51 protein-coding genes and 1 pseudogene (1 of these 52 running past the window's edge) are annotated in these 57671 nt (G+C 61.5%); 22 read left to right on the plus strand and 30 right to left on the minus strand.

All coding sequences use genetic code 11. From position 1 onward, the window contains the following. Positions 1-53: 53 nt before the first annotated feature. The 7 genes from KNN17_RS15540 to KNN17_RS15570 form a co-directional block, all read right to left on the minus strand. On the minus strand, positions 54-1649 hold the full coding sequence (locus KNN17_RS15540; protein ID WP_241709888.1) for an ABC transporter substrate-binding protein: 1596 nt from the start codon (positions 1647-1649) through the stop codon (positions 54-56). Positions 1650-1745: 96 nt separating this feature from the next. Beyond that, a complete protein-coding gene (locus KNN17_RS15545; protein ID WP_241709889.1) occupies positions 1746-2342 on the minus strand; it encodes a methyltransferase in 597 nt (198 codons plus the stop codon). Further along, positions 2339-3403, minus strand: coding sequence for an ABC transporter ATP-binding protein (locus tag KNN17_RS15550; protein ID WP_241709890.1), 1065 nt, complete (start codon positions 3401-3403; stop codon positions 2339-2341). Before KNN17_RS15550 ends, KNN17_RS15545 begins: the two co-directional genes overlap by 4 nt. Continuing rightward, positions 3400-5400 carry a dipeptide/oligopeptide/nickel ABC transporter permease/ATP-binding protein gene (locus KNN17_RS15555; RefSeq protein ID WP_241709891.1) on the minus strand — a complete coding sequence of 667 codons (2001 nt, stop codon included), beginning with the start codon at positions 5398-5400 and terminating at the stop codon, positions 3400-3402. Before KNN17_RS15555 ends, KNN17_RS15550 begins: the two co-directional genes overlap by 4 nt. Before the next feature lie 5 nt (positions 5401-5405). Next, a complete protein-coding gene (locus KNN17_RS15560; protein WP_241709892.1) occupies positions 5406-6323 on the minus strand; it encodes an ABC transporter permease in 918 nt (305 codons plus the stop codon). Positions 6324-6390: 67 nt separating this feature from the next. Then, entirely contained in the window at positions 6391-7995 is a 1605-nt protein-coding gene (locus KNN17_RS15565; protein WP_241709893.1) for an ABC transporter substrate-binding protein, read from the minus strand. Next, a complete protein-coding gene (locus KNN17_RS15570; RefSeq protein ID WP_241709894.1) occupies positions 7992-8906 on the minus strand; it encodes a MurR/RpiR family transcriptional regulator in 915 nt (304 codons plus the stop codon). Before KNN17_RS15570 ends, KNN17_RS15565 begins: the two co-directional genes overlap by 4 nt. 329 nt (positions 8907-9235) lie before the next feature. On the opposite strand from KNN17_RS15570, the gene KNN17_RS15575 reads away from it, so the two are divergent. The 5 genes from KNN17_RS15575 to KNN17_RS15595 are packed head-to-tail and all read left to right on the plus strand — an operon-like array spanning position 9236 to position 13980. Further along, the gene (locus KNN17_RS15575) at positions 9236-9586 is read left to right on the plus strand and encodes a VOC family protein (protein WP_241709895.1); all 351 of its coding nucleotides are present in this window, start codon (positions 9236-9238) and stop codon (positions 9584-9586) included. 34 nt (positions 9587-9620) lie between these two features. Continuing rightward, a complete protein-coding gene (locus KNN17_RS15580) occupies positions 9621-10616 on the plus strand; it encodes an amidohydrolase family protein (RefSeq protein ID WP_241709896.1) in 996 nt (331 codons plus the stop codon). Further along, complete coding sequence (gene rraA / locus KNN17_RS15585; protein ID WP_241709897.1) at positions 10613-11131, plus strand: ribonuclease E activity regulator RraA; 519 nt, start codon at positions 10613-10615, stop codon at positions 11129-11131. Before KNN17_RS15580 ends, rraA begins: the two co-directional genes overlap by 4 nt. A gap of 29 nt (positions 11132-11160) precedes the next feature. Further along, entirely contained in the window at positions 11161-12756 is a 1596-nt protein-coding gene (locus KNN17_RS15590; RefSeq protein ID WP_241709898.1) for a hypothetical protein, read from the plus strand. 18 nt (positions 12757-12774) lie between these two features. After that, a complete protein-coding gene (locus KNN17_RS15595; protein WP_241709899.1) occupies positions 12775-13980 on the plus strand; it encodes an MFS transporter in 1206 nt (401 codons plus the stop codon). Between the two features lie 21 nt (positions 13981-14001). Here the strand turns inward: KNN17_RS15595 and KNN17_RS15600 are convergent, their stop codons facing one another. The 3 genes from KNN17_RS15600 to KNN17_RS15610 are packed head-to-tail and all read right to left on the minus strand — an operon-like array spanning position 14002 to position 16414. After that, on the minus strand, positions 14002-15219 hold the full coding sequence (locus tag KNN17_RS15600) for an MFS transporter (protein WP_241709900.1): 1218 nt from the start codon (positions 15217-15219) through the stop codon (positions 14002-14004). After that, positions 15216-15800, minus strand: coding sequence for a Chromate resistance protein ChrB (locus KNN17_RS15605; RefSeq protein ID WP_241709901.1), 585 nt, complete (start codon positions 15798-15800; stop codon positions 15216-15218). Before KNN17_RS15605 ends, KNN17_RS15600 begins: the two co-directional genes overlap by 4 nt. Beyond that, the gene (locus KNN17_RS15610) at positions 15797-16414 is read right to left on the minus strand and encodes a polysaccharide deacetylase family protein (RefSeq protein ID WP_241709902.1); all 618 of its coding nucleotides are present in this window, start codon (positions 16412-16414) and stop codon (positions 15797-15799) included. Before KNN17_RS15610 ends, KNN17_RS15605 begins: the two co-directional genes overlap by 4 nt. Before the next feature lie 619 nt (positions 16415-17033). Here KNN17_RS15610 and KNN17_RS15615 point away from each other — a divergent pair. Next, positions 17034-17408 carry a MarR family winged helix-turn-helix transcriptional regulator gene (locus tag KNN17_RS15615; protein WP_308196824.1) on the plus strand — a complete coding sequence of 125 codons (375 nt, stop codon included), beginning with the start codon at positions 17034-17036 and terminating at the stop codon, positions 17406-17408. Between the two features lie 47 nt (positions 17409-17455). Then, complete coding sequence (locus tag KNN17_RS15620) at positions 17456-18190, plus strand: 2,3-bisphosphoglycerate-dependent phosphoglycerate mutase (RefSeq protein ID WP_241709904.1); 735 nt, start codon at positions 17456-17458, stop codon at positions 18188-18190. Positions 18191-18219: 29 nt separating this feature from the next. Here the strand turns inward: KNN17_RS15620 and KNN17_RS15625 are convergent, their stop codons facing one another. From KNN17_RS15625 to KNN17_RS15645, 5 genes are all read right to left on the minus strand, one after another. Continuing rightward, the gene (locus KNN17_RS15625; RefSeq protein ID WP_241709905.1) at positions 18220-19254 is read right to left on the minus strand and encodes a DUF4192 domain-containing protein; all 1035 of its coding nucleotides are present in this window, start codon (positions 19252-19254) and stop codon (positions 18220-18222) included. A gap of 319 nt (positions 19255-19573) precedes the next feature. Next, positions 19574-20578, minus strand: a complete 1005-nt coding sequence (locus KNN17_RS15630) for a hypothetical protein (protein ID WP_241709906.1) — start codon at positions 20576-20578, stop codon at positions 19574-19576. After that, positions 20578-21063 (minus strand): hypothetical protein, encoded by a 486-nt coding sequence (locus tag KNN17_RS15635; RefSeq protein ID WP_241709907.1) that lies wholly within the window; start codon positions 21061-21063, stop codon positions 20578-20580. The genes KNN17_RS15630 and KNN17_RS15635 overlap by 1 nt, the downstream gene beginning before the upstream one ends. Beyond that, positions 21050-21943 (minus strand): oxygenase MpaB family protein, encoded by an 894-nt coding sequence (locus tag KNN17_RS15640; protein WP_241709908.1) that lies wholly within the window; start codon positions 21941-21943, stop codon positions 21050-21052. The genes KNN17_RS15635 and KNN17_RS15640 overlap by 14 nt, the downstream gene beginning before the upstream one ends. 122 nt (positions 21944-22065) lie before the next feature. Beyond that, positions 22066-22578 carry an SRPBCC family protein gene (locus KNN17_RS15645; RefSeq protein WP_241709909.1) on the minus strand — a complete coding sequence of 171 codons (513 nt, stop codon included), beginning with the start codon at positions 22576-22578 and terminating at the stop codon, positions 22066-22068. A 658-nt stretch (positions 22579-23236) separates the two neighbouring features. Here KNN17_RS15645 and KNN17_RS15650 point away from each other — a divergent pair. After that, positions 23237-24480 (plus strand): annotated as a pseudogene (locus tag KNN17_RS15650) (IS110 family transposase). A gap of 186 nt (positions 24481-24666) precedes the next feature. Here KNN17_RS15650 and KNN17_RS15655 read toward each other — a convergent pair. Then, on the minus strand, positions 24667-26019 hold the full coding sequence (locus tag KNN17_RS15655; RefSeq protein WP_241709910.1) for an MmgE/PrpD family protein: 1353 nt from the start codon (positions 26017-26019) through the stop codon (positions 24667-24669). A gap of 212 nt (positions 26020-26231) precedes the next feature. On the opposite strand from KNN17_RS15655, the gene KNN17_RS15660 reads away from it, so the two are divergent. Next, positions 26232-26969, plus strand: a complete 738-nt coding sequence (locus tag KNN17_RS15660; RefSeq protein ID WP_241709911.1) for an alpha/beta fold hydrolase — start codon at positions 26232-26234, stop codon at positions 26967-26969. A 164-nt stretch (positions 26970-27133) separates the two neighbouring features. Here the strand turns inward: KNN17_RS15660 and KNN17_RS15665 are convergent, their stop codons facing one another. From KNN17_RS15665 to KNN17_RS15680, 4 genes are all read right to left on the minus strand, one after another. Continuing rightward, positions 27134-29290: an amylo-alpha-1,6-glucosidase gene (locus KNN17_RS15665; protein WP_241709912.1), complete on the minus strand. Its 2157-nt coding sequence runs from the start codon at positions 29288-29290 to the stop codon at positions 27134-27136. Positions 29291-29484: 194 nt separating this feature from the next. After that, the gene (locus KNN17_RS15670; RefSeq protein ID WP_242598885.1) at positions 29485-31161 is read right to left on the minus strand and encodes an MFS transporter; all 1677 of its coding nucleotides are present in this window, start codon (positions 31159-31161) and stop codon (positions 29485-29487) included. A 68-nt stretch (positions 31162-31229) separates the two neighbouring features. Then, entirely contained in the window at positions 31230-32222 is a 993-nt protein-coding gene (locus KNN17_RS15675) for a Gfo/Idh/MocA family protein (protein ID WP_241709914.1), read from the minus strand. After that, a complete protein-coding gene (locus KNN17_RS15680; protein WP_241709915.1) occupies positions 32215-32703 on the minus strand; it encodes a heme-degrading domain-containing protein in 489 nt (162 codons plus the stop codon). The genes KNN17_RS15675 and KNN17_RS15680 overlap by 8 nt, the downstream gene beginning before the upstream one ends. 100 nt (positions 32704-32803) lie before the next feature. On the opposite strand from KNN17_RS15680, the gene KNN17_RS15685 reads away from it, so the two are divergent. From KNN17_RS15685 to KNN17_RS15695, 3 genes are all read left to right on the plus strand, one after another. Continuing rightward, positions 32804-32995 (plus strand): hypothetical protein, encoded by a 192-nt coding sequence (locus KNN17_RS15685; protein ID WP_241709916.1) that lies wholly within the window; start codon positions 32804-32806, stop codon positions 32993-32995. Between the two features lie 334 nt (positions 32996-33329). Continuing rightward, positions 33330-33647 (plus strand): carboxymuconolactone decarboxylase family protein, encoded by a 318-nt coding sequence (locus KNN17_RS15690; RefSeq protein ID WP_241709917.1) that lies wholly within the window; start codon positions 33330-33332, stop codon positions 33645-33647. A gap of 28 nt (positions 33648-33675) precedes the next feature. Continuing rightward, positions 33676-34440 (plus strand): SDR family oxidoreductase, encoded by a 765-nt coding sequence (locus KNN17_RS15695; RefSeq protein WP_241709918.1) that lies wholly within the window; start codon positions 33676-33678, stop codon positions 34438-34440. 74 nt (positions 34441-34514) lie between these two features. On the opposite strand, the gene KNN17_RS15700 is transcribed toward KNN17_RS15695, so the two are convergent. The 5 genes from KNN17_RS15700 to KNN17_RS15720 are packed head-to-tail and all read right to left on the minus strand — an operon-like array spanning position 34515 to position 41595. Further along, a complete protein-coding gene (locus KNN17_RS15700) occupies positions 34515-35702 on the minus strand; it encodes a CaiB/BaiF CoA transferase family protein (RefSeq protein ID WP_241709919.1) in 1188 nt (395 codons plus the stop codon). 48 nt (positions 35703-35750) lie between these two features. Continuing rightward, positions 35751-37895 (minus strand): 3-hydroxyacyl-CoA dehydrogenase NAD-binding domain-containing protein, encoded by a 2145-nt coding sequence (locus KNN17_RS15705; RefSeq protein WP_241709920.1) that lies wholly within the window; start codon positions 37893-37895, stop codon positions 35751-35753. Between the two features lie 3 nt (positions 37896-37898). Further along, positions 37899-39101 (minus strand): thiolase family protein, encoded by a 1203-nt coding sequence (locus KNN17_RS15710; protein WP_241709921.1) that lies wholly within the window; start codon positions 39099-39101, stop codon positions 37899-37901. 32 nt (positions 39102-39133) lie between these two features. Beyond that, complete coding sequence (locus KNN17_RS15715; RefSeq protein WP_241709922.1) at positions 39134-40183, minus strand: NAD(P)-dependent alcohol dehydrogenase; 1050 nt, start codon at positions 40181-40183, stop codon at positions 39134-39136. Next, the gene (locus tag KNN17_RS15720) at positions 40183-41595 is read right to left on the minus strand and encodes an aldehyde dehydrogenase family protein (RefSeq protein WP_241709923.1); all 1413 of its coding nucleotides are present in this window, start codon (positions 41593-41595) and stop codon (positions 40183-40185) included. The genes KNN17_RS15715 and KNN17_RS15720 overlap by 1 nt, the downstream gene beginning before the upstream one ends. Positions 41596-41779: 184 nt before the next feature. Between KNN17_RS15720 and KNN17_RS15725 the strand changes: the two genes are divergently transcribed. From KNN17_RS15725 to KNN17_RS15760, 8 genes are all read left to right on the plus strand, one after another. Beyond that, entirely contained in the window at positions 41780-42949 is a 1170-nt protein-coding gene (locus KNN17_RS15725) for an iron-containing alcohol dehydrogenase family protein (RefSeq protein WP_241709924.1), read from the plus strand. 234 nt (positions 42950-43183) lie between these two features. Then, positions 43184-44671, plus strand: coding sequence for an aldehyde dehydrogenase family protein (locus KNN17_RS15730; RefSeq protein WP_241709925.1), 1488 nt, complete (start codon positions 43184-43186; stop codon positions 44669-44671). Positions 44672-44751: 80 nt separating this feature from the next. After that, entirely contained in the window at positions 44752-45948 is a 1197-nt protein-coding gene (locus KNN17_RS15735) for an FAS1-like dehydratase domain-containing protein (RefSeq protein ID WP_241709926.1), read from the plus strand. Beyond that, complete coding sequence (locus tag KNN17_RS15740; protein WP_241709927.1) at positions 45948-47531, plus strand: class I adenylate-forming enzyme family protein; 1584 nt, start codon at positions 45948-45950, stop codon at positions 47529-47531. Before KNN17_RS15735 ends, KNN17_RS15740 begins: the two co-directional genes overlap by 1 nt. Continuing rightward, the gene (locus tag KNN17_RS15745; RefSeq protein WP_241709928.1) at positions 47528-48277 is read left to right on the plus strand and encodes an enoyl-CoA hydratase/isomerase family protein; all 750 of its coding nucleotides are present in this window, start codon (positions 47528-47530) and stop codon (positions 48275-48277) included. The genes KNN17_RS15740 and KNN17_RS15745 overlap by 4 nt, the downstream gene beginning before the upstream one ends. A 28-nt stretch (positions 48278-48305) precedes the next feature. Next, positions 48306-49085, plus strand: coding sequence for an IclR family transcriptional regulator (locus KNN17_RS15750; protein WP_241709929.1), 780 nt, complete (start codon positions 48306-48308; stop codon positions 49083-49085). Between the two features lie 109 nt (positions 49086-49194). Further along, the gene (locus KNN17_RS15755; protein WP_372489690.1) at positions 49195-50280 is read left to right on the plus strand and encodes an NAD(P)-dependent alcohol dehydrogenase; all 1086 of its coding nucleotides are present in this window, start codon (positions 49195-49197) and stop codon (positions 50278-50280) included. Positions 50281-50314: 34 nt separating this feature from the next. Next, positions 50315-51319, plus strand: a complete 1005-nt coding sequence (locus KNN17_RS15760) for an MBL fold metallo-hydrolase (protein WP_241709930.1) — start codon at positions 50315-50317, stop codon at positions 51317-51319. 22 nt (positions 51320-51341) lie between these two features. Here KNN17_RS15760 and KNN17_RS15765 read toward each other — a convergent pair whose 3' ends face one another. Continuing rightward, on the minus strand, positions 51342-52049 hold the full coding sequence (locus KNN17_RS15765; RefSeq protein ID WP_241709931.1) for a flavodoxin: 708 nt from the start codon (positions 52047-52049) through the stop codon (positions 51342-51344). Positions 52050-52119: 70 nt separating this feature from the next. After that, positions 52120-52977 (minus strand): aldo/keto reductase, encoded by an 858-nt coding sequence (locus KNN17_RS15770; RefSeq protein WP_241709950.1) that lies wholly within the window; start codon positions 52975-52977, stop codon positions 52120-52122. A gap of 203 nt (positions 52978-53180) precedes the next feature. Between KNN17_RS15770 and KNN17_RS15775 the strand changes: the two genes are divergently transcribed. Together KNN17_RS15775 and KNN17_RS15780 are read left to right on the plus strand one after the other, a co-directional pair. Continuing rightward, positions 53181-54098: a helix-turn-helix transcriptional regulator gene (locus KNN17_RS15775; RefSeq protein WP_241709932.1), complete on the plus strand. Its 918-nt coding sequence runs from the start codon at positions 53181-53183 to the stop codon at positions 54096-54098. Between the two features lie 134 nt (positions 54099-54232). After that, entirely contained in the window at positions 54233-54928 is a 696-nt protein-coding gene (locus tag KNN17_RS15780; protein WP_241709933.1) for a GntR family transcriptional regulator, read from the plus strand. Positions 54929-55032: 104 nt separating this feature from the next. Here the strand turns inward: KNN17_RS15780 and KNN17_RS15785 are convergent, their stop codons facing one another. The 3 genes from KNN17_RS15785 to KNN17_RS15795 form a co-directional block, all read right to left on the minus strand. Then, on the minus strand, positions 55033-55458 hold the full coding sequence (locus KNN17_RS15785) for a carboxymuconolactone decarboxylase family protein (protein WP_241709934.1): 426 nt from the start codon (positions 55456-55458) through the stop codon (positions 55033-55035). A 72-nt stretch (positions 55459-55530) separates the two neighbouring features. Then, a complete protein-coding gene (locus KNN17_RS15790; RefSeq protein WP_241709935.1) occupies positions 55531-56469 on the minus strand; it encodes an NAD(P)-dependent oxidoreductase in 939 nt (312 codons plus the stop codon). Between the two features lie 100 nt (positions 56470-56569). After that, positions 56570-57671 carry the 3' portion of an aldehyde dehydrogenase family protein gene (locus KNN17_RS15795; RefSeq protein ID WP_241709936.1) on the minus strand. The gene runs 320 nt beyond the window's last position, so 1102 of the gene's 1422 nt are visible here — the last part of the coding sequence; its start codon lies beyond the right edge, outside the window — the gene reads right to left on this strand; its stop codon occupies positions 56570-56572.

Here is a 57671-nt window from a genome sequence, read left to right on the forward strand (position 1 = left end):
GTTTGGTTCATGGAAACTCTTTCTGAACGGACTTGATCCAGAGACGGACGAGCTTACTTCTGTCGCAAGGAGCGTGCTTCGGCAAGGGGGAGGAACATGTCGGCCCTCGGCGTGATTTGCATGCGACCGGAAATGACGTATTCATCGGTCTGCTGCGTGAGCGGGAGTATTGGAACCTGTTCGGCGTAGTACTTCTTCCACAGGTTTTCCATCGCGGCCTTGCGCTCGTCGCCTATCAGTTTCTTGGCTGCTTCGAGGCTGGCCGTAAACCCCGGTTCGCAGTAGACCGAGAATTTTCCGTCGCACTCGAGGATGGAGCTTGCGGGCTGCGAGAAGTCGAAGAGTTCGCTTGATGTTCGGGCAAGGAACAGCCAACCGCGGTCTTCGGGGATGTCTTCGATCGTCTTGCCCTGGTTTGTTTGCCGGTATTGATCCAGGCCGACTGCTTCCGTCTCAGCGGCCACTTTTGCATTCAGACCGGCGGCTTTGAGGTTGGTGACGATGGTTTGGGCGATGTCGGCCACGTTCGGGAACATGTCGACCCGGTACTTCACTGAGAGAGGGACCTTGATGTCCGCACCGTCTGCCGCGGCTTCCCTTACCAATTCAGCGGCCTTCTGCGGATCGTAGGGGAAATCCACATCGCTCGTGAACCCAACCATGCCTTGGGATCCCGGGTTGTTGGCAACGCCGGTTTCCGGTGTGATGAAGGCCGCCGCGATGGCTTTTCGGTCGATCGCATAGGCTATCGCCTGACGTATGCGAAGGTCGGCGAGAGTTGTCTGATGGTATTCGTCGATACGAAGGTAGCGGATGCCGTTCGAGATGACGCCGACACAGCGGGCACCATTCTGAGCGCTGGCTTTGCACTGCTCGTTAGTGGTGCCCAGCGCGATGTCCGCTTCACCTGTTTGAACTTTTTGCGCGCGGACCTGGCTTTCTTGCAGGAAGGTCCACTCGACGGTATCGAACATGCCGGGCGCGGCCTGCCATGACTTTTCGTAGAGTTTCAACTTGACGTTTTGACCCGGAGCCCAAGAGACGAATTCGTACGGGCCCGTGCCGATCGGATGGCTTGGAAGGGTGCCGGGGGATTGTGCAATCTGTGTCGGTGAAGCAAGAGGCAACATCGTCATCCGCGCCGCGAAGAGAGGGTCAGCCTGCCCAAGCTCGACTCCCAGCGTGTAATCGTCGATGGCGTAGAACCGCGCTTTGCCGCTGACGTAGTTGCTGGAGTACGTCAGCTTCGGGTTCCAGATGTAAGTAAGCGAAGCTGCGGCAGTCTTGGCGTTGAGTGGAGTACCGTCGTGCCAGGTAACGCCTTGGCGGAGCGTGAACTGCCAATGCGAGTTATCGATGGGGGTCCACTTGGTGGCGAGGAGCGGTTCAATCGCGCTCGTTTTGGTGTTGCGGTTCAAGAGTGGTTGAAACACATTTCGCATCACGGGGATCGCATGGGCTGCAGAGCCTGCTTCGCCGGGCTCAAGACTTGCTAGCTCAGTGGTACCCGCGACGACGAGTTTCCCCCCGCCACCGGGTGGTCCATCAGAGGGCCAGTCAAAACTGCTCGAAGTGGACGTACCCGGGTTGCATCCGGTGATGGTCCCGCCGGCGAGTACGACGATCATTGCCAGGGCAATGGAAGTCATGCGCATCTTCATTGATGTCGTCCATTCGTTTCCGGCGTTTTTACGCCGGTTGCTGATTTGATCTGGGTTCTGGTGGGGGTTGTCGTGTGGTGCCGCCTAGAAGGCTTCGCGCTTGAGTTCCTCCTTCTTGAATACGGCCTCGGCGCGCTCGAGGATTTCTTGGGCCCGGGCGCGCGGGACGACGACGACGCCGTCGTCGTCGCCGATGATGATGTCTCCGGGGGAGACGGCGACGTTTCCGCAGGCAATGGTTTCGTTCAGGCGGCCGGGGCCGCTCTTGTAGGGGCCGGCCGGGGTAACGCCGCGGGCGAAGACGGGGAGGCCGATTTCCCTGAGGCCATCTGCGTCGCGCACCATACCGTCGACGACGAACCCTCGGATGCCGCGCTTCTGCGCCTTGTTGCCCATCATTTCTCCGAGGAGCGCGCGGGTGGTGTCACCTTCACCGTTGATTACGATGACGTCGCCTTCGCTGGCGGCCGCGATTGCTTCGTGGATGGTGATGTTGTCACCGGCTCGGGTCCAAACGGTGTAGGCGGTTCCGATCATGCGCGCGCCGGGCCAGACAGTTCCGATGTGGGCCAAGGCGCCCAGCCGGTCCATGGAGTCACCGACGTTCGCGGCGGGTATGTTGCGGAATCGTTCGATCAGTTCGGCGGAGCCGGTGCGGGTGGTTTCGATGGTGTCTGTCATGGGTTTTCCTTTTCTGGGGCGGAGCCGATGTCGGTTCTGGCATCGGCGGGCTTGGGGAAGTCGTTGCCGGGGAAATGGCAGGCGGCCGGGTGCCGGCTGTGACTTTCGAGCGTTGGGCGATCCGTGCTGCACACGTCCTGGGCCTTCCAGCAACGGGTCCTGAACGGACAACCGCTCGGGATGTTTCGTGGGCTGGGAACCTCTCCTTGGAGCACGAGCTGTCGTTCGGTGCTCGGTTGGTGGAAGCTTGGCGCAGCTGATAGCAGAGCTTGTGTGTAGGGATGCTGTGGGTTGTTGTAGACAGGTTCGGTCGGACCTGTCTCGACTACGCGGCCCAGGTACATCACGGCGACGTCGGTTGCGAGGCTGCGCACTACTGCCAGGTCGTGGGCAATGAAGATCATGGCCATGCCGGTCTGGGTCTGCAGATCGCGAAGGAGTTCAACGATCTGTGCCTGTACCGATACGTCCAGGGCCGATACCGGTTCGTCAAGGACCAGAACTTTCGGCCGCAATGCCAGCGCACGGGCCAAGCCGATTCTCTGTCGCTGCCCCCCTGAAAGGGACCGCACCGTGGACGTCAGCAGCGACGGGTCGAGTCCGACGATTTCGAGGGTCTTCTCAGCGGTGGCCTGCCATTGGTCTTTAGGCAGGAAGCCTCGATGAACCGACCACGGCTCGCTGAGCAGTTGGAAGATGGTCATCCGAGGGTCCAGTGAGGTGTAGGGATCCTGGAAGACCATTTGAAGCTTCCGGGCCCGCTCCAGCCGCTGCGCGCGCTTGGTGGAAAACGCGTCGAGTCCGGCGATCTGGCCTTCACCGCTTGTTGGGTGCTCGAGGCCAGCCAGCAGCCGGGCCAGTGTGCTCTTCCCGCACCCTGACTCGCCGACGATGCCAAGGGTTGTGCCCGGCCTAACCGTCAGGTCGACGCCTGTTACGGCCTGGACGATGCCCTTCTTGGAGGAGCGGGATCGTTTGACGTTGAATTTCTTGGTGACACCATGAATTTCCAGCGCAGGTTGCAGAGTGTCCTGCACGGCCGGGATCGATGTTGTGGTCACTGGGAAACCACCTCCTCGGCAAAATGGCATGCACTGGATCTCGTCGGAGTGAGATGGAGTTCGTTCGGCCGGACCTCCCGGCAGATGTCCTGAGCCTTTTCGCACCTCGGGTTGAAGGGGCATCCTGAAGGAATGCGCATCGGGCTCGGCGGGGAACCAGGAATTGGCTTGAGACGCTCGCTCGTCACCATGACATCAGGAGTCGCTGCCAGCAGTTGCTTGGTGTAAGGGTGTGCCGGATGGGAAATGATCTCGTGGACCGGGCCCGATTCCATGACGCGGCCCGCGTACATGACCACCACTCGGTCGGCGCTTTCGGCGACGAGGGAAAGATCGTGCGTGATGAGGACGATGCTCATCGCAGTCGACTTTCGGAGGTCGAGAAGGAGTTTGACGATCTGCGCCTGAATGGTCACGTCAAGGGCGGTAGTCGGTTCGTCGGCAATGAGTACCGCGGGCGAATTCGCAATGGCCATTGCAATGAGTACGCGCTGACGCATTCCCCCGGAGAACTGGTGGGGGTAGTCATCGAGCCGAACAATCGGGTCTGGGATTCCCACCTTGCGCAGCAAATCACCGGCCTGATCGCGCGCCTCTTTGCGTGACACTCCTTCTTGATGTGCTTGTATGACTTCGATAAGGTGCGTGGCGATCGTTGCCGAGGGGTTCAGTGCTGCCAGTGCGTCCTGTTGCACCATCGAGATGCCGGCGCCGTAGATCTCCCGTCGTTTGCTGTCGGGGATTGTGAGAAGGTCTACCCCGCCATAGTCGATGGCCCCGCGGCGAATGCGGGCCTGGGGGCGCTCAAGGATTCCCATGATTGCCCGGGCGGTGACGCTCTTCCCCGAACCGGACTCACCGACAATGGCGAGAACCTCGGCTCGTCCGATCCCCCATGAGACTCCTCGAATAGCTTTGGCCACGCCGCGTTCTGTTGAGAAGTCCACGAAAAGGTCGCGCACTTCGAGAATGGCGTTGGACGTGCTGTGAGCTCCTTGTTCGCCCTGCGCCCTGGGAGGTTCCGGTGTTTCATCGGGGTCGAACTTGATTTCAGTCTTGCGGGCGACCTTCGCGAGGTTTCTGGATCGTTGGTCGACGTCGAGGTTGTTCCGGAGCCAAACAGCGATGAGGTTCACCGCCAAAGTTGTGAGGAAGATCGCCAAACCGGGGATGACAACCAGCCACCAGGCCGACGCGAGGGTCTCGCGGCCCTTCGACACCAATTGCCCCCAGGAGGTTTCGGGTGGCTGGACGCCGAGTCCAAGGAAGTCAAGGCCTGCGGCACTGAGCATGAGGGCAGCGACTTCGAGTGTGCCCAGCACGAGCACTGAGGTGAACAGGTTAGGGGCGATGTGGCGGATGATGATTCTCGGGTTGGAGCCGCCGATGACGCGGGCGGAGTCGACAAAGGCGAGTTCCCGGAGTTCCAAGGCGAGCCCGCGGCTCACCCTGGCAATACCGGTCCACGCACCGAGAGCGAGGACGATGATCAGTACGCCGATGCTGGATCCGAGGCTGGCAAGAATGAGGATCGCGAGGAGCAGGGACGGGAACGCCATCTGGAATTCCGTGATGCGCAAAACGACTGCGTCGACTCTTCCCCCCATGTAACCGGCGACTGCGCCGACGCTGAGACCGAAGACGAGGCCGATGGCGGCGGCTGTCAGCGCGGGAAATACGGTCGCTCCTGTGCCGGCGACCATCTGCATGAGGTAGTCACGCCCGAGTGCGTCGGTGCCAAGGAGGTGAAGGACGCCTGCTGAGTCAGTGGTGAAAGGGGGCTTAAGCCGGTTCACCAGCACGGAGTCTTGCCAGCCTGCGGGAAGGATGGCGCCGCGGAAGGTAATCGCGACAATGACAAGCACGATCCAGATGACACTGGCGATGACAAGCGGATCGGCCAGCCCCGATTTGATGAGAAGCCGAAGCGGGCTTCTCGAACTTTGAATAGTCGGTGTGATTGTCACTACGGCGGGAGTTTCGGGTGCCGTCTTCATCGACGTCATTGGAGCCTCACTCGGGGGTTGATGCGAAGGTAGGCGAGATCGACCAGTAGCGTCAGGATGACGATGAGGCTGGCAGTCACGAATATCGCGGCTTGGATAAGAGGCAGGTCTCCCTGCTGGATTGCTTGAAGAATGAGGAGTCCGACTCCTGGCCACCCGAAAACAACTTCTGCGATCACCGCGCCGTTGACCAAAGTGATGAGCATGCCGGATGCAACCGTGAAGATGGGGATGAGCGCATTTCGGAGGGCATAGCGGATCATGACCCGGGCGGGGGACAGCCCACGGGCGCGGGCCGCGGAAACGAAGCTTGATGAGAGTTGTTCAGACACGCTGGTCCGGGTGACCTGGGCGAGCGTACCGACCTGCAGGGTGGCCAATGTCACTGCGGGCAGGATGATGTTGGCGGGAGAGCCGTACCCGGAGGTCGGCAAGAGGCGCAAGGTCACAGCGAACAACAGGATGAGCATCAGGGCAAGCCAGAACGACACGAGAGAACTTCCGACGATGGAGAAGAAGTTGATGATCCTCTCAAGCACGCTCCCTTGGTGGTAGGCGGCCAAAGTACCCAAGGTGACTCCGATCGGAACGATGATTGCGATCGTTGCGAGTGAGAGCAGCAGCGTGGCCGGAAGCCTGGAGAAAACAAGTCCAAGGGCCGGCAACTGCTGCCAGAATGAGTCTCCGAAGGAACCCTGGGCGGCCCGCGTCACGAAGTGCCAGTACTGCACCCAGATGGGGTCGTTCAGCCCGAGACGGTCGCGCACCGCAAGGATTTGTTCGGGGTTGGCAGTGTCGCCCAACACCAGCTGGACGGGGTCGCCCAGGAGTTGGGTGACGAAGAATATGGCGGTGAGTACCAGGAAGATCACGGCAAAAGCCGAGACCAGCCGTTTGATCACGTATACAGTCATGATGCGCCTTCTGGGGGTGATCCGGCGCCCCCTCCGATCTAGGGTTCAGGAGGGGGCGCCGGGGCTTTCATTTGCCGGCAGAGATCGGACCGCGGGCCTCGGTGAGGGGTAGGAACATGTCCGAGCGGGGCTGAATCTGGGTACGCCCCGAGATGACGAAATCGTTCACGGGCTGGGCGATCGGAAGGAACGGGAGGTCTTTCCCGTAGAACTTCGCCCACAGGTCCGCGAAGGCTTTCTGGCGCGCATCCCCGACCATCAGGTTGGCCTTCTTGTACTCGGTTTCGAACGCCGCGTTGCAGTAGACGGAGAACTTGCCGTGGCATGTGAGAAGCGTGTCCGCGGGCTGGGAGAAGTCATAGAGGTCATTCGACGTTGTGGCCAGGTAGATCCAGCCGCGATCAGCCGGGATCTTCTCGATGGTGTTGCCATCGAAGTTTTGGCGGTACTCCGCGAGGCCCTCGGCGTCGGTCATCGCCTGGACCTTGGCGTTGAGTCCGATTGCGTTGAGGTTGGTCGCGACGGTTTGGGCCATGTTGTCGATGTTCGGGAAGAATCCGACACGGTACTTGATCGTGAGCGGCAGTGCGGTGTTTACTCCCGCAGCCTTTGCTTCTGCTACGAGCTTCTTGGCGGCGTCCGGGTCGTATTTTTCTGTTTGCACGTCCTGGTTGAAGCCCACCATGCCGACCGGACCCGCATTGTCGAGCGCCTTGCCGTCTTTGGAGATGAAGGCGGAGATAATTCCGCTGCGGTCAACACCTTGAGCTATTGCCTGCCGGATACGGGGATCGGAAAGCACGGTCTGGTTGTATTGGTCGGGCCGGAGGAAGCGGAAACCGTTGGTCTGGACTTCGGTGCAGCGTGCCCCGTTTGTTGTGGCTCCTTGGCATTGATCAGGCGTTACACCCATGGCTATGTCGGCTTCGCCGGTCTGGACGAGCTGGGCCCGCACCTGGCTTTCGGATCGGAAGACCCAGTCCACGGTGTCGAACATGCCGGGGTGAAGATCGAAGTAGTTCTTGTTGAGTTCGAGCTTCACATCGGTGCCCGGCGTCCACGAAACAAACTTGTAAGGACCGGTGCCGATGGGGTGTTTGGGAAGTGTCTCGGGTGCGTTTGCGATCTGGGTCGGTGAAGCGAGCGGCATGACGGTCATCTTTGCGGGTACCAAGGTGTCCGGTTTTGTCAGCGTCATGGTGAGCGTGTACTTGTCGGTTGCCGAGAAGGTGACCGGGTCGCTGACGAAGTTGCCTGCGTAGGGGATCTTCTTGTTCCAGATGTACGTCAGTGACTTGGCGGCGCTCTCGGCGGTGAGAGGGGTGCCGTCGTGCCAGGTCACGTCCTGCCGAAGATCGAATACCCAATGGAGCGCGTCGGGTGCGGACCATTTGGTCGCCAGCAGTTGCTTGATCTCGTTGGTTTTCGTGTCGCGAGTCAACAGGCCCTGCAACACATTCCGCAGGACGGGGAAGGCTTGGCCGGAGGTCCCCGCTTCGCCGGGCTCGAGACTCGACAGCTCCGAGTTGCTGACTACTGTGAGGTTGCCGCCTCCGCCCGGGGTGCCTGTCTGGGGCCAGTCGAACTGACCGATGGTGGTGCCGCTGGAGCACCCGGCCAAGGCCATGGCACCAATGACCAGTGCCGCGGATAACTTCAAGACTCTCATCATCGAGACGCTCCATTCTGTTGGGGTTCGGCCGGGTATTCCTGACCGAAGTTCGGTATGTGGTCGTAATCGCGGGTGGCGTGGCTGAAACGGCTCGAAGCTGCGAGCTTGACGATCTCACTGGACACTTTTCGTGCTTGCTCAGGCCTTTGGTCGGCCATGGCAAATTGAATGGCATATCCAACAATGCTGATCGCAGCCATGACACCGTGATCGTTGTGGCGGCGGGGCACCGGCAGAACCACCTCAGGCAAGGAATCTTCGAAAAGCGATGCCTGGTCGGTGACCAGGATGCCCCGCACCCCCCGGGCCTTGAGCGCCACAATGAGGGGAGCAAGGAAGGCATACTCTTCGTTGAATGCGAAGATGAGCACGGCGTCGCCCTCGCGAAGGAGAGCCGCCCGTTCGACGGCCTCGCCGCCGCCCTGGTCGGAGTGGATGGCAGGAACGCCCAGCAGGCCAAGTTTCCTGGTCATGAACACGGCCGGTGCGCTCATCAGGCCGCGGCCGAGTACAAGGACTTGACGGGCCGCCCAAAGGATCTCGGCGGCTGACTCGATGGAGGATTGCTCGATGATGCGTGGAAGGTCTGAGAGCAGTTCAATCTGGGCCGCCACGATGGCCGCGAGTGAAGGGTCGCGGTTGGCCTTCGTTCTGGCCGAGCGTATACCCGCCCTGTCGACCTGTCGTTCGAAATCGGCGATGAGCTCGGCGCGGAGGCTGGGAAAGCCGTCGTAACCAAGTTTCTGGGCAAAACGTACCACCGATGATTCGTGAACCTTCGCTTCGACCGCGATTTGCGCCGCCGTCAGGCCGGCGACACCGAAGGAGGACGTCAGAAGCGTGTTGCCAATCCGGCGGTCTGCTTCGGTAAGACTTCCTGCCTTGCTTTGCAAAGCGTCACTGAGTCGCATTTCTAGCTCCATTTTTCGAGATGTTCTGTACCTGCAAAACATACCCTGCCTGCAATACAACTTGCATTGCTGAAGTCACTCTGCAGGATTGCTCCGGGGCGTGTCAATAGGTTTTTGGATCTAAGGGGCCAATATTCCTTATAAATACGTCGATTACTCAAGTTGCAAGCCCAGTGCTGAAATCTAACGCTTCTTGCAAGTAAGTTGACATCTTGCAAGATTGACTGCAAGATTCAGAGTGGAACGCAAGGCGGCGATCCCGTACTAGAGCCGCCCCAAGCTCCCCGTGTCTCGACTTGAGGCATTACCGAATCGTCAAAGGAGATCCCATGCTCACACGCGTCGATCACATCGACATCAAAGTCCCCAACCTCGAAGAAACCGTCGGCTTCTTCACGTCGATCGGGTTTGGGGTTCTGCGCCGTATGGAAGATCGTGGCTCCGTCGAAGTGGCGCTCCCGGGTGAGAACCAGGTGATGTTTGAGATCCGCCAGGACGACAAGCTCGACGCAAGCAAGATCGATCACATTGCCTTCGCTGTCGATGACGCAGACGCGACCATCGAACTCATCAAGGGCGCGGGCGTGAGCTTCACCCGCGAGCACCACCCCACCCCGACCGGTCGCACGGTGAGCAACTTCGTCGACATCGCCGGCGGCAAGTGGCAGCTCGCTGAGTGAACGCGTCCGACAACCTGACAGAGAGGATCCAATTGTGATTATCGAATCCCACGCCCATTTCACGACGGCGCCGCAGGCGCTCGATGCCTACCGTGGCCGGCAGCTCTCCCAGCGCAACAGGCCGACCAAGGGCCGGCCGTTGAAGATCTCCGACCAGCAACTGGCTGACTCAGTACGAGGCCATCTTGAGCGCATGGAAAAGCACAAGATCGACCGCATGATCTTCTCCCCCCGCGCCTCAGGGATGGGCCACGAAGTCGGCGACTTCAAGATGAGCCTCTATTGGGCACAGACGAACAACGACCTCATCGCCCGGGTCTGCGAAATGTTCCCCGACAAGTTCCTTGGCGCAGCCCAGCTGCCGCAGTCCCCGGGCGTCAAGCCCAAGCAGTGGATTGATGAGCTCGAGCGGGTGGTTCTTCAGCTCGGATTCGTTGGCTGCAATATCAATGCCGACATCTCCGGCGGTGGTCAGCCGTTCACGCCCAAACTCAGCGACGCATGGTGGAACCCGTTGTGGGAGGCCATGATCGAGCTCCAGGTACCAGGCTTGATGCATGCCACTTCCTGTGTCAATCCGGCACTGCACCTCAATGGCTCCCACTACACGAACCACGACGCCATGGCCTTCTTCGAGCTTGCCTGGTCCGACCTCTTCGACCGTTACCCGGACCTGAAGCTGATAGTCCCCCACGGCGGCGGTTCGTGGCCTTTCCACTACAACCGGCACCGCTCGCTCCACTTGGGAACGAACCGGATGCCGTTCGAAGAAGCGATCAAGCGCATTTACGTCGATACCGCGATTTACGACCGCGATTCCATGGACATGCTCATCCGCAAGGCGCCGATCGACAACATCCTTTTCGCCACGGAGCCCTTTGGCACCTCGAAGCACATCGACCCCGAAACCGGGACCACGTTCGACGACACCGCGCACTTCATCACCGAGAACCCCAACCTCAGCGATGCTGACAAGGAGAAAATCCTCTCCGGAAACGCGCTCAAGGTATACCCGAGGATCAAGCTGTGACCACTACGACCGCACCCACCAACACCATCGAATTCGCGACCTCCGATCTCTGCGACCAGAACGATAGCGTCGGTGTACTCCTCCCGAACCTGCTGCAGGACTTTGGCGGAACCACAAAATTCGCCGGTCCGGCACTGACCGTGAAGGTCTTTGAAGACAATGCGCCAATCCGCGACCTCGTTGTAACCCCCGGCGAGGGACGAGTCCTCGTCGTAGATGGAGCCGGATCGACCCGGGCCTCCCTTCTGGGAGGCAACCTCGCCAAGCGCGCAGCGGACAACGGCTGGGCAGGCCTGGTCATCCACGGATGCGTCCGCGACATCGCCGAACTCTCGGCAACCCCGATCGGAATCCGAGCAGTGGGACTGTTCCCCCGTAAGACCGAACGCAATCTGCACAGCGGCCGCATCGGCGGAACCATCAAAATCGGCGGAATAACCATCAATGAAGGTGACTGGGTCTACGCCGACGCCGACGGAATCGTCATTTCCGCCACCCCGGTGCACGCCAGCTAGCACGAGACCACTCCCAGGAGGAGAAACGCATGCTCTTGATCACGCCCGAACAGAAACTTCCGCTCAAACCCCACGGCCCCCAGCTCTTCGTCGACTGGCGCCTTATCAGTGTCGGCGATATCAACTGGGTGAACCCCGCCACTGTCGGGACCGGAGAGACCCCCAAGAAGATGTCCCAGTGGGGGGCAGCCAGCCCGGAACCGGTAGCCCTTGCGGACACGCCGTTCGGCATTCGAATCGAAGCCGAGAAAGCACACCTGATCGGTCCGATCTTCCCAACGGACAAGCCCTGGGAACAGGCCTACCTGATGTACGTCAATAACGTCATTGTCCACGAGGGCAAGTACAAGATGTGGTACACGGTCGTGCCGCCGGACCACCACGACACTCCGGACCTCAAATGGCACTGGGACGTCGGCTGGGTGCTCTGCTATGCCGAGTCCGAAGATGGCCTCAGCTGGCACAAGCCCGAGCTTGGGCTGCAGGACTACAAAGGCCAGCCGACCAACTGGGTGTACGGCCGCGAACTCAGCCCCAATCACTTCGCCAGCGGCGCGGTGTTCCTGGACGAAACCGCGCCTCCCGAGGAGCGGTTCAAGCTGATCTACCGGGCCGAAGAAAAATATGACGATCCCGCAGGATTCCTCGCACGCCAGAAGGAGCGCTTCGGCGAGGACATGGACCCCAAGTCCACGAAGGGGAAGCCCGGAAAGGATGGCACGTTCGCCACGACCGCCGGTGCCGTTTCACCTGACGGCATCCACTGGACCGCTCTGCCCGAGCCCCTGGTAATGTACTGCTCCGACCAGATGAACACCGCATTCTGGGACGAGAAGGTCCAGAAATATGTCAGCTACTTCCGCATGCAGCGGGCCGGCCGCCGCTCAGCGGGGCGCACCGAGACCTCAGACTTCAAGACCTGGTCGACCCCTTACCCGGTCCTGGAGGTTCCACTGACAGCCCACGCGGCATCGGACATCATGCACTGTCCGGTCCAGAAGTATCCGGGCACCGAGGATGTGTACCTTATGTACGCGACGATGTTCAACATCAACACAAACAACCGGGACATCGCTCTGGCCGTGAGCTCCGACGGGTTGTACTGGAATTGGTCACCCGGGAACCGCATCGCCTCACCCGAAGATGGAACCAGCGAATTCGAGTATGACGACCTTGAGGCCGGATACGGCATCGTCGACCTTCCCGGTGACCGCATCGGCATCCCTGTTGTGGGTTACGAGAAGCCGTACAAGTACCCCAGATTCGGCCGCCCCCCGCTCGGGATCCCCGGATATGCAACTTGGAAAAAGGACCGGGTATCGGCAGTCATCGCTGATGACCGGGGCCAATTTACGACCCATCAGCTGGTCGTTACCGGCAACCAGTTGAAGCTTAACTTCAAGACGCGCGGCTCCGCCGGATCTGTCCGTGTTGAAGTCCTCGACGCGAAAGGAAAGCCGCTCCCCGGGTTTAAGCTCGACGATGCCCCTTTGCTCTCGGGAAACGAACTGGCTCAGGACGTCACTTGGCGTGGTGGAAAACTCAGCGACCTCGCAGGCCAAGCAGTTCAACTGCGGTTCAACCTCCACCTTGCGAAGGTTTTTGCTTTCGAGTTCGTGTCCTAGGTGAATCGCATCGGTGAGGTGAAGAACGGCGAAAAACCGCTTGCACTGTGGGTGCAGACGGCGGTCGGCCAATCGGCGTGGCTGGGAGTCCGGCTCATCATGAGCTACCAGACGCTCGCCATCACGGGCGATCCGTTCTTCTTGGGAGTGCAGTCTTCTGCGTTCGCACTCGCCGGTCTCCTCATCGCGCTCCCGACCGGTCGGATCGCCGACCGGTTCGGGAGCGCGGTGGTGTGCGCGGCCGGCCTGTCACTAGCAGTTATCGGAACCCTGGTCGCACTCCTGTTCCCCATGCATGCGGGGCTCCTTATTGCCGCGGTTCTCCTCGGGGCGGGGCATATTGGACTTCTAGTCGGACAGCAAAGCTTTACCGCGCGACTGGCAGCCCCAGGAAAATCGGAAACAGCATTCGGTGGGCTAACCGCCGCCGCCTCCATCGGCCAGCTCATCGGACCTCCGGCCGTCGCTACGATCGCCGCAGCGACCGCTGCAGACAGTACGCATCCGAACACCACTTTCGGGTTGCTCGTATGCCTTGGACTTCTCCTCGTCGCGGTGCCACCGGTAATCTCGCTGTTCAGCCACGAGCGGCGCCTCCGGTCCAGTCGCATGCAGCCCCTGCCCGTGGACCGTTCCGTCCCTCTCCGCTCCGTCCTTGGGGTGCCCGGGATGTGGCAGTCTCTGGTCGTGAGCGGCGCGGTCCTTGTCACCGTCGACCTGCTCACATCCTTTCTTCCACTCTGGGCAGTTGAGCGCCGGATTCCGGTGACGGCGGTCGGGCTCCTGTTGGCTTCGCGCGCTGTCTTCACAATTTGTAGCCGTTTTGGTATGACAAGGCTGCTCGACAACCTGGGCCGAAGGAAGCTCCTCATTAGCGCAATCGCTCTGGCGGTAGTGGGCCTCAGCGCCCTTCCATTAGCCGATCAATGGTGGGCTCTCCCGCTCATGTGCCTGATTGGAATCGGGCTGGGCCTGCCGCAACCGTTAACGATGGCGTGGGTAGTCTCGCTCGCCCCCCGTCAGGCCCGCGGAGCTGCCCTCGGCCTGCGCATGACTTCCAATAGGTTGGCCCAGTTCTCGATACCTCTCACGGTGGCCGCCGTCGCGGGTCCTGTGGGAGTTGGCGCTGTGTTTTGGTGCACGGCGGCCCTGTTGGCCAGCGCAGCGGTGCTCGCCATGACAGCCCAGGTCGGATCCGCGACTGAAAAGCCGGACCATTCTTGAAATTGGCTGCTGGCGAAGATCTCAGTCACCTGCCCCGCGCTCAAGCACCTGTTCTTGAATCTGTAGCCTGCCGTTTCGGTCAAGCCGGGGGAGGCTGGCTGCTGCTATCAGGATTGCGAGTGCTCCCAGCCCGAGTGGTAGGCCGGCAAGGGCGCCGATTCCTCCGACCAGCAGGGGACCCCCGGCGTCGCCGAGTTCGCGCCCCAGCTCGGCGGATCCCATGGTCCTGCCAATCCGTTCGGGCGGTGTGTTGTCGGCCAGGTGTGCGAAGCCAAGCGGGGTGGCAGCGCCGACCCCCGCTCCGATCGCGGCTGCGGCGATGAACAGAGTAATCGGTGTGGGTATCAGTGCCAGATCGGCGATGCCGCTGGCCGTGAGCAGGAGGCCCGCTGTGATTCCCTGGGCATCGGTGATGCGACGGAGATCGCGCAGTTTCCCAATCCGTGGTTGGGTGAGCGTCGAGGTAATGGCCAGGACACTCACCGCCACGGTTCCCCCGACGGGATCCAAGCCATGCTTGATCGCCAGAGCGGGCAGGAATCCGATTGCTGCGCCAAGCGCGCCGGTGGAGGCCGCCAGTGTCAGCGTTGGGATGAGGAAGCGCCGCTCGGTAACCTGCCGTGCGAGATCCACGATGGTGTAGCGCGGGCGGGGCAGCGGCTCCAAATGGGGGACGGCGACCATGACCCATACTGCTGTGGCGGTCGCCAGGCCTGAGAGTGCTCCGAAAAGCGGGGCGAACCCACCCACGAGAATCAGGCCGGCGCCGAGAAGCGGCCCGACGACGTAACCAAGGCTTTTCCAGGACCCGTACCGACCAAAGTAGGTGCCGGTGTTCCTGCCCGAGGCCAGGCGGGCGACCATCGCGGAGGATGCGGGTGAGAAAGCCGAGGCCGCGGCGCCCTGGCCGACCCTAGCCAGTCCCAGCATGAGGGGATCGGCCGCCCACAGACCGATGACCGATAACGCGGCAAAGGCCAGGAGGCCGCCGACGATCACGGGCTTGGCACCGATCACGTCACTGAGGGCGCCGAAGACGGGTTTGAGGAAGACCTCGGAGAGGTCGTACAGGGCGAGCAGGATGCCCAGGTTGAGCACAGTGAGGCCAATATTCTCGCTCTGTGCGCCCAATCCGGCGGCGATGCTGTGGGCACCGAAAGCGCTCACGAACCCGGCAGCGTACAAAGGGGCGGTTGTGGGTCTCAATACCGGCGGGGTGTTGATTCCGGCGGCGCTCATGAGTGCAGTTGCTGATAGACGCGGCCGGCGAAGTCCTCCAGGGCAACCGCACAGGCCGCCAGTCTCTCTTCGGCGCCGGAGGCTCCGGGGCTGCCGAAAACGTCCTTTGCCCTGATGGACCGTGCCCACCGGCGGAGCCGGTCCAAGCTCTGCTCTTCCTCCTCGAGCTCGGCGAGGGTGAACCTTCGCTTTGCGATCTCGCGGGCAATCTCGTCCGTGAACTTCCCGCAGTCGGCGGCGAATTCGGCCCACTCATCCTCCCGAGCGGAGTCGAACAGGGCGCGCAGCTTTTCGGCGTCATCATCGCTCGAGCTCGTCGTCAACAAAATCAGCTCTCCGTTGCCGGCCCTGGCGAGGTGCTGGGCCTTTTCCGCGCCTTCCCGGCAGACCGGAACATCCGGCGCGGTCCATGTGCCTTGTCCGACCGGGACGCCACCGAATCGCCGCAGTTCCCGCCAGACGGCCACTCGGTGTCGTGACGGTTCTGACGGGACCTGAACCAGCATGACAAGCCAGGAAGCATCTTGAGCATGAGTCGCTTCTGCGTTCATGACGGGTGGTGCATCTTCGGTGGGGCTCATGGCGTGTGTGCTCCTTCAAGGGGATCGGCTGAGAGGTGAACAAATGAAAGCCCGGCTTGCTGCATGGCTTTCACAGCCGGGACGAGGCCTGCCGCGGTGCCAGAGCCGGGGTGGTTGCCGTGGGAGATCACGATATCTCCGTGCGTGGCGGCGGCGATTTCCCGGGACACTGTGGCCGCCGGGAAGGTTGCTCCGCCGTCTCCGTTGATGCTGAATCCCACCGGAATGAGACCAAGCGTTCGCACGATCTCTGCCGCGACGTTATCCAGGTAGGCCGTACCGGCCCGAAAGAACTGTGTTGGTTTGCCTGTGAGATCCTCGAGAGCAGCCATGTTTCCCATGATTTCGTCGTAGATTTCAGCCGGGCCTTTGGTTCCTGGGATCCCGTAGGCACTCTTTCCGTTTACGGACAGGGGAAGGTGTAGTGTGCCGTGGTTGCCCAGTTCGAACAGGGGGTCGTTGGCAAGATCCCGGCTGACCACCGGATTTGCCGCTATCCAGCGGGAGTTAAGAAAAATGGTTACCGGAACTCCCAGCCCCCGCAGTGCCGACAGTAACGCTACGTCGACGCCGTTTCCCCCGGGGCCTCCGCAGAAATCAAAGGTCAGCGCCACCCCGTTCCCGGACCCAGGAAGCTTGGTGAGTACTCCGGGGGCACTCAGGCCCCAGTACGTGGGCTCCTTGCCTGCAAAGGAATTGTCGATCTCCGCACGATTCGGCCGACGGAATTCGGCAAACGGGGTTGCTGATGGTTCTGGAAGGAGTGGCGTGGCGTCCTCCTCCTCGCCAAGTAAGGCTTCGTGAACTGCGGGCTGTCTGTGGCGGCCCGGTTCCTGTGTGAGGGCACAGATTGCGACGGAACCGGCCAACAGCATCAGACTTCTTCGCGGCAGCATTCTGCCGCCGGTTGACAATGCCAAATCATTCACGGGAACCGGCCGCTCGACCCGGGCGGGCAGACCGCTGCTCTGACGCCTGCTCTAAAATAGTCACAAGCAAAATTGTAGCGACTGTTACAGACGATCGAGTAGCAAAAGACGGAATGTGAAATGGACCCGCCCCGCCGGCGATTTCGGCGCGCGGCACCATGGTAGTTAGCATTGCTAATTAGCAATACTAACGTTTTTGGAGGCTTAGTAGGGTATGGATATCGACGCACCCGATTGGCGCAGCGGCTGGCCGGGGGAGGCTACACAACCGGACGTTCTGGCGCGTGAGTTGCGGACTGCCATCATGCGCACCTCACGTCGGTTGAGGACTGAGGCGAGTGGTGACGTCGTTTCGCCGGGCCAATACACTGTGCTAGCCCAGCTCCGGCGGGGCTCTCGGACTTCGCGGGAGTTGGCGGAGCGGGAACGCGTTCAGGCGCCCTCAATGACACGAATCGTCAAGGCTCTAACGGCCAAGGGGTTGGTATCCCGGGCGGTACACCCGCAGGATGGCCGTCAGATTCTGCTTTCGATTACGCCGGACGGCGAGGGCATCCTTGAAGAAGCCAAGGGCCAGCGGACTGCGTGGCTTTCGCGGCGGGTAGCCCTCCTTGACGAGGAGGACCGTCTGGTGCTTAGCCGCGCCGCTCACCTCTTACAAGAATTGAGCGCCGAATGAGTGGAATGTCCCCGGCTCATGATGAAGCTGGATCCAACGGTCGTGCCATGGTCATGGCTGACTACGGTGACGATAAATGCTTCACCCGGGGCACCTTGATACTTCTGCGGCACGGGAGTACCGAGTGGAACGAGAAGAACTGGTTCACCGGCTGGGCAGACGTACCGCTGAGTGCCCGCGGAATCGAGGAAGCTCGCCTGGCTGGTCGTCTGATTGCCTCAGCACGAATCGTTCCTGATGTGGCGTATACTTCACGGCTCACCAGGACGATTCAGACGGCGACAATCGCTCTTGCCGCAGCAGATTGTAAACGCATTGAGATCCACCAGTCCTGGAGACTAAACGAGCGTCACTACGGCGCGCTTCAGGGGCGGGATCGGGATGCCGCCCTAGTCGAGTACGGCCACGATCTGCTGCAATTGTGGCGGCGCTCCTATAACGGAACTCCACCTGAAGCAAATGGTGATGACACTGCAGCCGAACGTGTCCTGCCCGACGAACCTGGGGTGCCTCTTCCCCGCGCTGAAAGCCTCAAGGATGTCAGCGTCCGGCTCTTGCCGTATTGGAAGGAAGTGGTCGAGCAGCAACTACGCCGAGGCAGGACGGTCCTAGTCGTGGCACACAGCAATTCGCTGCGGGCTATCGTGAAACATCTGGAACAAATCTCAGACGAAGACATCATTGACCTCAATATCCCAATTGCAATACCCCTTGTCTACGTTTTCGGAAGGGAGTTTCACGGAATGACCGGACGATACTTGGCTGATGCGAGCCTTAGCTAGGCCCACCGCCACTGGCCCGTGGATTGTTGTCAGTCTGACGTTTCAACCCCTCGGGTCCGGTAAGCCGTGTCCTTGTCCATGTTCCAGCCATCTAACATTCCGTATCCGAGGAGTTGGTCGCTGAGTTTGGCCAGGCGGTAGCCGGGGTCTGCTTCCAGGGCGAGTTGCAGGTATTGATGGGCTTTGCTGCCGTGACCTTCCCACCAGCTGATGTATCCAATGGCCGTGAGGAGGGGCGCCGAGTGTTGGGTGCTGCTGTGCGTGTAGGCGTGGAGCAGTACCTGCTGGGCCCACTCGACACGACTCCATTGCGGTTTGCCAGGGGTTTGGGCCAGCAGGATTTGATCCATGGGACCGTCGACGCCGGGGATGTCCGCCATCAGCTGGTCGCGGATTGCGGCGAACTGGAAGTTCGCGATCAACGCGACGGTCTGGTCATCTGTCGGGTAGGTTTTGGCCTCGAGGATCGCGGCCCATAACGTTCGCGCCTTTTCGATCGCGCCGTGGTCATGGGACTGCCCGATTGATTTGACGCGATCCTCGACAGCATAAAACGTCGCCTCCTTGTTTGTCTGCGGCAAAGTGATCCGGCCGGTTCGTGCGACCGAGCTTCCGCGGTACACAAGTTCGGCGTTGATTTCACTGGAGTCAATCATCGATAGGGGCAAGGCGCAGTTCGGGTTGGGATCGTCGTCGTACGGTGAAACGGTCTCGTCTCCGACGAGGAGGCCGTCCCGGATGGTGATGTGTCGCTCGGCTAGCGCCCCGGTCAGGGCAGCGATCATGGTTGCGTAGGGCTTGTCCTGGCCGCCCGTTGGAACGGCCGAGGTGTAGACGGCAAACAAAGCGCTGGTGGCATTCGTGTCGTTCGCCAGGTAGCCGGCGACTGTTCGCGCGTAGGAAAGTTCGCTGCCGTCGTGTTTGGGAAGGTCCACCCGGAGCGTCACGCCGATGTGGTTGGTGTCCAGGGTGATGCACACGAGGCTTTCCTGCGGCCAGAAGCCCAGGGTGTGGCCGATGAAACTGAGGACATCGGCAGGGGTTTTGATGGTGAGCGTTTCCATGTCTTTCTCTTTCAGAGGTGGCGTCGGCCGTGGGCGTTAGTTTTCGGCGTCGTTCTGATAGAGGATCCGCTGCTGGGCATGAGGGGCCGGAGTGCAACTTGGGGAACCGGGAACGATCCAAAAGTTCGCGAGGAAATAAGCGGAGCGCCGAACGAAGTTTTGGATTGAGGCCGGCGCAAAGCGCCCTGGTTGCGCGGAGGACCCGCCCAGCGATGATTGAGCATCAGAATGACAAACAGCGAAGATTCATTTAGAAGTTCATGGCTGGGGTGTGGGAACGCAGCATGACGCCCCGGCGTCCTGCTTCTTCGGGGGAGCCTTAGTGAGTGGGCCGTGTGCCGGAGCGTCTCGCAAGGGCGAGTTCTGCGCGTTCGACGACGGAGCGTTCGTGCGAGTCAAGGCGCACGTTGGTCGCGCTGCCGGCCATTTCACAGTCGCGGATTTCGACCAGGCGACGATGGAGCTGTGTTTCGGCGTGCCGGCTGAGGACTATGAGCGTGCTGGCCCGCCGCTTCTCGAGGATCAGGTCGTGATGGATCAAAGCCACACGGTTCCAGATCGGCCTGATTTCCAGGAGCAGAAGCCGGACATGCAGTAGGAATGTGCCGTGTTTGAGGTGGCTTTCGAGCCGGGGGAGGAGCAGTCCAAGGCTCACAAGTAGAACCGCAAACGTTTCGCCCACCCAGTAGAGGACGGTCAGAACGGCCGCAGATGGGCTGGCAGCGCCGCCGATCTTCGTTATGACTCCATAGAGCAGACGGTCGAGGAGGACCAGGGCGAAGAGGATGCATCCGATGGCGATGAGGACGAAGGCAGATCGGAATGCACGCGCCCTCATGCGTGGGACGTTGTCATGGCACACCCGTGCGATATCGAAGCAGATCCACATGATGAACGCGGACCCGCTCCAGAGGAACAGTGCCATCCCTGGTTGGTCGCCGTAGCTCAGAGGGAGGTTGGGATCGGTAACGGGGGTGTGGCTGGTGAGGAATCCTGTCGTTACTGCCGAGCATGAAATGACCGCAGCCCAGCGGCCGAAGGCGAGTTGCCGACGTCGCACTCCAATGTCTTCAACCGCCGCCAGCAGGATGGCCGTCCGGAATTGCCAGAATCCCAGGAGCAGAGACAAAAGCGTCGCCAGCCCGACGCGGTTCCGGCCGCCGAGCAATGGATCGACGCGATAGTAGACGGCCGGGATGTATAGCGTGCAGGCGATTGCAGCGAGGAGGGTGGCACGGAAGACGCTTCCGCGGTGTGGATCGAGCGCGGCGGGCAGGCGGAGGATGGTCAATACCCAGAGCGTGGCTGCCGGTACGTACTCCATCAGCCGAACACTTTGCGGAACGCCAACGGCTCCGGCGGCGTACCGGCGTCGCTGTTGATGATGCGTGTCGCGAGCTGATCGGCGAGGGCCTCGGCGGCGAGTTCCGCGTAGTCGGTGTAGCTGCTGCGGGCGAGGGCGCGCAGCACCTGTTCGGGATCGAGGTCGGGGAGGAGGCTTTTGGCCATTTCGCTGCTTTGGCCATCAAGATCGTGTTCGAGGATCATGTGGCTGAATTCGTGGAGGATGATCTGTTGCCGGTGCCAGTCTGATTTGGTCGGTGCGTGCAGGACGATGTCCTCGTCCGCGCAGACGAGCCAGATCCCGCAGAGTTCTTCACCGGCTAATTCGGGAAGCTCTGCCACCGTGATGATCCTGCCGCGTTTTCTCACCAGTTTCTCGTGGATGAGCTCAAGCGTGGCGTCGTTAGGCAAGCCGAACGCGTGTTCTGCTTTCCGCGCTATTTTGCGGGCTTCACGGTAGTTCATTGCCGGACGGGACAGGGGAGGACGGAACGTTGACCGGACCGATCTGGTCCAGGGAATACCCGCCGGGGTACAGGGTCGAGCCGGCGTCACCCGGGGTGAAATGTGCTTTGGTTTTCAGCGGACGACGGCGGCGGATCGCGTTGCGTGCCGCGAGTCCGGTTTTGAGCGTGATCCGCCAGATCCGGCCAGCTCGCGGGAGGCCGAGCGCGCCCGCGAGGCGGTCGTCGTCGAGCATTGTGCTGATGAGCTGTTTCGCTAGGGGGCGCAGGGGCGCTGGAAGTCGGCTCTGGAACACCTGGACGGTGGCGTTCATGAGCTGGCGGCCTTCGACTGATGGTGCGATGTGGGCGGCCTCGTAGCGGTCGAAGAAGACCTCGGCTTCAGCGTATGTAACGGGCATGCCGGTGATATTCATGCGGGTGCCCAGTTCCGTGAAGAAGCGTGAGGCGGCCGCGAGCTCGGCTGTTGTGGGTTGGCGCCAGGCATGTTTCTGGATCCAGCGGATGGGTACGACGAGCAGCGTGAGGACGACGTAGAGGAAGTCGTCTTTGCTTCCGGGTACATTGCGGTGCACGCGGTTGAGCAACTCGAGCATGGTGCGGCCGCGGTCGCTGTCCAGACCGCAGGAGATGAGCTCATAGATGACGATGGCGGTGTCGTAAGAGCGCTTCATGGGGCGTCGTTGGATTTCGGCGTTCGCGTGAAGCGTTGCGGCGATGCTCGGGATGGCGAAATTGCGGTAATACGAGAGGAAGAAGCCGAGCTCCATGTCCGCGGCGAGGTCGAACAACGCCATCTGACGGAATGTGGCCTCCCAGTCATTCGAGGAGGCGGTTTGCTGGCGGTGGAGGCTCGCAGTGAGGGTGGCGTTGATGTTCAAGATTCCCCCGTTCGCCGGATCTAAGTCCGCGATCGAAACTGGGGCTCCAGCTCCCCAGCTAAGCTGACCTATTCCATGGTAAAACCGTTGCGATTACGTGGCTAGTTAATGTGTAGACGGGTCTACTTAATTGATTCTGGCGTCCCGTTTGCCAGCGCCCGGACTAGGCCCTTTTCTCCCTGGCGCATCATGAGGGCGTGGGCGGCGGTGAAGGCCGGCGCTGCGATCGGCGTGAGAAGGTGCATCCAACGCTGGGTAGGACGTACTCGCCATTCAATGTCCATGCGCGTCGCTTCGTTTTTTGCGTCGGGGCTGAGGGTGACGCGTCCTGTGCCCTCAAGGTGGCCGCCGGCGTCGAACGCGATCTCTTTCGGCGTGACCACCGTTGTTGGATGGACGCTGATCGTGAGGGTGTAGCCCAGGGACGTCTTGAAGTTGAGGTAGGCGGTGGTCGCCTTCAGAATGTCCTCCTGAGAGTTGCTTCTGGCTTCGGTGCGAACGAGCGGTGCGGCGAAGCTACAGCGCGGCCACCAGTTGGGCCAACTCATGTCGACGTCTGCGATGATCGCCCACACTTCCTCTGGGGTCGCCGGAAGATGCCAGGTGGAGTTGAGGTCGAAGGTGTGCGAGGTCATGTGGATATTTTGCAGGGGGAATGGGACACGGCTCAACTCGAAGTGGGTCCGGGGCGTTGGCACGTCAGTGTGGCCTTGGCTCCGAATCATTGGGTGGTGAGCACCCCTTCTTGCTGAAAATTTCAAAGGTGCTGAAGAATCAGATCAAAGCAGCGCTGTGACACCCGACAGGCCGGATGCTAGGAATAACCGATGCGGAAGTATCTTCCGAAGGCGAAGGGTGAGAATTGTTGTGCCGCTTGGCGACGTCTATTCACATTGGTGCGGGTGAGCCCGGAGAAGTGTATGACGCGGGGTCCGTGGGTGTGCCGGATTATTGCCGTAGAGCACGTGGGTCTGTTTCCTGATCAGTCATCCAGGGGCGCTTCGCCCCCTCCGCCGAACGGGAAAATAAGGTCGTCGCTCGGCTCTGGGACGCGGGCCCCCTGGGTCTTGTCGCGGACGGGGTCGAGGCCGATACTGCTGGTGTGTTCCGGATGCGTCCCTGGCCTCTCTGTGGTGCCTGTGAGCCTGTTTGTCTGTCTGGTGGCGGAGGGCCCGTTTCCGCGGGGACCGTGGAATGTTGCCTGTGAGTACGAGCGTCAGATTTTCTGTTTCTTCTGCCCTCTCTTCCGGTACACGTTTTCTGCCCGGCTGCGTTTGAACGGATGGTGGCGTGATGGATCTTCTCTACGAACGATGTGCCGGCCTGGACGTGTCCAAGCGGGACGCGAAGGCGTGCGTGCGCGTCGCCGGGGCCGGCGGCAAAACCACCCAGGAGACCACGACCTGGGGTGCGATGACGAACCAGGTTCATGAGCTCGCCTAGTATCTGCTGGCCGAACAGGTGGGCCTGGTCGTCATCGAAGCGACCGGGGATTATTGGCGTCAGTTCTATTTTCTGCTCGAAGATGCCGGGCTGAACGTGGAACTGGTCAACGCCAGGGAGGCCAGGAACCTGCCCGGACGCAAAACGGACCTGTCTCAGACGCGGCCTGGCTGGCCCAGCTGGGCGCCCATGGGCTGCTGCGCGGCTGCCTGGTTCCGCCGGAAAACATCCGCCGGCTGCGGGACCTGACGCGGGCCCGCACCGCGATCACCGATGAACGCTCCCGGGAGATCCAGCGGCTGGAGAAGATGCTCGAGGACTCCGGGATCAAACTCTCCTCCGTCGCCACGGACATCACTGGGGTCTCCGGCCGGGCCATGCTCGAGGCCCTCATAAGCGGGCAGGACTCCCCGGCCGTGCTCGCGGAGCTTGCCCACGGGCGGATGCGTTCAAAGATCCCGGCGCTGACCGAGGCTTTGACCGGCCGTTTCACGGACCACCACGCCTTCACGGCCCGGCTGTTCCTGGACCGGATCGATGCCCACAGCAGGGACATCGCCACCCTCGATGCGCGGATCGACGAACACATGAAGCCTTTTAGCGGCGCCCGGGAACTGCTGGCGACAATCCCGGGCATCAGCGGCCGCATCGCCGAGGTCATCATCGCCGAAACCGGGGGTGACATGTCGGTGTTCCCGACCGCCGGGCACCTGGCTTCCTGGGCCGGGACTGCGCCCGGGGCCAACGAATCTGCCGGGAGGGTCAAATCGACCAAAACCCGGCCCGGCAACCGGTACCTGAAACGGGCCCTGGGCACCGCCGCCCTAACGGTTTCGCGATCCCAGACCACCTACCTCGGGGCGAAGTACCGCCGCATCAAGTCCCGCCGCGGTCCGATGAAGGCGCTCGTCGCCGTGGAACATTCAATGCTGACCGCCATCTGGCATATGCTCACCACCGGGGAATGCTATGCCGACCCCGGCCCCGATTACTACACCCGGCACCAGCCGCTCCGCAGCAAAGACCGCGCTCTCCACCAGCTCGAAGCCCTCGGCTACCACGTCACACTCGAACCGCGTCAGCACACCGGATAGCCCCACGCCGCCCACACCCGGGATCACCACCGCGACGACCTTATTTTCGCGTCAGAGGATCCTCCCGCGGCGCCAGTATTGGTTCTCGTTTGTGCTGGCTGGTCGAACACGGCGTGACCCGGGAGCCGATCCGATTCGACAAGTGCGTGTTCAGAGGTTGGTGATGCGTTGAAACCACACAGGCGCTCACTCGGTGTGTTGGAAGGCTTCGGTGAGTTCGCACACGTCGTCGAGATCGTCGAGGCGCTGCGCGAGAGCCAGCATCCTGCGTACGTCGGCGCCCGGCAGTGCCTGCTCCCACTTGGCCGTGAGTTCCGGCCACGTGGTTCCGCCGCGGGAGCTGTGCCCACGAGGAGCTTCGACGAGGCTGGACACGGATTCGCCTGCGGTGGTGACGATAGTGACGCGTGCCCCACGCCCGTTTGGTTGCTTGCGGTCGAGTTCGGGATCCACTGCGAGCGAGACCCGTTCGCGCAAGGGTGCAAACTCCGGGACCGCGAGGATTTCGGGAAAGTACGATTTGCCGAGGTCAAGCCCACCCTCTAGGAGAGCGGTAGTGAGCATGTCTTGGACGCAGATGTTGTGCATCGCTCGGTTGTCGACGACGCGCATGGCGTGCTCCGGCATGCCGACCATCACCGCCTGGATGTGCTCGATCTTCACCTCGTGCCGGGCAACGACGTCCATTGCTGCCTCGACGGCGGCGTGGATGGGATAGCCGGCGCGCATGTACTTGAAGTTGGCGCCCATGACTGCGTAGCTCTCGCCGAGACCGCGGGTGAGCGCGGCTGATCCGCCGTCGACGCCCCACGCATCAAGGACTCCGTGCTCGTGCCCCAGAACATCGTCTGACCCCTCCAATCCGTCCGCCGCCATCAGAGCCGCGCTCACACCCGCGAAGGCATACTGCCCGTTGCAGAACGCCTTGCTAATGTGTCGGCGCTCGCTGAACAGGGAGCAGACGCCGTTGGCTTGGAAGGTGGCCAGGGCCAGCGCGTGGCGAAGGCGACTCTCGTCGAGGCCCAGCAATCTTCCGCACGCCAAGGCCGCGCCCAAGGCGTGGAGCGAATCGGAATGGAGATGGAGACGATTCTTCATTCCGAACAACCCGCCGCAGGCCTCGATGAAGCGGGTACCCATGTCGTACGCCAAGATCACTGCGTTGAGCAGCTCCGCTCCAGTGGAGTGCTGGGTCTCGGCAATCGCGACCGTCGCATGCACCAGTGAGGCGCCGGGATGTCCGCCTATCACGTGTGCTCCGTCGATCTCGTCTGCGTGGCCCGCGGTGCCGTTGGCCAGAGCAGCAAAAGCCGCCGGGACTCTCAGATCGCTCCCTAAGATCAACGCCTCGGGCCTCCCGACGTAGCGGGCGGCGTACTTCGCGCCCAGCGCTCCGGCTGGCCGCCGATGGCCGAAGTAGGCGCTCGCCATCTCATCGAGAATGATCTGTTTGGCCCGGTCACGGACTTGATCGGGGATTTTGTCGATCGACGTCGATGCGGCGTAATTCGCGAGCGCCTGAGTAAGCGAAACATCCATTCGGGCTGTCCTTTCAGAAGGTCCGGCGCCGCCATCGGCGCGAACGAGGGATCCGTCTGGGCTCTCCTCATTAAGATCCTCACCCAGGTCTTGACCAGTGTGACAAGAGTAACATAGCGTTCATACATACGTCCGTGTGTTCGTAATTTCGAACATAGTGACACCGAGCCGCAACATAACGAGTCGGCCTACAACGTTCGCTGAGGAGAGTCATGGTCAGCAAGCAAAAATCCAGTTTCGTACTGGTTCACGGTGGGAGACACGGTGGCTGGGCCTGGCGTGAAGTCATGTCGCGCCTTAACGCCCTCAACTACTCGACGTACACGCCGACCCTTACCGGCCTCGGTGAGCGCGCGCATCTTTTGTGCGCGGACATCGGTCTCGAAACTCACATCAATGATCTGGTTGGAGTCTTCGAGTATGAGGACCTGAGTGACGTCGTTCTGGTCGCGCACAGCTACGGTGGCATGCCTGTGGCAGGCGCGATGCAGCACGTGTTCGACCGGGTCCGCAGGGTCGTCTGGGTGGACGCACACCTCCCGCAGGAGGGCGAGTCGATCTTCGACCTCATCGGAGACGAGCGGGCCGCGGAGATGATAAAGATGGCGGACCGGGATGGGGAAGGTTGGTTCGTGCCAACGTCCGATGCGAGCTGGTGGGGTCTGACCGACGTCGAGCAGATCGCATGGGTCAACTCCAAGACGACTGCCCAGCCGATCAAGACCTATAGGGACAAGATCGGGCCAACGGACCGGGCCTGGTCGCACCCGGGAACGATGATCGAGTGCAACCCGAGCAGGCTCCCGGCCATAGAGCGAACCCGTCAGCGCGCGCGTGCCGAGTCGGACCCGCGCTTCCTTCACCGGACGATCGACGCGTGTCACGAGCCGATGCTCACTCAACCGGATGAACTCACGAAGCTGTTGGTTGAGGCAATCGACAATCTGTAAACGTGGTGCCGGGGGAGGGAGCAGCTGACACCGGTTGAGGTCTACGCGTTGCGGTAACGCGAGGATGCAGGGCCAGCCGCGAGCGGGGTTTTATGGTGCAGGACGCGCGCAGCTCCGGATTCCCTGTTCGTCCGACACTTCGGTTCCTTCTAGGGTCCCGCCTGCTAAGCCTTTCGGCGCCGACTGGCCTGTTCAACGAGTTCCGTAAACCATGGCCGGTGTCCACGGTGGAACACCATTCCTTCGGGCAGTCCCTGGACTGACGGGACCGACTTGGCGATGTCGATTGTTATCCGGCCGCCGGCCATGGGTGCATTGGTGATATGCAGATCACCATAGGACTCCGGGAGGACTGGATCCATCCATAGTCCGCCGCGGGAAACGTGGGCGTCATACCGCATGAGGCTCGTGACAAGGTGGATGGGTGTGGTCGCCGCCCAGGCCTGGGGCGAGCATGCGGTCGGATACGGGACGGGTGCGGCAAACTGGTCACGGCTGAACCCGCAGAACAGCTCAGGTAGCCTGCCATCTGAGTATTCGGCTGCTTCAAGTAGGGCTGTGGAGATCAGCTGGGCTTCCGCCACGAAGCCGTAGCGCAACAGCCCGGCTACGATAATGGCATTGTCGTGCGGCCAGACTGATCCATTGTGGTAGCTGGCGGGATTGTAGGCGCCCATGTCGCTTGCCAGGGTCCGCACGCCCCAGCCGCTGAACATCTCGGGGGACATCAGCCGTTCGGCCACCTGCGGGACCTTGTCCTCGTCGATGAGGCCGAGCCACAGGCAGTGGCCCATGTTGGAAGCGCACGCGTCGACCTGACGCTTCCTGCCATCGAGGGCGATGGCGTAGTACCCGCGCTCGGGGATCCAGAACTGTTCGTTGAACCGTTTCTTCAATTGCGCCGCGCGATCGGTGAGCTCGTCTGCCAGGGCCGCGTCACCGGCGTCGTATGCCATCCAGGCCCGCGCCAAGTACGCGGCGTAGACATAGGCCTGCACCTCGCAGAGAGCGATCGGCGGTTCAGCCAGACGGCCGTCAGCGAAGTTGATCCCGTCCCACGAGTCTTTCCACCCTTGGTTGATCAGCCCTCGTGGGTTGAGGCGCTCATACTCGACGAATCCGTCGCGGTCCTTGTCTCCGTAGTCCCGGATCCACTTCAGCGCGCGGTCCGCGTGGGGGAGCAGCGCGGCGATGGTGTCCTTGGCGAATCCCCAGCGGCTGACAGCCCCCAGGACGTCCACGAAGAGCGGGGTGGCATCGACACTGCCGTAGTAAGCGGACTTGCCGCCCAGAGCCAGCCCGCTGGAGACATCGAACCTGACCTCGTGCAGGATCTTGCCCGGCTCCTCCTCGCTCATCGGATCCACCACAGTGCCCTGGAGGTCTGCAAGTGTCTGCAGCGTACCGAGGGCAAGCGAGGGATCCACCGGCAGTGCCATCTGCGAGGCCCACAGCGAGTCCCGTCCGAACAGCGTCATAAACCAGGGCGCCCCTGCGGCGACCACGACGCGGTCCGGATGGTTTGGATCTTCGATGCGAAGGGCGCCGAGGTCGTCGTAGCTGCGCCGCAAGGTCCGTTCGATGGACCTGTTTCCCATCCGTAGCATCGGAATCTTGGCCACCCACTCCTGGCGGCGCCGGTCCTGGGGGGACAATCCGTCTCCCTGAGGATGGACGAAGGGATGTGCGGGATTGGCTAATTCGATGCTGGGGACGACGGTCAGTACTGTGCTCCAGTGGCCGTGCGGCGGGATTGCCACGTTGTAGTTCAGGTATTCCGGCGTGATGTCTGCCCCCGGCGCCCGGACAACCATGCCCTTACTGATATCGTGCCAGACTGCCCGGATGCTCAGCGTGTCCCCGTATGGTTGTCGGGTTTCGTCCCAGCGCCGTTGTATCCGCGCCTCTTTCACTTCGAAAAGGTCGGCGAAGTCCGCCTCAATCTTTAGGGAGATCAAGCATTCGGCCGGCTCCGGGGAGTAGTTCCTGACGGTGACCTCCTCCTGAATGCCGCTGCTCACTTCGCGGAGCCGCTCTACGATCAGGGGGCTGTCCGCATACCCGTCCGAGCGTGTAACTCGCCCAGCAAATAGTGCCCGGTACGGCGCCTTGGTCTCGGTCGCCAGGGGTTCGAGAGGCTGTCCGTTTATTGTGAGGCTCCAACGGGAGAGGATGCGTGTGTCTTGGACGAAAAGTCCGTGGGGATGTTCGGAATGGATGTCGCCATTCGGCAGCGAGATGCAGAAGGACGATCCTTCTACCAAGGTAACCGTTCCGGCGCCAAGGGGGCCCGCCGCCGTGTCGGCATTCCATCCGGCCATCCGGCCCCCTCAAGTCAACACCGGCATGCCTCGGCCCTATCTAAAAGGCTGCTGCCGTCGCCACCAATTTCTCGAGTCGACGCTACTCTTGCCGGTTCGCGCATGCCAGAGCCCCGTTGACTCTATCGTCTTGGCGAGTCCTCCTTATTGAGGTAGACCCGGGCCGCGAAGGTATCTGAGAAGGGGACGGGATCTTAGATAGTGGCTTCGGGCAAGGCGAGCAAATCGGGATCAGAGCCGATGCTCATTGCCAACCGCGGCGTCGATGGCGGCAACAAATGCTGGGTGCGCGGGGTTCCAATAACGTGCGCGAAGGCCGCGTCCTCGATTGCTTTGTCCTGAGCCGTGAGCCGGCCCTCGTGCTGGCGCTGGTGCTCCCGCCAGGTGGGAACTTCAAACTGCTCAAGGAAAACGTTCGGGGACTCTCCGACCCTATAGAGGTCCCAGCGTGAGGCGCCGCTGCGCAACCGCGAGCGGCGCAGTTCCTGTAGAGCGAGCAAGAAGGCTGTCTCCTCGTCGTCGGCGACTTCGTACTCGACGGAGATGAGGACCGGTCCTGCGGCCGGGTCGGGCTCCACGGCCACTTCGGGCGTCCTCCAGTACGAGAGCGGGGAGCGGTCCATGTGCTGGGCCTCTTGCACAGCAAGGAGGCGACCGGTAAACGCGCTACAGGCCACAAGCGCCGCCGCTGCCAAGACGGAAAATTGTAGGCCGAAGTATTGGGTTACGAGCCCCCAGATGGCCGCGGAGAGGGCCTGCGTTCCCAGGAACACCATGACGTAGATGGCAATGCCGCGGGCGCGCACCCATCCAGGCAGGAAGAGTTGGAGTTCGGAGTTTGTGGTGGCGACGGTGGCTGTCCAGCCGAATCCGCACACAAGCAGCAGCGGCACTGCCAGCCAAATACTCGTGGCAAAAGCGAGAGCACCGAACGTCAGGGCATAGGCGACCGCGGCCAAGACCAGCACCGCATTCGACGAAAGGTATTGCTTGATTTTGCCAAGGTTGAACGCGGCGATGAGCGCGCCAATACCCATGGATGCGAACAGCAGTCCATAACCGTCCGGCCCAACGCCGAGCTGGCGGTTTGCGATGAGCGGCAGAAGGGCCCAGACTGCGCAGGCGGGTGAAACGAAAATGGCAAAGCGCAGTAGAATCCGGCGAATTACAGGTTCATGCTGCACGTAACGTGCGCCGGCCCGAAGTGCGGGGAGGAATCGCTCTCGCTCGCCGCGGGCGACCGGAGGCCGACGCCATGCGAGCAGCACGATGGCTAGGGTGCAGCCCGCCGCGGCGTTGATGATGAAGACGGGTGGAACCCCGAGGTGGGCGATGACCAACCCGGCCAGCGCGGGGCCAGCCGCGCGCGAGACGTTGACGCTGACCATGTCGAGCCGGGTGGCGGCGGCCAACTTATCCCGTGGGACGATTTCGGCTATCAGGGACTGCCAGACCGGCTGCAACATCGCGGCACCACAGCCCACCGCAAACGTGAAGGTGAGCAGCAGTGCCGGCGGCATCATCCCGAGTGCTGTCAGGATGGCCAGCGAGGATGCGACAATGACGAAATACGTCTGGATGCCGAACAGAAGCCACCTGCGGTCGAACGCATCGGCGAGCACGCCCGCAGGCAGCGCGAGGAGCATCACCGGCAATTGATTGGCTGTTTGTACTAGCGGTACTATCGCTGACGCGTTCGGATCAGTCACGAAGAGCCATTGGGCCCCGACTGTTTGCCCCCAGGAACCGATGCTGGCGGCAACCACACCGAGCCAGAGCCATAGGAAGGCCCGGTGGCGGAAGGGCGCCCACGGCGAGGCGGCTTGTTTAGTGCGTGTCGGTACGGGGTTCCTACTCTTCTTGCTTCTCAACTGGTAAAAACCTTTGCCTAGTCTTGGGGAAATGCTTTGGAGGGCGGTGCAGCCTGGCGGTGCCGCGATTACACTGCGTCGACGCTGTAACTGAGACCGATCTGTCGGCGGATCTCGTCCATCGCGGCCATGACGGAGACGCTCTCACTCGGTGGAAGGACGGTGCCGGCCAAGGCGCCGTCCCTGATCAAACGCTCCATCTCGCGCCCCTGGAATTGCATTCCCCTGCTGTTCACCGATTGATCGAACCTCTCGGCGAGGTTTCCGTCGGCGTCGTATCGGGTGAAGGTCGTAGCTGTGTACCATACGGAATCTATGTCGATCCATCCTTTAGTCCCTATGATTGCGGCTCGGTTGGCTCCGGCGATGTCCAATGCGCAGTCCATCAGGGCCTGTTGTCCCTGTGCGTATTCAAAGATCACGGCGGTCTGTCGGTCCACGCCTGTTGCTGTCATTGAGGCACTTGCCTTGATGCATTCAGGAGCGCCAAAGACGTCAAAGGCGAAGGAGACGGGGTAAATTCCGAGATCCAGCAGCGCTCCGCCACCCAGCGCCGGATCGTTTAGCCGGTGGGCCGGATCCTTCGGCAGGTTCTGGTTGTGGCTGGCAACAACCTTCCGAACCTCGCCGAGGGTGCCCTCTTTGATGATTTCGCGGAGCCGGATCATATGAGGGAGGAAACGGCTCCACATGGCCTCCAAAACCACGAGTCCCTTGGCTTCTGCCAACGCCACAATGTCTTGGGCTTGCCGGGCGTTGATGGTGAAGGGTTTCTCGACCAGCACGTGCTTTCCAGCGTTCAAGGCGAGGAGGGCATGAGCGTGATGAAACACGTGCGGCGTGGCAACGTAGACAACATCGACCTTCGGGTCCGCGACCAGTGCCTCGTAGCTTTCATGGGCGGTGGGAATATTGAACTTGTCGCTGAACGACCGGCTCGATTCCATCGTGCGGGATCCTACGGCCTGGACAGTGAAACCGTTCTCGACCAAGTCCTGCGTTTGAATGCCTGCGATGAATCCCGTACCGAGAATTCCCCAACGGATCGGTTCGTCAGTCATTGGAGGCACCTTCTTTCAGGAAAGCCCGGATGCCTTCAACGACAAACTCGTGGTCGTCGTCGGATGCAAGGCCTGATACTGTCGCCGCGGCCGCAACGCCTGTGCCGCTGACGCGGACCGGGAAGGAACCTGGGGCCAGGGTGTAGTCCGCCGGGGTGAGCCATCCTCCCTGTGTGGGGTCGAAGCCCTTGGAAGAGAACTCTTCGTGGAGCAGGGCGGTGCTGTGCTCGAAACGTAAAGTGGTTGCGGACTTGCGACGAATCCATTCCTCCTGGTCAGCGGTGGCTCCTGGCAGGACACACCGGAAGAGGACGAGGTTGTGCCGACGGATATCAATCGCGACGGCATGCCCCTCCGCAATTGCCCGGACGGCCATGAGCGATCCCAGACGCCAGGCGTCGTGGTGGTCAAACCGTTCGAAGACCAATTCGTCTTCGTGCTGTCGCAGTTCGCTTAGCCGAGATGATGTGATGTCAGTCATGGGGAATCCTTGGTTTCGGTATGCAAAAAAGCGATCCGCTTGGAATCGGGTGCCAAGCTTGATGACGTTGAGGGTTCCTGGCCACCAAAGGGGCCACGTGTTGAGCGGCGCAGCTCAGCCGCTGGGTGGAGACAACGACGACGTCGACCGGCAAGTCCGCGGGGTGGCCGACGGTTCCGCTGGGGAAACGGATGTAGCCGGCCAAGCTCCCATCTGGATGAGCGGTGCCGGAACAGTCCACCGTCTCGTTCTTGAGCAGCCTTTCGAAGCCCGTGCCGTCTTGGAGTCATAGGCTCCGTTCTGGGATGCGCGATCTTCCTAACGAACAACCTACGACGACTTCTGTCGATGAGCAAGCAAAAGTTGAAAAAACCTTGTCAATCTTTGGTTGTACGACTCCCATAAGTAGTCACGCCTTGCGGATGGCTAGTCCACGCTCCGCCTACAGAGGAACAGGCCTCTACCAGGTGGAGGAACTCCTTCGTGGGGTTCACTGGCGAAGGGTGTACTGACAGTAACTCCCTGACGCGGTGGGACCGACGTAGCCTCGGATTCATGGATACCGGGGCAGAAGCGGCGCCTCGACGAAGCGAACGACATCGAGAAGGAAGAGCCTGGGAGAAATCATGACCAACAAGCAGAGCAGAGCACAGCAGCTAATGGGAGATCTAGCCCCCAAGTTGGCGGAGCTGACGGACGAAGTGCTGTTCGGCGATGTCTGGGAGCGTCCAGGTCTGTCGCCGAGGGACCGCAGCCTCGTGACAGTTGCGGCGCTCGTGGCGCTTTACCGCACCGATCAGCTGAAGTCACATCTGGGTCGCGCACTCGATAACGGACTTACCGAGGAAGAACTCGTCGAGGCCATAACCCAACTCGCGTTCTATGCCGGATGGCCTTGCGGGGTGGGCGCCATCGGCGTGCTGCGCGAGGTCAGCCGCGGCTGAGCCTAGAAATAGAATCCAGAAGGAGAACATGAGCGAGTTCACAGTGTTGGTCGTCGGAGCGACCGGCAGCATCGGCCGATACGCGGTGGCCGAGTCACTTCGACGTGGCCACCGCACTCGCGCACTGGTCAGAGACGCAGGCAGGGGCGCCTCGCTCCCTGAGGCGACCGAGGCCATCGTGGGCGACTTGGCCCGCGCCCAGACTCTCGCGCCGGCGGTCGACGGCGTCGACGGGATCGTCTTCACACATGGCTCCCACGGAGGCGCTGCCGAGGCGGAACGTGTCGACTACGGCGCCGTGCGGATCATCCTCGAGGCCCTCGGTGGGCGGAAAGCACGGATCGCGCTCATGACCGCCATCGGAGTGACCAAGCATACCCCCGGGCACGACTGGAAGCGCCGCGGCGAGCGGCTCGTGCGCGCTAGCGGACTGCCGTACACAATTGTGCGACCCGGATGGTTCGACTACAACGAGCCCGATCAGCGTCGCCTGGTGATGCTCCAGGGCGATCGCCGGTGGGCGAGCAACCCCTCCGACGGCGTCGTCTCGCGCCTGCAGATAGCGGAGGTGCTTGTCGCGAGCCTGACCTCGGAGGTAGCCGATCGCCGGACACTTGAGCTCGTCGCCGAACGCGGCTGGGCGCAAGAGGATCTTGATCCGCTCTTCGCGGCACTGCAACCCGATCCGATCGGCTCGCTCGACGGGGTCCTCGACACGGATAACATGCCGCTTGAAGGGGAGCCATACGTCGTAGCCCGGGAGCTCGAGTTGGTGCGGTCGCGCCGACGCTGACCTTGCGTGGGTCACCAGGAAGCCTGTGAGGATCCCTGGGTGAACACGCCCCGACGATGTAACTAGAACACCGCTCAGATCACTCCTGCGTTGTGAAGATCCGCAATCTCGTGAGGCGACAAGCCAAGGTCATCGCTGAGGATCTGGTCAGTGTGCTGCCCGAGTCCGCCTGCGCGCGTGGGCTCGACGGTCGGTGATTCGGACAGAAACAAGGGACTCCCGAGCGTCATGAAGTCACCAAGGTCGTCCGTCACAGTTCTGACGACTCGACGCTCTCGAACGTGCGGGTCTTCGAGCAGTTCAGGAAGGGTCACGACGGCGGCGCATGGAATCTTTGCGTCCTTCAGCCAGACTTCGAGCGCGGACTTCGTATGCAGACTCGTCCATCGTTCGACGATGGCGTCGACGTCTACGTGGTGTAGGCACCGGCCATGCATATCGTCGAACCGCGGATCTTCTGCGGCAGGGTCTGCGATGAGTTCGCGCAGCCGCCTCCAGTGGGCGTCCGTGGGGCACAGGACTGTGATCCAGCCATCCTGCGCCGGATAGGCGTTGTAAGGGGTCACGGCTCCTCCGCCGTGACGGTTACCGGTGCGTTCAGGGATGGTTCCGCCCGAACTGAGGAAGCCGGCGATGTTTGAGGTGAGGGAGGGGAGAATCGCGTCCTGGAGAGAGACCTCAACATGTTGGCCGCGCCCGGTCTGCCCACGCTGGACCAAGGCGGCAAGCACGCCCGCAACAAGGTGAGTCCCACCCATGAAATCGACGACTGACGGTCCTGTTCGGACCGGAGATCCGTCCGGAAATCCCGTCGTGCTCATGACGGCCGTCCTTGCTTGGACCGTGAGGTCCATCGCGGGTTCACCGGCGTAGGGGCCGAACGATCCGAATCCGGTGCCTGAAGCCATGATGAGCCTAGGGTTGATTTTCCGGAGGTCTTCATAGCCCAGGCCGAACCGGTCCATCGCACCTGGTGACAGGTTTTGCACGAGTACGTCGGCCCAGCGTGCGAGCTCGCGCATGATCTCCTGGCCCTCATCGCGCTTGAGATCGAGGCGCATCGTTCGTTTGCCTGAGTTCAGAAAGTTGAACTGGATCGGATTTCCCTGCTCGTCTACCGTGGGGAGTCGTCGGTAGGGATCACCCTGGGGGGACTCAATCTTAATGACGTCCGCCCCGAGCCGTGCTAAGAGCATCGTGCAATACGGGGCCATGTAGAACTGGCCGAGGTCAATGACCTTCAGGCCTTCCAACGCGTTCATCGCTGATTCTTCCTCATCTTAGACATAATTTGTGCTTTACCGTCTGGGTCACAAGATTGGGGCGGCAACGTGTTTCCCTTCATGGAACGTGGCGCCGAATGAGCGCCTGGACGCCCCGACTCGATCCAGGTAGGGCGTCAAGCCTCCGTTAATGTATGGCCAACCGGCTCCCAGGAGCAGGCACAAATCGAGATCTTCAACGTTGGACACGACTCGCTCGCTAAGCATGATCCTTGCTTCGTTGGCTAGACCGTCTTGGATGCGGTGAAGGAGGTCCGTCATGCCAATGGGGGCTACACCGGTTTCGAGGACTTCTTGTGCGGCGTGGGTCCATCCGACAACGCGGCCGTTCTCGTCCCTCTCCAACACATCGCCTTGAATCGAGGCCAGCCGATGGAAGTTTTCCGAGGCGAAGAACCGGTCCGGGAATGCGTCGTGCATGGTGTCCTGCACATGTGCGGCCACTTTCCAACCCACCAAGTCGATGAGTTCGATTGGACTCATTGGAAGTAACAATGAGGCAAAGGCGCGTTCGACGGTTTCTAGCGAGGTTCCCTGCTCGATGGCGTGGGCAGCTTCCCCCATAACTTTGGCAAGGATCCGGTTCACCACGAAGCCCGGTACGTCTGCTGTCAGAACCGCGGTCTTCCCAAGAGCCTTGGCTGTGGCGAAAGCGGTAGCCAAGGTCTCTTGGTTTGTCATGGGTGTCGAGACGATTTCGAGCAGGGGCATTGCAGCGACGGGATTGAAAAAGTGGAAGCCAACTAGGCGTTCGGGGTTCTCTAGTGCAGTGCCGATCTCCTCGACTGAGAGGGACGATGTGTTCGTCGCCAGGACGGCCTCAGCGGAGATGATTGGTTCAATCGATGCCAGGGCCTTCTGCTTGATGCGTGTCTCTTCGAACACTGCCTCGATGACGAAGTCGCAGTCCGCGTAGTCAGCTAGATCGGTTGACGCCAAAATGAGGCTTCGGATCCGGTTTGCCGTGTCGTGGTCGAGCCGCCCCTTCGCCTCCAGTCCGCCGATCTCTTCGTGAATTCGGCTAACTGCCTCGGTCACCCTGAACTCGTCGAGGTCGTTGAGCAGGACTGGAACCCGAAGCCTGGTGGCGAATAGGAGTGCGAATTGGCGTGCCATCAGGCCCGCCCCGATGATGCCAACTTTGGTGACCTTCCGGGCAGAAGCCGAATCGGGAGCGCCTGAAGGGCGTTTCGAGAGCTTCTGCACCGTGTTGAAGGCGTAGAGGGATGCCTCGAACTGCTCCCCGAGGATGAGCTCAGCGAACGCCTGATCCTCGCGCTCGAATGCTGCTTTGCGGTCGCCGTCTTTGGCCTTTTCAATGAGTTCGAGAGCTGCGTATGGAGCTTTTGGAACGATGCCGACTTTCCTGGCGAGGCGGCAACGTTCGGCCTCAACTGCTTCGGTCCACAGCGTACCCCGCACGTCGGCGTTGGGCTGCTGGTCGCGGATAACCGAGCTAGACCCTGTCAAAATGGAGTCCGCCCACTTCAGGGAGTCCTCAAGGAAGTTCGACGCGGGGAAGAGCGCATCGACTATGCCTAGTTCTACGGCCTGCGCCGCTGCCACAGTTCCGCGGTTCTTGAGTGCGTCACTGACCATGATTTTGATCGCGGCGTCAACTCCAATGAGGTTCGGAAGCAGGAATGTGCCGCCCCACCCGGGAAGGAGTCCGATCCCTACCTCCGGCAGCCCAAGGACAGCCGACGGGTGGATTGTACGGTAGCTCGTGTGGAGTGCAATTTCGAGGCCACCACCAAGGGCTGTCCCGTTGATGAATCCGAACGAGGGCACGCCGAGATCGGAGAGCCGTCCGAGCGCGTGATGGCCAAGCTGAGCCAGTTGCATCGCGGCGTCCCTTGAAGCGATCGCGGGCATCATGGACAGGTCGGCTCCCGCGGAGAACGCTCGGCCGCTGCCGATGATGCCGACGGCGTGGATCTCCCCTGCGGTGGCGCGGCCCTTCAGTTCGTCGAGCACATGCTTGAGTTCCGTCAGCGAGGCTGCCCAGAGCGTGTTCGGCCTGCCCGGCTGCTCGCTGCAGAGTGTGATGAGGGCAAGCACTCGGCCGCTGCTGAGCGTGATGTCTCGGACGCGGGCCCGGGTTGGAACTTCATTGGCGCTGATGGAGTTGATTTCTGAGAAGTCTGTCTGGTCGTACTGGCCCAAGGACATGGCTCAATTCCGCCTTCCGTTGTAGTGCGGGTTCTCCCAGATCACGGAGCCGCCTTGTCCGAGCCCTACACACATGGCGGTGAGTCCGTACTGCACGTCCGGTCGTTCTGCGAACTGAGCGGCCAGTTGGGTCATGAGCCGTACACCTGTTGCAGCGAGGGGATGCCCCATCGCAATGGCGCCGCCCCAGGGATTCACACGGGGATCGTCGTCTTCAATGCTGAAATGGTCGAGGAGCGAGAGCACTTGGATTGCGAACGCTTCGTTCAGTTCGAAGAGGCCGATGTCGTCGATAGTGAGGCCGGCTTTGCGGAGGGCTTTCTCCGTCGATGGGATTGGCCCGATTCCCATGATCTCGGGGTCGACGCCGGCGAATGCGAACGATACAAGTCCCATCTTGGGGGCGAGTCCGAATTCTTCAACGGCTCTGCTGCCTGCCAGAAGGCTGATGGTTGCGCCGTCAGTGAGGGGAGATGATGTTCCGGCCGTGACCTTGCCGTGAGGTCGGAACGGTGTCCGTAGGCCCGCTAGTCCTTCCATGGTTGTCTCCGGTCGCCGTCCCTCATCTTCCACGGCTAAAGACATAGCTCCGTCGGAGTCGGTAACGGCGACCGGCACGAGATCGGGTTGGATCTTGCCTGCTTGATATGCGGTGTGCGTTTTGTGCTGGCTGTGCATTGCGAAACGGTCGGCGCGCTCCTTCGTTAGTTCGGGGAAACGGTCGTGGATCCGCTCAGCGGTTGCTCCCATGTTCAATGCCTCAGGCGAGACCAGCCCTTCGGCGGCCAGGCGGGGATTGGGGTCGACGACAGTGCCGAAGGGGTGGCGGCCCATGTGTTCGACGCCGCCGGCGAGGGCAAAGTCGTAGGCGCCGATGCCGATTCCCCCGCAGGCGGTCGTGACGGACGTCATGGCGCCGGCGCACATGCGGTCGATGGCGAATCCAGGGACAGACTCCGGAAGTCCAGCCAAAAGCGCGGCCGTCCTGCCGAGAGTCAGGCCCTGGTCTCCCTGTTGGGACGTCGCGGCAATGATGACCTCGTCGATGCGTTCGGCGGGGACATCGGGGTTTCGTGCCATGAGTCCGGCAATTGCTTTGGCGGCAAGGTCGTCCGCGCGGGTGTTGTGGTACATCCCTTTTTCGCCGGCGCGGCCGAAGGGGGTCCGCACTCCGTCGACGAAGTACACATTCGTGGGTGTGGTCACTTTTTGTCTGCTTTCCATGAGAGGTCCCCTGGTCATCCGTTCGCCATCGAAGCGGTGTCGAGCACAAAACGGAACTTCACGTCGCCGGCGACGAGACGGTCGTAGGCCTCATCGAGGCGGGAGGCGTCGATCACCTCGACTACCGCGCCGATCTCGTGTTCGCTGCAGAAGTCGAGCATCTGCTGCGTTTCCTGGATGCTGGCGATTCGGGATCCCGCCAAAGCTCTGCGGTTGACAATGATCGAAAACGCATCCAAGGACAGCGCCTTGCTGGGCACGCCAATGCTGACGAAGACCCCATCGAGCATGAGGAGCCCGAGGTAGGCGTCGAGATCCACATTCGCCGGGACGGTCGAGATGATCAGATCAAGGCTTTGGCCGAGCTCCGCGAACGCCTTCGGATCGGTTACGGCATAGTATTCGTCCGCGCCGAGGGCGATTCCGTCGTCCTTCTTATCGAGGGAGAGGTCGAACACCGTCGTGTGAGCCCCGAGGGCTTTCGAGATCTGGACAGCAACATGTCCCAGACCGCCGAATCCAAGGATGCCCACCCTGCGGCCCGGGCCGGCACCCCATCGGACCATCGGCGAGTAGACCGTGGCTCCTGCGCATAGTAAAGGTGCGATTCGCTCAAGCGGGAGATTCTCTGGCAACCTCAGAACGAAGTCCTCGTTCACGACGATCTTCTCGCTGTATCCCCCGTAGGTGGAGGACCCGTCCGGCAACCGCGTGCCGTAAGTCTTGGTATTGCCGTTGAGACACTGCTCTTCATGCCCGAGCCTGCAGTTTCTACATTCCCTGCAAGAGTCGACCAAACAGCCCACCCCTGCACGGTCCCCGACGGAGAATTTCGTGACCTCCTCGCCGACGGCGGACACCACGCCTGCAATTTCGTGTCCGGGGACAATCGGAAATTGATTGTGTCCCCATTCGCTGCGGGCATGGGAGACGTCCGAATGGCATATACCGCAGAACAGGATGTCGATGAGCACGTCGTGTGGCCCGACTTCCCTGCGCTCGATAGTCGTGGAAGTGAATCTTGCGCCAGGCGCATCCGCGATTCGTGCGTTGACCATCGCCATCAGCCGATCGCCTGGTATTCGGTGAACTCTTCGATGCCGAACCGGCCGAATTCGCGTCCTATGCCGGAGAGTTTGAAGCCGCCGTGCGGCGCCCTGGGATTGATGGGGGAGCCGTTGATGCGAATTCTCCCGGCACGTACTCGCCGTGCAACCCTCTTGGCGCGTTCGGCGTCACCGCTCCAGATCGCGGCCGCAAGGCCGTAGTCGCTGTCGTTCGCAATTTCGCTCGCTTCGTCGTCGGTGTCGAAGGGAATGAGTACCACGACCGGGCCGAAGATCTCCTCGCGTGCAATCCGGTTCTGGTTGTTACCTGAGAAAACAGTGGGACGCACGAAGTATCCGCGGGACAGACCGTCCGGCGCCTCGGGGCCGCCTGTCATCATGCGCATGCCCTCATCGAGCCCCGACCGGATGTAAGTGCGGATGCGGTCGCGCTGTGCTGCAGTTGTCACAGGTCCCAAGGTGGTTTCCGGATCGAACGGGTCGCCGAGGATGTAGCTGTCAGCCTTCGCCCGGGCGATCTCCTCGGCTTCCGTGAGCCGGGCCCGTGGAACGAGCACCCGGCTGAGGCCTCCGCACACCTGGCCGGAGTTGCGGAATGAGTCTTCCATGCCGTCGGTGATCGCGGTCTCCAAGTCCGCGTCCGGGAGGATGATGTTTGCCGACTTCCCACCCAATTCCAGAGAAACACGCTTGATCGATCCCGCAGCGAGCTGCATGACGCGCCGACCGGCGCGCACAGAGCCGGTGAGGGAGACCATGTCGATGAGCGGATGGGTGGCGATTGCCTCGCCGACATTCGGGCCCGTGCCCGAGACAAGATTGAATACGCCCTCGGGGAGGCCCACCTCGGCTGCGGCTTCGGCGAAGATGAAGGAGCTGAGTGGCGCGACTTCCGTGCCCTTAAGAACGACGGTGCAACCGGCGGCCAGAGCAGCCCCCGCTTTCATGCACACCATTTTGAGAGGGGCGTTCCATGGCGTGATGGCCCCGACGACGCCGGCAGGCGCGCGGTGGACGATCGTGTTCCCGACGCGCTCATCCCAAGCGATCTCGTCCAGGCTCTCTGCCGCGATTCTCAGATCCGCGATCGCAGTGGAAGTCTGGGCAGTAGCAGCCTGCTTTGCCGGCTGCCCGACCTCGCTGACGATTGTGCGGGTGATTTCCTCGGCCCGGGCTTCGAGTGCATCCGCCAGCTTCTTAAGGAGCAGAGCGCGTTCCTGGGTCGATGTCTGCGACCACGTCGGGAAGGCGGCGGCAGCTGCGCGTGCAGCGCGGTCGACGTCCTCCGGGGTTCCTGCGGGAATCGTCGCGAGATGCTCTTCCGTCGTCGGGTTGATGACGGCGAGGACTTCCGTCCCCGACGATTCCGTCCACTTTCCGTCAAGGAATATCTGGTTGCGTTCGATCATGGAGGGATCCCTTCGCGCCGTTGCTCATGGTCTTAGTCCAAGCGCCCAGGACGGAACTCCCCGAAGGAGGTCTGATTTGCGCTTAAGTTCTTATATACGATCAGTAGTTCATATATGGGTATGATGGGGACGTTACGGCAACCACTTCAACGCTGTCAAGGTCGACAGGATCGGGGAAGAACGAATGAACGAACAGCATTTCCGCCACGCGACGCCTGAGTTCCGTACGTTCTGGGGGGAAGGGGCGCTGACGTCCCTTCCCGGCGAGATGAAGCGCGTCGGATCCCAGCGGGCTGCCATCATCTGCAGCGCTTCAATGCTTCGATACCCGGAGGCGTTGGCCAAGGTGGAAGCGGCACTCGGCGATCGCCTCGTGGGTCGCTTCGAAGGTGCACAGGAACACAGTCCGTTGCCGGCCGTCGAGAACGCGCGATCCTTCCTTAGTGAGGTGCGGGCGGACGCCATTATCGTTGTCGGGGGAGGGTCGGCGATCGTCACGGCCCGAGCTGCGTCGATTTTGTTGGCCGAGCAAGCCGATGTCCGGGAGCTCTGCACGAGGCGGGGCCCGGATGGGCGTCTTGTCAGTCCGCGCTTGACCGCACCGAAAGTGCCCCAATGGATCGTTCCGACCACGCCAACGACGGCCTATGCCAAGGCCGGTTGTGCAGTTCGGGACCCAGCCACGGGCGAGCGACTCGCCCTCTTCGATCCGAAGGCGCGCGCGCAAGGGGTCTTCTTCGATCCGATGCTGGCATTGACGGCGCCGGCGCCGCTTGTTCAGTCCTCGGCCCTCAACGCCTTTGCGATGTCCATTGACGGATTGCAGTCAGACACTGATGACCCGCTTGCCCATGCCCTTCTTATGCATGCGTTGCGGCTTCTCGTCGAATGGCTCCCGGAGGACTCGATCGCTCCTGATCCCCAGCAACGCCTTCGCCTCATGCATGCTTCCCTCCTCGCTGGACAGGGGAGTGACTATGTGGGCACGGGCCTCGCGCAAGCCCTGTCCCACACAATCGGGCCTCGGTCGTCTACGGCCAACGGCGTCGTCGAGGCTATGCTGCTGCCCCACACCATGCGCTTCAATGCCGAAGTAGTCGGCACCCGTCTCTCTGCCTTGGCTCCCGTTCTGAACCATGGCGGTTCGCGACAGTCCACCCCGGAACGGGTTGTGGCTACTACTGAAGAGTTCCTCCGGTCCCGCGGCGTACCGGGCCGGCTGCGCGATGTAGGGATTGCCAGGGATTCGCTGGACGCCGTCGTCGACCATGCAATGGAAGACTGGGCCATTACCCGCGTGCCCCGTCGCGCGAGCCGCGAGGAGTTAACCAAGCTCCTCGAGGGGGCTTGGTAGCTTGACAGCCTCCGGGCTGGCGACCCGGTAATACGGCCCATTGACGCCCGCCGGAGTGAAGAGTAACTTCAAAGAAGTTCCCATTTGGGTCCTTAAGTTCCGATATGCGAACTTGAGGGATGTATATGTCAGTGTGGCTTTCAGGCCGGCTGGCCTCCGCGACACGGTCGATGAGTCTGCGTTCCCATACCCAATTTGCACGATCGACCGCCCGTGCGGTCAAGAGAGGACATCATGATTGCCCCGGAAATGCTGATAAGCGAATTCGAAATCAAGACCGGCCACACTGGACTCCTTATCGACGGACAATGGGTGGCTTCGGCCTCAGGGGAGACATTTCCCGCTCTGGATCCCGGTACGGGGGAGGTGATCGCGGAGGTTGCCCGGGCCGAAAGGTCGGATGTCGATGCGGCCGTGGCCGCAGCCCGTCGGGCCTTCGCGGAAGAGCGTTGGCTGCGCCTGACGGGCCAGGAGCGAGGTGAAGTTCTCTGGCGGGCCGCGGATCTCATGCGCGCGCAGGCCGACCGCTTGGCCGAGTTGGAGAGCCGCAACATGGGTATCCCCGTCAGCCAAGCCCGGACAATGGTTCTCGAGGCGTCCGCGCAGTTCAGGTACTACGCGGGCTGGGCGGACAAGATCCACGGCCGGACAATTGACCTTGGTCCGGCCGGACGTCGCGTCCAGGGATACACATTGCGTGAGCCTGTCGGTGTTGCCGCCCTTATCGTGCCATGGAATGCACCGCTCATCTCGGCCGCGAAGAAACTTGCCCCCGCTCTCGCCGCAGGATGCTCCTGCGTCCTGAAGCCAGCAAAGGAAACGCCCTTGACGGCCCTGTGGCTCGGACAGATTCTCCAAGAAGCCGGCGTTCCCGACGGGGTTGTCAACGTCGTTACGGGCTTCGGAGAGACAATCGGCGCAGCCTTGGCGGAGCACCCCGGAGTGGACATGGTCAGCTTCACGGGTTCGACTGAGGTGGGACGCTCTATTGTCCACGCAGGGACGGCCAACATGAAGAAGCTCTCACTCGAGCTGGGCGGAAAGTCCCCCGTGATCGTCATGCCGGATGCGGATCTCTCGAAAGCGATCCCTGGCGTTGCCGGCGCCGTTTTCTGGAACACCGGGCAGGTGTGTGCCGCGGGAACTCGACTATTCGTCCACGATGCGGTCTTCGATGAGGTTGTGCAAGGAGTGGCGGAGATCGGCCGCTCACTCAAGGTGGGTTATGGGATGGACCCGGGCGTCGATCTAGGTCCACTCATCTCGCAGAGGCAACTCGACCGTGTGACCGCTTACGTAGAGGGGGGCCTCGACGCCGGTGGTCGTGTGGTGAGCGGCGGTTCTCGAATCGGCGACCGCGGATTCTTCTTCGAACCGACCGTCGTCGTCGATGTCGACCAGTCCATGGCTCTCATGCGGGAAGAAATTTTCGGCCCCGTTCTCGGAGTCATGCGGTTCAACGATGTTGAGACCGCCATCGAACTGGCTAATGACACTCCCTATGGGCTGGCCTCGAGCGTGTGGACCGGGGACGGCGCGGCGGCGCACTCCATTGCCCGCCGGCTTCGTGCCGGCCGTGTCGGCATCAACATTCACCGTGCGGGGGGCGTCTACATGCCAGCCGGGGGATATCGCCAGTCCGGTTGGGGGCGCGAGAACGGGCCCGAAGGGCTTGAAAGCTACCTCGAGACCAAGTCCGTGGTTGCCGAACTGGGAAGTTGAGCCAAGCTGTTGACCCAAGCAGGAAATCCTAGTAAATTCGCAACTACGAATAATAGTTCGCATATCCGAATGAGGAGACAATGACGTCAAGCCACACCACCGAAAAGGCCGAGATCGGCGCGGAACTAGTCCGCGCCACCTTCACTGACGAAATGCTTGAAGAAATGCGGGCACTCATCGGCACCGAGCTTCGTACGGCGGCCTCCGTAAACAATGAGTACGCCACACGCTTGGCCATCCTCCGCTTCGCAGAGGGCATCGGCGATGACAATCCCCTATGGACCGACGAAGAGTATGCGACCGCGAGTCCCCATGCAGGATTGATTGCACCGCCGAGCTTCATCTTCTGCTGCCTCGGATCGATCCAGGTCGGATGGCGCGGTCTCGGCGGATTCCACGCCGAGACCAACATCAACTTCCATCGTCCTATCCGGGTCGGGGACCGAATCACTGCGAAGGTCGTCTTCGACGGCTTCGATGGTCCAACGGATAGCTCTTTCGGCGGACGACGCATTAAGGATTACCTGCGGCAGGAATACAGGAATCAGGACGACGAGCTCGTTGCGACTTTCATCTGCTCGCGGATGAGGTTCGAGCGGGGCGAGATGCAGGAACGGCGAGAGTCCCGCGCGATCGAGCTCCCACACCCCTGGACCGACGAAGAACTGGCTGCCATCGAGGACCAGATCCTGGCCGAATCTCCCCGGGGTGCTGTGCCGCGGTATTGGGATGACATCAAGGTCGGCGATGAGCTCGACTTCATCACCAAGGGACCGATCGGCCTCACGGACGAGATCGCCTTCATTGCCGCCGGGGCGGCACCGATTCCCCGGTTGTCCGCTCATGGTGTCGCGCTTCGCCGATACCGCAAGCATCCGAGCTGGGCTTACCGGGATCCCAACACCGGTGCCCTTGAGCCGGTTTACTCCGTGCATTACAGCGACTACGCCGCGCGGCTACAGGGCGCACAGATGGCCTACGATGTCGGAATCCAGCGGACCTGCTGGCAGATCCACTCACTGACGAACTGGATGGGCGACGCAGGGTTCCTCAAGTCGATCCATGGTCAGTACCGTTCTCACGTCTACCTGTCCGACGTCGTCCGGCTGGGTGGACGCGTGATCGAAAAGTCGATCGACGACTCCGGCGACCACGTAGTTCGCATCGAAACCTGGGCCGAAAACCAGCGCGGGCAGAACGTCATGCCGGGCTCCGCCGTCGTCAGCCTTCCCAAGCGCACCGAAGCAGAGCTCCTTCCCCTGGAAGGAGAAGCTTGATGTCAACAGCTATTGATGAGTGGGGCACAGATGTCAGCGTCGTCGACATGGAAGGGGTGCCCTTCCGCATGTACCGGAACCGTCCGCAGCGCCTGGGCTCGCTTCTTGCTTTTGCCAACCGTTGGGGTCACCGCCCTCACATCGTGCAAGGTGAAAGAGTCGTCAGCTTCTCGGACCTCCGGAGCGCGATAGCGGCACAGGCAACCGACTTGCGGAGGCTGGGTATTCGCGCCGGCGACAGGGTCATGATCCTCGGGTGGAACAGTCCCGAATGGATCACGAATTTCTGGGCAAGCGTCGCGGCCGGTGCTGTTCCCGTCCTTGCCAACGCCTGGTGGAGCCCGAATGAGCTCGAAGATGCCTTGGACCGAATTGCACCATCACTCGTTTTGGCGGACGAAAGAAACGCAAGGCGCATCCCGGCGGGCTGGGAAACCGGTTCATGGACTGCGCCGGCCGATGGCTCTTCCGAAGTGGAGGCTGCGGAAGTCAAGGGTGACGAGAACGAACCTGCGGTCATCATCTTCACCTCCGGAACCGAACGCCGGCCGAAGGCAGTGGTGCTGTCTCACCGCTCCTTGCTGGCCGGCCTTCATATGCTCCTGCACATCACCAAGCGACTGCCACAACAGATCGGTGAGGAGACGGGAGAAGCCGCGCTGCACACGGGTCCGATGTTCCACATCGGTGGAGTGCAGACCCTCCTCCGAGCGATCACGGTGGGCGACACCCTGGTTATGCCCAGTGGACGCTTCGACCCTGAGGAGGCCCTTCGCCTCATCGAAGAATGGAAGATCCGGCGATGGAGCGCAGTCCCGACCATGGTGTCCAGACTGCTCGAGCACCCCGATGTCCAGACGAGGAACCTGCGATCGTTGCGCTCACTCACTGTGGGCGGCGCCCCCGTGCATGCCGAGTTCCTTGAGCGCATCCGGACCGGCCTCCCCGGTGTGGAACCGCGCATTGCCACTGGATATGGGTTGACCGAGAACGGCGGCCAAGCGGTCGCCGCTTCAGGCAAAGACACCACCGACAGACCTGGGACGACCGGAAAGCCACTTCCCTGCGTGGAGATCACCATTGCCACGGCCGCTGAATTCGATGCGGGGGAGATCCTTGTTCGCAGCCCCACTCAGATGAGCGGTTACATCGGAGAAGACGAGTCTTCTATAGACAGCGAGGGTTGGCTGCACACGGGAGACCTCGGTCATCTTGACGATGACGGATACCTCTGGATCACCGGCCGCTCGAAGGACATGATCATCCGTGGAGGCGAAAACATCGCACCTTCCGCAGTTGAGGCGGTGCTTGCTCAGCTTCCGATGGTCTCCGAATCAGTTGTGTTCGGTGTTCCTCATCCGGACCTGGGCGAGGAAGTAATGGCTATCGTGGTAGCGCCGGGCGCTACAGCAGACGAGTTGCGCACAGGCCTCCATGGAAGGCTGGCTTCCTTCGCTGTACCCAGTCGGTGGAACATCCGTACTAAACCGCTGCCGCTGAACCACGCGGGCAAGATCGACCGTGCGACTTTGGTGGCGGAAGGGCGGGCCGAGGTTGTTTCGACAGGGGGAGCAGGAACATGAGCGAACTCGTGTCCGCCCAGGTCGAGGGGGGCATCGCAATTGTCGAGATGCACCGGCCGCCAAGCAACTTCTTCGATGAGGCCATGCTCGCGGAACTCGCATCTGCGGTCATCGAACTGGATGCAGCCCCCGATGTCCGCGCCATTGTCCTGTGTTCGGAGGGCAAGCACTTCTGCGCCGGTGCGGACCTCCGTGGCGTGGATGCGAATGGGCTCCGAAGCGTCTATCGGCAGGCGTTCGCAATTTTCACTGCGCGCAAGCCGATCGTCGCTGCCGTCCAGGGAGCGGCAGTCGGTGGGGGACTGGGATTGGCGTTGGCCGCAGATTTCCGGGTCGCCACAGGCGACAGCCGCTTCACCGCGAACTTCGCCAGGCTGGGTTTCCATCACGGATTCGGTCTCTCCGTTACGCTGCCGGCCGTCGTCGGACGCCAACGGGCTCTCGACCTGCTCTACACCGGCCGTTCGATTCAGGGCGCTGAAGCGTTTGAGATCGGCCTTTGCGACCGTCTGGTCGAGTCCGACCCGAGGGAAGCGGCCGTAGGTCTGGCTATGGAGATCGCTGAGTCCGCTCCGCTCTCATTGCTCGCCATTCGGGCCACCATGCGTCGTCAACTCGTCGCAGACGTGCATGCAGCGCTGGATGTGGAAGCGACGGCCCAGTCGCACCTCCTGGGTACAGCGGACTTCGGCGAGGGCGTCGCAGCATCGGTCGCAAAGCGCCAGCCTGAGTTCGTGGGCAGATGAATCGCACTCATGGGCAGGATGAGGTTAGATGGCTGTCGTGACCAATATTCCAACGCAGGACTCCGACCGCGCACCGCAAAACCACCGGACCATCGACAGGGTGACGCGGATTGTAGAAGAGGTCGTCTACAACCCCGGGATGAGTTTCGCCGAACTCGCTCGAGTCTTGGACGCCCCGAAGAGTTCGGTGCACGGGTTCATTCGAGGACTCTTGGCAGCTGGATGGCTGCACGAAGACAACCACCGGTTCTACCTGGGCCCAGCGGTGTATGGACTCACCCTCGCCACTGGCCACATTCGCGCGGGACTAGTTACTGACACCGACGTTGCTGCGCTGCACGAGGCGACGGGAGTCACCACCTTCCTTGGGGTCAAGGCTGGTGACCACCTGATCTATGTCTCCGAAGCAGGGTCGGAAACCCTGGGCGGATTCGGGGCGCGCAGTAACATTCGACGCACTCTTCTTGACACGGCAGGCGGCAAAGCCATCTTGGCGTCGCTTTCGGACACTGAGCGCAACGCCTACTTTCGACGCTGCACACCAGAGGAGGCGAACCTTGTTGAACAATTCCTGGCCGAATTCGACGACATCAGGAAGACACGACTCGCCCAGAACACCCTCAGGGGCGGAGCGCGATACGCCATTGCAACGACCGTGCACAATCAATCCGGACAAGTGGTCGCCGAAGTCACCCTCGTCGGCCCGACCTCCGAAATGAAACCAAGGGCAGAAGAACTTGGCCGGGTGCTGCTTGAACACGTGGACTCCTGGAGAAACCGGTCTACAAAAGCCCGCGAGGCACTCTAGCGAGTTCGCTTCGCCTGCACGCTTTCAGGCATCGACCGATAGAAACCTAAACACGCAAGCCGGGCCCGAACGGACCTGGACAGATTTGTCGTACCCAAAGGAGGGGACGTTGACCAAGGTTGCTGCCCGTGCAATGCGCGGGCCGAAGGACACTTTTGAGACGATGCTCATTGACCGGCGCGAGCTCGGTCCTGAGGACATCTACATTGAGATTGCGTATGCCGGGATCTGCCACTCGGATGTGCATCACGCACGTGCCGACTGGGGGCACACCATGTACCCGATCGTGCCCGGGCACGAGATAGCCGGCATTGTCACAGCCGTGGGGTCTGCAGTGACGAAATTCGCGATCGGCGACCGGGCCGGAATCGGCTGCATGGTGGACTCATGCAGGACGTGCGACTACTGCCGGGCAGGCCTTGAACAGTATTGCCGCGGTGGACACATTCTCGCCTACAACATGATCGACCGCGGGGGCCGTCGCACATTTGGCGGATACAGCGAAAGTATCGTCGTCGATCAGGCCTTCGCCGTGAAGATTCCCGGGAACATCCCGCTTGAGCAGGCCGCGCCGCTCATGTGCGGGGGAATCACCCTCTATTCGCCATTGCGCCATTGGGGCGCGGGCCCCGGGAAACGGGTGGGAATTGTTGGCTTCGGCGGACTGGGCCACATCGGCACGCAGATCTCGTCTGCGCTTGGCGCCCACACGATCGTCTTCAATTTGAATCCATCTGCCAGAGAGGACGCGCTCCGTCTGGGCGCCGACGAATTCCGAACCACGACTGAGCCGAACGCATTTGATGGCCTGGAAGGCTCGCTCGACCTCATCATCTCCACTGTCCCCGCCAAACTTGACCTCGATGCATACCTGCGACTCTTGGACGTCGATGGAACTTTCGTGAATCTCGGCGTGCCTGTTGAACCGCTCAGCATCGTGCCCCACTCCCTGCTCATCAACCGTCGCTCCATTGCCGGGTCCTCCATCGGAGGCATAGCCGAGACCCAAGAGATGATCGACTTCTGTGCAGCGAAAGGGATCGGAGCTCAGGTCGAGGTCATCGATGCGAGTTCGATTGATGACGCCTATGACCGTCTCAGCCGGGGAGATGTGCGATACCGCTTCGTCATCGATACGAGCACGATCAAAGCAAACGCCGAGACTCCCGTCATAGCCGAGCATGCCGCGATCTAATGCCGCGCGGCAGGATGCCATCTCGTCCGGTGGGATGCGACCGGCAAGCGCCAAGCAGTACGCCCAGCACCTCAACCGAGGGATTCCGGATCCCGAGGAGTTCCGACCCGGCATCTGGTCGTTCGCCATCCCGTTCCTGCCCGGCGTCCCCTACACGCTGTGCTACGTCATCGAGGACTCCGCTAACGGATTTCATGTCATAGATCCAGGCGCGGATACACCGTCCAACCGTGATCGTCTGAAAATGAATCTGTCGTCGATAGGGGCCGATCTTGGTGATATTCGTTCGGTCGCAGTCACCCACCTGCATCGTGACCACCTTGGCCTCGCTGCATGGTTGATTGACCAGAACGATCTCGCTCTTCAACTCCACGTCGACGATGAGGAAGATCTGATCAGCGGTGCGTCCAATGCACGCTATTCCGATGATCTGGAGGCATTGGGGCTGCGTTGGGGGGTCCCTGAGAACGAGCGCAAGCGACTGCACACGGGAAGCGCAACTGCGGGGGCCAGCCCGATTCCGGCTCGCATCCGCCCGCTCGATGACGGTGAGGTGCTGCCGATTCCCGGCCGGACCGTTCGTGTTCTGCACACTCCCGGGCACACCCGCGGTCATGTCTGCTTTTCGCTGCCCGACGAGGGGTTGCTCCTGAGCGGCGACCATGTCCTGCCACACCTGAACCCTGGGATAGGCCGTGGTGGCCAGGGCGGGGAAAATCCAGTGGGGGAGTACCTCTTTTCACTGGACCGACTGGCGCAGCACGACGACGGCGAGACGGCACCGGGACACGGTTATCGCTTCTTCGATCTCGGTGCGCGCAGGACGCGAATCAGAGATCATGTGCTCCGTCGTGCCGGCGAGGTCGCCCAAGCACTGAAATCCACGCCACAGGCCACCACATGGGGGCTCGCGTCATCTCTCTCGTGGGGCGGGGGCTGGACAAATCTTTCCGCCACTCGTCTTCAGTCAGCACTCGCGCAAACTGAGATGTATGTCGAGTTCGTTGGTGCCTTGCCCATGGGACTCCATTTGCCCTAGGGGCTCACGCTGCCGGAGGTGTTCAGCGCTGGAGGAGCCCGTTGCGTCGTAGCCAGGATTCGATGTCCGGTCCTGAGTCCCGGACCCGCTCGCCCCGGATGGCGAGTCCTTCACCGATGATCGCGCCACGACAGGATTGGGCGTAGTCCCTTTTTGTGGTTCCGAGCCCGCTCATTGCATGGGTGGTGACCGCGTGGACGGTTTTGCCGGCGAAGTCGTGGCTCTCGGCGAACGTGGTCATGATCATGGGTGCCCGGACGTTCCAGATGCCGCTGGCGAGCAGCACCGTGTCGTACTGCTCGATGGAGGGCAGTGGGCCTGAGATGGCCGGGCGGGCGTTCTCGTTCTGTTCCTGGACATTGCGCGCGACAGTGGCGTCGTAGTTCACGGAATACGGCTCGGCCGGGTCGACGCGGTGTACGTCGCAGGTGATGAGTGCGCTGAGCATGCCGGCCAGCACTTCGGTATTGCCGACGTCAAGGTGAACGCGTCCGCCGTCGTGGTAGTTCTCCCCGGCGCGTGAGAAGTAAGCGAGCAGAACCCGCGCGCCATTGCCGCCGGGCACGGGCGTGGTCTGGGCAGGCTGCGTTTCTCTTTGGGGGGTCATGGTGTTGTTCGGCGCTCCTGTACTGCAGCTTGCCGTTCCGGCGGCGATCATCGCAGCGCCGAGACCCGTCACGGCCGAACGCAGGACGATGCGCCGGCCAATGGCTTGCAGCTTCGTCGGCATGGTGGTCTCCCGGATCGGTTCCTCGCGTTCCCGCGGCCGGGGCGGCCGCGGGAACGCAAGGAAGGATGGGTTAGTTGATCCTGCGTCCGCCCAGCCAGCTGACCATGGCGGGATCGCGGTGGTCGAAGAAGAGGCTGGCACCGTTGTCCAGGGTGGCGATCAGGTTCATCTGCTCGCCCGTGAGGGCGAAGTCGAAGACGTCGAGGTTCTGGGCCATGCGTTCCGGCCGCACCGACTTGGGGATGACGACCACTTCGCGCTGGATGAGCCAACGGAGCACCACCTGGGCGACGGACTTGCCGTGCGCTTCGGCGATGGCGCTGAGGAGCGGGTTGGTGAACAGCTCGTTGCGGCCTTCGGCGAATGGCCCCCAGGACTCGATCTGGACGCCGCGTTCGCGCATCAATGCCTGGTCGGCGGCGCGCTGGTGGAAGGGGTGGGTCTCGATCTGGTTGACGGCCGGGGCGATCTCGTTGTGGTCGATGAGGTCCACGAGCCGGTCGGGGTGGAAGTTCGAGACACCGATCGCGCGGGCGAGGCCGTCCTTGTGGAGTTCCTGCATGGCGCGCCATTCGCTGTAGTAGTCCCCGAGCGGCTGGTGGATCAGGTACAGGTCGAGGTAGTCCAGTCCGAGGCGGTTCAGTGAGTTGTCGAAAGCGCGCTTGGTGTCGTCCTGGACGCTGCCGGTGGGGGCGTGCTGGATCCAGAGTTTGGTGGTGATGAATAGTTCGTCGCGGGCGATGCCGCTCGCCTTGATCGCGGCGCCGACGGCGGCCTCGTTCAGGTAGGAGGCGGCGGTGTCGAGGTGGCGGTAACCGGCGGCGAGGGCGGCCTCGACGGCGGCCTGGGTTTCCTCGTCGGGGATCTGGAAGACGCCGAAGCCGAGGATCGGCATTTCGACGCCGTTGTTAAGGGTGACGCTCTTCATGACAGACATGGGTCCTTACGTGCAGGGAAACTGAACAGATTCAAGTCAACCAGTCCGTGCGTGCGCGTGGGAGGACCTGTTGTGCGGTGTACTGGCAGTTCCTGTTAGGGCCGGTCCGGGCGTCGTCGCTCACAAACCGGACTGGCGAAAAGTGTACTGACAGTGACTCCCACGCGAGGTGGGACTGACGTACCGTCGGTTCTATGAACTACAGCAACGATGTCCGCGAGTTTTTGACGACCCGGCGGGCGCGAATTACCCCCGCCAAGGCCGGGCTCCCTACGTTTGCAGGCACTCGCCGAGTAGCGGGGCTGAAGCGGGAGGAGGTGGCAATGCTCGCGGGGATGAGTACCGAATACTATGCCCGGCTCGAACGGGGCAATCTCCGCGGCGTGTCCGAGCCGGTCCTGGAATCTCTAGCCTCTGCGCTGCAGCTCGATGAAGCTGAACGAACGCACTTGTTTAACCTGGCCCGGGCGGCGATGGCCGCATCACGACCGGCGCGTACCCGAAAGCCTCGCACAGAGCTGCGCCCGAGCATTGAAGGGGTGCTACGCGGGATGTCTGGCACTCCAGCCTATGTCCGCAACGCACGGATGGACATCGTTGCTGCGAACAGCCTCTGCTTCGCGCTCTATGCAGGCGTCCTTGAACCCGAGACATTACCCGTCAATCTGGCTCGATTTGTGTTTCTCGATCCGAGATCGCATGACTTCTTCGTTAAATGGGATTCCATTGCCGATGACCTCGCATCTTCGCTGCGAGTGAGATCCGGGAAGAGCCCAACCGACTCCGCACTGAAGTCCCTCGTGGGTGAGCTCATAACAGGGAGCCAAGACTTCGCAACGCGCTGGGCTAGACACGACGTGCGATTCCATCGCACCGCACGGAAGGTTTTGAGGAACCCGGTTGTCGGGGAGATCGAACTTACTGGCGATTCCCTCGAACTGCCCGGAGAAGACCTGACGATTGTCGTTTATACCGCCGAGCCGGGAAGCCGTGACCAAGAAAAGCTCGATTTCTTGGCCAGCTGGAGCTCGGACCAGCGTGCCGCCGGTAAGTCGGGTGCTGCTGACCAGTCTGTGGAGTCCGAGGCCAGGAAGTCCTCCCAGGACCATTGACCTAACCGCGCTCCAAGAACCTCATCTGTGCTGCAGGGCGCTCCCGCCGGAAGAGTATATTGTGGGAAAATAGGGTTGGACGCGGCCCGCGGGGTCGAAGGGCAGATCGCCGGCATACGGCAACGGGAGCAAATGTGTATACGGCCAACAACGGCGAGGGACCGCCCGAGACCCTCGTGGCCTATGCGAGCCGGCGGATCCAGACCGCGATCGCACAAGGAGAATATGCGCCTGGTTCTCGCCTATCACCTCGAACTATTGCGAAAGCTCTGGGCATTTCCCACATACCCGTGCGGGAAGCGCTTGCGTCGCTGGCAGCCCGGGGATATGTCGATCATTTGCGGGCCAACGGATACTTTACGACTAATCTCACCCAAGGTGATCTTGAGGACATCTATCACTGGCGTCGGATCCTCGAGCGTGAGGCCTATCTCATGGCTGTCCCGAAGCTGACTGAAGACGACATCTCTAAAATGCGCGCACTGTTGGACGAGATGGGCAAGAAGACTGCGCCCGAAGACCGTCTGCGATACCTGGAATTGAACCGGCAGTTTCACTTTGTAGCTTTCGAGCGCACGGGCTCGACGCGATTGCTCCACTTCCTGAACTACCTGTGGGATGCTCGGGAGCCCTACGCTGCAGTCGGACTCGTTGACAGCACCACCGGATACAAAGACCATTTCCGTCTCATGCCACACTTTGAGCAGCGCAACGCGCAGGGCGTGATTGAGGCTATGGAAGGGCACCGGGAGTTCCTCGTGAAGCGGAGGGCGGCCGTTTCGGAAGGTGACCAGCCTGAGGAGTCCGGCGAATATTTGAAAAAGGTCTGACGCGTCCAAAAGACCCGTTTCACTTCGGAAGTTGATAATCGGCATTGTCGACGAAGGCCCCGGTGAGTTTATGACAAAACTCACCGGGGCCCTCATGAATCCGCTCAGGAGGCGTCGACCCGTGCTCCCGGGCCAGTGGAGTCCGAGGAGTCGACGGGAATAAGTCCCCGCTCGCGGAGTACCCCTTCTGCCACCTTGAAGGCTTCGCCGGCTGCCGGGAGCCCGCAATATACTGCGGTGTGGAGGAGGATCTCCTGGATTTCCTCGGGAGTGCACCCGTTGTTGAGCGCCCCCTGCAGGTGGTGCTTGAGTTGCGCGGGACGATTTAGGGCCGTCAGGATGGCAAGGTTCAAGATGCTCCTGAGCTTCTTGTCGATCCCGTCACGTCCCCATACTCGACCGAAGCAAACCTCATCGGAATAGTCCTGGAGGGGAGCATTAAAGGCATTTCGCTGCTCGTCCCTTTGGTCCAGATAGGGGGCGCCCATCAAGTCGACGAGGATTTGACGTCCGGTATCCCGTTCGTTCACGTGATTCTCCAATGTATTCGTGATGTTTTTGCGATCTGGTATCTAGTCTCAAATTAAGGATCGACGTTGGCTTTACGGATCGAGAGTAAGAACCTCTTGGATCACTTCCTGGGACACGCTGATTTCGACGCCGGCACGTTCATTCTGCAGGGACATTGGGGATCGTGAGTCTCGTGCACCCCACCCCCTGTCCAAGGCCTCTTGATAGTCCTTGTATGCGGCTTCGATGCATCTCATGGGCACATTCATCGAATTGGCAAGTTCAAGCGCCAGACCAATGTCTTTGTTGACAAGCGTGACCGTGAAAGTGGGCGGATCATAGTTTCCGTTCAGGTACTTTTCCATCCGATCGAATGTCCGTGTTCGGCCGATGGCCCCGTTCCGGAGCGCCTTCCAGAGCGCGGACGGCTCCACACCCGATTTGACTGCCATGGAAAAGACTTCTGCTGTGACGATGCGGATCGCTGCGCTGGCAGCATTATGGGCCAGTTTGGTGCTTGTTCCGGTGCCGATGTCTCCCATGTACATCACCTCGTCTCCTAGAGCTTTCAGGAGATGAAGGTGCTGTTCGAATGTCGTGGAGTCACCGCCGACATAGATCGCGAGCTTGCCGCTGCTCGCTCCGGCGGGTCCGCCACTCACTGGCGCATCGAGGAAAGAAACGCCGACGGCGCGGCAGGCCTCGAAGACCTTGTGCAGTGTCGCGGGCGAATTCGTCGACATATCGAACCACACAGAGCCTTGCTGCATTGAAGCCAAGAGCCCATCTTCGCCGAGTCCGACGGCCTCCATCTCGCGAGGGCCCGGCAATGAGGTGAAAATCACGCTCGCCTCGCGACCGATCTCCGCAACCGAATCTGCCCATCGGGCCCCGCGCTCAATAAGCTCGTTTGCTGCCTCTTTCCGGACATCGTGAACTAGGAGCTCATGACCCGTCGAGAGCAGGTTGTGTGCCATGCCTTTGCCCATGGCTCCCAGGCCGATAAAGCCCAGCTTCAATTCATTTTCCATTTTGTAATACCTCGACTACGTGTCCTTGTTGGGCTGATGATTGCTTTTGATGGGGTGGAGACGCGCTGAAAATGCGCACCGACCTTGCGTGCGCCGGTTGTCACCCATGCACTGACTGGTACTCAAGGAACTCTTCGATCCCATGTCTTCCCATCTCCCGGCCGATGCCGGAGAGCTTGAAGCCTCCGTGGGGAGCCCGCATGTCGATGGGAGTTCCGTTGATGCGTACTCTTCCGGTTCGAATCCGTCCCGCCACCTCGCGGGCACGAGCCGGGTCTGCCGCCCAGACGGCGCCGGCAAGGCCGTAGCTGGAATCATTGGCGATGCTGATTGCCTCGTCTTCATTCGAATACGGAATGAAGACAACGACGGGTCCGAAGACCTCGTCCCTGGCGATTCGCGATTGATTGTCGCCAGTAAAGAGCGTCGGCTTGACGAAGAATCCACGCTCCAGCAGTTCAGGTTTTTCCGGACCGCCCGTGAGCAACCGGGTGCCGTCGTCGAGTCCACGCTGGATGTGGGAACGCACGCGGTCGCGCTGGTTCGCATTTGCGACGGGGCCGAGCGTTGTTGCCGGGTCGTAAGGGTCGCCCAATACATAGCTCTCAGCCTTGGCAACTGCGAGTTCTTCTGCTTCGCGCAACCTCGATTTCGGAACCAGAACTCGGGAGAGCGACCCGCAAACCTGGCCTGAGTTGCGGAAGGCGTCTTCGAGGCCCAGCGTGATCGCGTGCTCCAGGTCTGCATCCTCCAACACCAGGCTGGCCGATTTGCCTCCGAGTTCAAGCGCCACTCGCTTGATTGAACGACTCGCCAGCTCCATGACGCGTTGACCTGCACGCACGGATCCGGTCAGGGACACCATGTCCACGAGCGGATGGGAGGCAATAGCCTCGCCAACCTCAGGCCCATCCCCAGCGACGAGGTTGAACACTCCAGGCGGAAGTCCCGCCTCCGTTACCAGGTCGGCAAGAACGAAGGACGTGAGCGGGGCGACTTCGCTGCCCTTCACGACGACGGTGCAGCCAGCCGCGATAGCTGCGCCGGCCTTGAGAACGACCGACCTGAGGGGACCGTTCCAAGCACCGATGGCTCCGACCACCCCTGCAGGAAGTCTTTGCACCACGGAGGTTGAAGACCTGATGGGTTCTCTCCACACGATGTCCCGGAGCGAGTCCGCGTAGTTTCGGAGATCTGCAATC

The organism is Arthrobacter bambusae, assembly GCF_022606295.1.
Lineage (GTDB): Bacteria > Actinomycetota > Actinomycetes > Actinomycetales > Micrococcaceae > Arthrobacter > Arthrobacter bambusae_A.

What these genes read in the sequence shown, in the direction of transcription:
- KNN17_RS15705 (WP_241709920.1), bottom strand. Translation starts at nt 37,895, where the DNA reads ATGTCCTTGGGCCAGTACGACCAGACAGACTTCTCAGAAATCAACTCC.
- KNN17_RS15695 (WP_241709918.1), top strand. Translation starts at nt 33,676, where the DNA reads ATGAGCGAGTTCACAGTGTTGGTCGTCGGAGCGACCGGCAGCATCGGC.
- KNN17_RS15690 (WP_241709917.1), top strand. Translation starts at nt 33,330, where the DNA reads ATGACCAACAAGCAGAGCAGAGCACAGCAGCTAATGGGAGATCTAGCC.
- KNN17_RS15725 (WP_241709924.1), top strand. Translation starts at nt 41,780, where the DNA reads ATGAACGAACAGCATTTCCGCCACGCGACGCCTGAGTTCCGTACGTTC.
- KNN17_RS15765 (WP_241709931.1), bottom strand. Translation starts at nt 52,049, where the DNA reads ATGCCGACGAAGCTGCAAGCCATTGGCCGGCGCATCGTCCTGCGTTCG.
- KNN17_RS15735 (WP_241709926.1), top strand. Translation starts at nt 44,752, where the DNA reads ATGACGTCAAGCCACACCACCGAAAAGGCCGAGATCGGCGCGGAACTA.
- KNN17_RS15625 (WP_241709905.1), bottom strand. Translation starts at nt 19,254, where the DNA reads ATGGAAACGCTCACCATCAAAACCCCTGCCGATGTCCTCAGTTTCATC.
- KNN17_RS15655 (WP_241709910.1), bottom strand. Translation starts at nt 26,019, where the DNA reads ATGGATGTTTCGCTTACTCAGGCGCTCGCGAATTACGCCGCATCGACG.
- KNN17_RS15750 (WP_241709929.1), top strand. Translation starts at nt 48,306, where the DNA reads ATGGCTGTCGTGACCAATATTCCAACGCAGGACTCCGACCGCGCACCG.
- KNN17_RS15615 (WP_308196824.1), top strand. Translation starts at nt 17,034, where the DNA reads ATGCGCACCTCACGTCGGTTGAGGACTGAGGCGAGTGGTGACGTCGTT.
- KNN17_RS15760 (WP_241709930.1), top strand. Translation starts at nt 50,315, where the DNA reads ATGCGACCGGCAAGCGCCAAGCAGTACGCCCAGCACCTCAACCGAGGG.
- KNN17_RS15730 (WP_241709925.1), top strand. Translation starts at nt 43,184, where the DNA reads ATGATTGCCCCGGAAATGCTGATAAGCGAATTCGAAATCAAGACCGGC.
- KNN17_RS15715 (WP_241709922.1), bottom strand. Translation starts at nt 40,183, where the DNA reads ATGGCGATGGTCAACGCACGAATCGCGGATGCGCCTGGCGCAAGATTC.
- KNN17_RS15545 (WP_241709889.1), bottom strand. Translation starts at nt 2,342, where the DNA reads ATGACAGACACCATCGAAACCACCCGCACCGGCTCCGCCGAACTGATC.
- KNN17_RS15665 (WP_241709912.1), bottom strand. Translation starts at nt 29,290, where the DNA reads ATGGCCGGATGGAATGCCGACACGGCGGCGGGCCCCCTTGGCGCCGGA.
- KNN17_RS15680 (WP_241709915.1), bottom strand. Translation starts at nt 32,703, where the DNA reads ATGACTGACATCACATCATCTCGGCTAAGCGAACTGCGACAGCACGAA.
- KNN17_RS15745 (WP_241709928.1), top strand. Translation starts at nt 47,528, where the DNA reads ATGAGCGAACTCGTGTCCGCCCAGGTCGAGGGGGGCATCGCAATTGTC.
- KNN17_RS15555 (WP_241709891.1), bottom strand. Translation starts at nt 5,400, where the DNA reads ATGAAGACGGCACCCGAAACTCCCGCCGTAGTGACAATCACACCGACT.
- KNN17_RS15560 (WP_241709892.1), bottom strand. Translation starts at nt 6,323, where the DNA reads ATGACTGTATACGTGATCAAACGGCTGGTCTCGGCTTTTGCCGTGATC.
- KNN17_RS15590 (WP_241709898.1), top strand. Translation starts at nt 11,161, where the DNA reads ATGCTCTTGATCACGCCCGAACAGAAACTTCCGCTCAAACCCCACGGC.
- KNN17_RS15740 (WP_241709927.1), top strand. Translation starts at nt 45,948, where the DNA reads ATGTCAACAGCTATTGATGAGTGGGGCACAGATGTCAGCGTCGTCGAC.
- KNN17_RS15630 (WP_241709906.1), bottom strand. Translation starts at nt 20,578, where the DNA reads ATGGAGTACGTACCGGCAGCCACGCTCTGGGTATTGACCATCCTCCGC.
- KNN17_RS15720 (WP_241709923.1), bottom strand. Translation starts at nt 41,595, where the DNA reads ATGATCGAACGCAACCAGATATTCCTTGACGGAAAGTGGACGGAATCG.
- KNN17_RS15635 (WP_241709907.1), bottom strand. Translation starts at nt 21,063, where the DNA reads ATGAACTACCGTGAAGCCCGCAAAATAGCGCGGAAAGCAGAACACGCG.
- KNN17_RS15660 (WP_241709911.1), top strand. Translation starts at nt 26,232, where the DNA reads ATGGTCAGCAAGCAAAAATCCAGTTTCGTACTGGTTCACGGTGGGAGA.
- KNN17_RS15565 (WP_241709893.1), bottom strand. Translation starts at nt 7,995, where the DNA reads ATGATGAGAGTCTTGAAGTTATCCGCGGCACTGGTCATTGGTGCCATG.
- KNN17_RS15600 (WP_241709900.1), bottom strand. Translation starts at nt 15,219, where the DNA reads ATGAGCGCCGCCGGAATCAACACCCCGCCGGTATTGAGACCCACAACC.
- KNN17_RS15775 (WP_241709932.1), top strand. Translation starts at nt 53,181, where the DNA reads ATGAACTACAGCAACGATGTCCGCGAGTTTTTGACGACCCGGCGGGCG.
- KNN17_RS15675 (WP_241709914.1), bottom strand. Translation starts at nt 32,222, where the DNA reads ATGACTGACGAACCGATCCGTTGGGGAATTCTCGGTACGGGATTCATC.
- KNN17_RS15645 (WP_241709909.1), bottom strand. Translation starts at nt 22,578, where the DNA reads ATGACCTCGCACACCTTCGACCTCAACTCCACCTGGCATCTTCCGGCG.
- KNN17_RS15770 (WP_241709950.1), bottom strand. Translation starts at nt 52,977, where the DNA reads ATGAAGAGCGTCACCCTTAACAACGGCGTCGAAATGCCGATCCTCGGC.
- KNN17_RS15540 (WP_241709888.1), bottom strand. Translation starts at nt 1,649, where the DNA reads ATGACTTCCATTGCCCTGGCAATGATCGTCGTACTCGCCGGCGGGACC.
- KNN17_RS15790 (WP_241709935.1), bottom strand. Translation starts at nt 56,469, where the DNA reads ATGGAAAATGAATTGAAGCTGGGCTTTATCGGCCTGGGAGCCATGGGC.
- KNN17_RS15575 (WP_241709895.1), top strand. Translation starts at nt 9,236, where the DNA reads ATGCTCACACGCGTCGATCACATCGACATCAAAGTCCCCAACCTCGAA.
- KNN17_RS15605 (WP_241709901.1), bottom strand. Translation starts at nt 15,800, where the DNA reads ATGAGCCCCACCGAAGATGCACCACCCGTCATGAACGCAGAAGCGACT.
- KNN17_RS15570 (WP_241709894.1), bottom strand. Translation starts at nt 8,906, where the DNA reads ATGCGACTCAGTGACGCTTTGCAAAGCAAGGCAGGAAGTCTTACCGAA.
- KNN17_RS15700 (WP_241709919.1), bottom strand. Translation starts at nt 35,702, where the DNA reads ATGAACGCGTTGGAAGGCCTGAAGGTCATTGACCTCGGCCAGTTCTAC.
- KNN17_RS15620 (WP_241709904.1), top strand. Translation starts at nt 17,456, where the DNA reads ATGGTCATGGCTGACTACGGTGACGATAAATGCTTCACCCGGGGCACC.